The sequence below is a fragment of the Niabella sp. CPT15-335-S11 genome (genome assembly GCF_058792415.1).
Genome location: NZ_JBYTEI010000001.1, coordinates 1,465,708 through 1,523,378 on the forward strand (window position 1 = coordinate 1,465,708; position 57,671 = coordinate 1,523,378).

Below are 57,671 nucleotides of genomic sequence, written 5' to 3' on the forward strand. Positions count from 1 at the left end.
TATTACTCACCCGGAAGAAGCACAGATCAGAAATTTTGGGTTGGCTCATTATGCTGAACCCTGGAAAATGGCGGAAGCGGCGGCGGTATAAGGACCCGGGAATGGCTGCAACATGCATTCCACGTCGTTATACTTTCCGCAAAAACAAATTGGCAGGCAACCAGTGGCTTAAAGAGCGGGCCTGCATGAACTGGGTAATAAAAGCCAGGGAGGAACTGATAACAGAACCCGGAACCAAAGGAGAAATCGCCGGGTGAATTTGAGAAATTAGAAATAATGGCAGACGAAATAAAACAAAACGCGCCGGCAAAACTCAAGGTAACTATCGACAATATTACGCTTGAAGTAGACCCTGGTACTACAATACTACAGGCAGCAAGAATGGTTGGGGGCGAAGTTACACCCCCGGCGATGTGTTTCTATACCCCGTTGAAAGGTAGTGGCGGAAAGTGCCGTACCTGCCTGGTTGAGGTGAGCAAGGGATCCGACAGAGATCCCAGGCCCATGCCGAAACTGGTAGCAAGTTGCCGGACAGGCGTGATGGATGGGATGGAAGTTAAAAATATCACCAGTCAGAGAGTTTTAAAAGCCCGTCACGGTGTGGTGGAATTTTTGCTGATCAATCACCCGTTGGATTGCCCGGTCTGCGACCAGGCCGGCGAGTGTGATCTCCAGGACCTGAGTTACGCTCATGGATCGGAAGCATCCAGGTACGAGTTTAAGAAAAGAACTTTCATTAAACACGATCTGGGAAAATACATCCAGTTGCATATGACGCGGTGTATTATGTGTTACCGCTGTGTAATTTTGGCCGACCAGATAACCGGGCAACGCCAGCATGGCGTCCTGGACAGAGGCGACCGCTCAGAAATTGCTACTTACATAGAAAAATCACTGGAGAATGAATTTATCGGTAATGTGATCGATGTATGCCCCGTGGGAGCGCTCACAGATAAAACATTCCGGTTTAAGAACCGCGTGTGGTTTACCAGACCTGAAGACGCGCACCGCGACTGCCCCACCTGCTGCGGAAAAGTTACTTTGTGGAAAAGAGGAGATGAAGTGATGCGTGTTACTGCGCGCAAAGATCAATGGGGAGAAACCCAGGTTTACGAAAATGGCGAACCTGGCTGGATCTGCAATGAATGCCGTTTCGAGAAGAAAGATACACGGGATTGGGTGATTGAAGGGCCGATGAAAGTACCCCGCTACTCAGTGAAGGGTGCCAATCATTATGAGGTGCTGGATCTGCCGGAGGAAACCATCGCTAAAGTGATGGGGGGGAGACAGCCTAAGCTACTGATGCCCATACATTCGATCAGTGATGTGAATGATCCCAATATTGACCTCAGCAAGATCCCTGGCCCCGCAACCAGCGATGTGTTTAACCATAAACAAATTGAAGAAAAGAAAGATTAAACCCGAAAATCTATGTTTTTACTGGCAATCGACTGGTGGTTTATATTGGAAAAGCTGATTTTGATCACGCTGATCATCGTCCTTGCGATGTTTGTCGCCATGTACGCCACTTATGTGGAGCGTAAGGTAGCCGGCTTCATGCAAGACCGGCTGGGACCCGACAGGGCGGGACCCTGGGGTATTTTTCAGCCTTTGGCAGATGGTGGAAAATTATTTTTTAAAGAAGAAATTATTCCCCTGGCTTCTGCCAAAAACCTGTTTGTGATCGGTCCCATGCTGGCCATGGTCACAGCTTTGATCACCAGCGCAGTTATTCCCTGGGGGTCACCTATTACTGTCAACGGTAAACAGATCCCCCTCCAGGTGGCCGACGTCAATATCGGTATTCTTTACATATTCGCCGTGGTTAGTCTTGGGGTTTATGGTATCCTCATTGGCGGATGGGCTTCCAATAACAAGTTTTCACTGATCGCCGCAGTCAGGGGTGCATCCCAGATGATCTCTTATGAACTGGCGATGGGGCTGGCGTTGATTGCCGTTCTGATGACCAGTGGCTCCCTTCAGATGAGTCATATTGTGGATAGCCAGCTTGGAGGCGCGATGGGTGACCTGGCGAGCTGGAATATCTGGAAGCAACCGCTGGGTTTTCTGGTGTTTTTCATTTGTGCCATGGCAGAATGTAACCGTACGCCATTTGATCTCCCGGAAGCTGAAAATGAACTGAACTTTGGGTATCACCAGGAGTATTCCAGTATGAAACTGGGCTTTTATCTGTTTGCGGAATATATTAATATGTTCATGAGCGGGGTTATTATGGCAACCCTGTTTTGGGGAGGATATGATATCCCATTTGTAAACGAAGCCAAACTGGCCGCCAGCATCGGTCCAAACTGGGTGTCGTTCCTGGGTTTCCTCTCCCTGATGATAAAAGCCGGTTTTTCGATGTTCGTGTTCATGTGGATCAGGTGGACGATCCCCAGGTTCAGGTTTGACCAGCTGATGAAGCTGGGTTGGAAGAAATTGGTCCCGCTGGCTTTGCTGAACCTGCTCCTGACGGCCGTGTTGATTCTTTGGCTGGCCAACTAAAATGGGATTCAGGAAGTTCTTTCAACTGATTTTCCCGGTAAATGTAGAAGAGAAGTCCGGGAAATAAACATCAGGTATGTGAAACAACGCATAAAAAATATGCGGGTGAAAATCTGATGTCTAAACTTATATTTGCGAAATAGAAAACAGTTTTTGCAGCGAATGAGTGCATATTTAACAAATAGAGCAAAACCGATTGACCGAAGCCCGATGAATTGGGTGGAGCGGTTATATCTGTGGAATATATTGAAGGGGATGGCTATTACTTTGAAACATTTTTTCTCAAAAAAAGCTACCATCCGCTTTCCAGAAGAAACCAGGTCCTTCCCCAAGGTATTTCGGGGCCTGCATATTTTGAACCGCGATGAGGAAGGCAGAGAAAGATGCACGGCCTGCGGACTTTGCGCCGTGGCTTGCCCCGCCGAAGCCATCACCATGGAGGCTGCAGAAAGGAAGCCGGGGGAAGAGCACTTGTACCGCGAAGAGAAATACGCTGCCAGGTACGAAATTAATATGCTGAGGTGTATATTTTGCGGGTTCTGTGAGGAGGCCTGTCCCAAGGACGCTATTTATTTATCCCAGACCTTCATGCCAGCGAATTATCACCGTAAAGGGTTTATTTATAAAAAAGAGGACCTGCTGATTCCGAATCCGCTGACGGAGCCTGAGGCTTACCAAAAAGCACTCGGGACCATCAATAGGCCTGCAAATAATACCACAAAAGAATAATACTAGGGGAATGGGCATCACACAAATATTATTTTGGATACTAACTGCTTCGACGCTGTTGAGCGCCATCCTGGTCGTTACCAGCAAGAATCCGATACATAGCATCCTTTGGCTGGTGGTCACTTTTTTTTCGATTTCCGGGCATTATATCCTGTTGAATGCCCAGTTCCTGGCCATTGTAAATATTATCGTATATGCCGGAGCCATTATGGTTCTGTTTCTCTTCGTGATCATGCTGATGAACCTGAATAAAGTGACTTCACCACTGAAGAACCGATGGCTTCAGTTGGTAGGCGGACTTTCTGCAGGTTGTTTATTGCTGGTGCTGGTGGCAGCATTGAGGCACACCGAGATTTCTAAAAATATTGCTGAAGTAAATACCGGAGATATCGGACTGATCCGGAACCTTGGTAAAGAGCTGTTCACTACTTTCGTTGTTCCGTTTGAAATCAGCAGTATATTGTTCCTGAGCGCCATGGTAGGCGCAGTGGTGATCGGCAAACGTGATTAACCGGCTATTTTTTGAATCCGGCCCGCAGGATTGACTGCACCGGGAAGACTTTAATATATATAGGGATATGCCCATTAATTATTATATCGCTCTGGCTTTTAGCCTGTTTGCAATCGGAGTAGTGGGGGTGCTCACCCGGCGCAACGCTATCATTATTTTCATGTGCGTAGAAATTATGCTGAATGCGGTGAACCTGCTGCTGGTTGCATTCAGTAAGATGCACCATGTTGCCAAGGGAGCCCAGGCCGTTGCGGGGACAGATGGACAACTCTTTGTATTTTTTATCATGGTGGTTGCTGCTGCTGAAGTAAGTGTGGGTCTTGCCATCATCGTGATGCTGTACAGGAACATTCATTCAGTGGATATTAATTTCCTGAACAGGCTCAAACACTAAAGGAACATTTTTACCAGATCATGATAGTAAACCGGAACAGGCTAAGACATGTGAAGACGGGAACCGGAATAGAAAAATAACAATTTAAAGATTAGATGAAAGCCTTTTTATTAATTATTGTTTTATCCCCTTTTGCAGGTTTTTTGATTAATGGCCTGTTCAGAAGGCATTTGTCAAAATCTCTGATTGGTATTTTAGGATCGCTGACCGTTTTGGTGTCCTTTACCCTGAGCATTCTGGCTTTCCTGGATGTGAAAGCCGGGCAGGGCGGTGTTGTGCACTATTTTAATCTGCTACAAGTCGGTACCCTGAAAATCCCGTTTGCTTTCCAGATCGACCAGCTTTCGGCACTTTTTTTACTGATTATTACCGGTGTAGGTTTTCTGATACACGTGTATTCGACTTCCTATATGCGTGATGAACCGCAGGAACATTTTGGAAGATATTTCTCTTACCTTAATTTATTTATCTTTTCAATGCTCCTGCTGGTTCTGGGAAATAATTTTTTCGTTCTTTTCATGGGTTGGGAAGGGGTTGGACTTTGTTCCTACCTGCTCATCGGTTTTTGGTTTAAGAACCCCGAGTTCAACAAGGCAGCCGACAAGGCATTTATTATGAACAGGATCGGCGATATGGCTTTCCTCCTGGCACTTTTCCTGTTGATTTCGAAAGTAGGAACGCTCAATTTTGTGGAAGTGTTCCAACCGGCGGCGCTGGCCAAATTGACAACCTCCGAAGTTACCGCCATCACCTTATTATTGACGTTGGGAGCGACGGCAAAGAGCGCGCAGATTCCACTGTACACCTGGTTGCCCGATGCGATGGCGGGACCTACCCCGGTCTCAGCCCTCATTCATGCCGCAACGATGGTGACAGCAGGTATTTACCTGATTGCCCGCAGCAATATTCTGTTTACTATGGCTCCGTTTACCCAGAACCTGATAGCTGTTTTGGGATTGGCTACTGCCCTGCTAGCGGCCTCAATCGCTTTAAAGCAGAATGATATTAAAAAAGTGCTGGCCTACTCAACGGTTAGCCAGCTCGGTTTTATGTTTCTGGCTTTGGGAAGTGGTGCCTACGTCGCAGCGGTCTTCCATGTAATGACCCACGCGTTTTTCAAGGCCCTGCTGTTCCTGGGAAGTGGAAGTGTGATCCACGCCATGTCTGGCGAACAGGATATCCGTAAAATGGGAGGGCTCGGTAAATACATGAGAATTACCGAGATCACTTTTCTGTTGGGCTGTTTTGCCATTGCAGGTATCCCTGGTTTTTCAGGATTCTTCTCCAAAGACGAAATATTGGCAGCCGCTTTCGGTAAATCGCCGCTACTGTATGTGCTGGCGCTCTTTGCCGCTTTGCTCACTGCCTGGTATATGTTCAGATTGTATGCCACAACCTTCAGGGGAAAATTTCGGGGTACCGCCGAACAACAGCATCATCTGCACGAAAGTCCGGCGGCGATTACAATCCCACTGATCTTACTCGCCATATTGTCCGTAGTCGGTGGTTTTGTGGGAATCCCGGCGTTCATGGCAAAAGGTGCGCATGTGTTGAGCGATTTCCTGAGCCCGGTTTTCGCAGCCTCCAACGCCAAAACTCTACCGCAAGAGATTTCGCATGGTACCGAATGGACGCTTGCTATCGTTACAGCCGTGCTGGTAATCGCTGTAGTGGGTTACGCCTGGAAGCGCTTCAGTCAGAAACCAGAGCTGGAGAATGCCACAGGGTTTGGAAAAATATTGGAAAACAAATGGTATGTGGATGAATTATATGATACCATTATTGTTCGCCCGATGAAATCTTTTGGGGATTTCCTGAGCAATACATTTGATACAAGAGTGATAGACGGAATCGTGAATGGTGCCGGAAGATTGGTGCAATACGGGAGCAGACAGTTGCGTTGGCTGCAGAATGGACAAACGGGGGTTTACATTCTTTTGATGGTGCTGGCTATGCTGGCTGTGTTTGTCCTGCAGTTCTATATAAGGAAATAATAGGAGCTTACGGCGGCATGAAGTTATGCGGGGCCCGGAAGCCAAAACTCCGGCAGTGGTGGAGAGTAAGTATGAATCGGATTTAAAGTTGAAAAACTATATATTGAAAATATTATGATCGCGTTGTTGTTGATACTGGTTCCCTTACTGGGTGGTCTGATAACATTCTTTATCAGGGAGGAACGGGCTGCCAGAATATGGTCGCTGGTATTTGCTTTGGTGGCACTGGTGGTGGCTATTCTGGGACTGACCATTTTTGCCGCACCACAATACCTGACTTTCCGGGCAGAGTGGATGCCAGGTCTCGGCAGTAGTTTTTCAATCAGGGCTGATGGTATGGGTGTGATGCTGAGTTTACTGACAACGCTGACATTCCCTATTATTTTTATTTCAACCTGGTCCACGCCATATTCAAAAGCCTGGAATTTTTTCGGACTGATGCTATTATCTGAAGCCGGGCTGCTCGGCGTGTTTCTGGCTATGGACGCCCTGTTATTTTATTTTGCCTGGGAACTGGCATTGATCCCGGTGTATTTTCTCTGTTCACAATGGGGTGGTGAAAGGCGCATTGCGGTTACTTTTAAGTTTTTCATCTACACGTTTTTGGGGTCGCTGTTGATGCTGGTGGCCATTATCTATATTTACACCCAAACTCCCGAAAGGTCATTTGATATCAGTGCATTTTATGCAACGGCATTACCTTACAAGGAACAAAGCTGGCTGTTCTGGCTGATGTTCGCAGCCTTCGCGGTGAAGATGCCTGTTTTTCCCCTGCACACCTGGCAGCCGGATACCTATGAGGTGGCCCCCACAGCAGTGACCATGGTACTGAGTGCGATAATGGTGAAAATGGGTGTTCTGGGCATGTTGCGCTGGCTGCTGCCTGTTTTGCCGCTTTCTTCCTATGCCTGGGGCGACACCGTTTCCACACTGGCTGTAATCGGAATTGTTTATGCATCGCTGATCGCTTTCCGGCAAAACGACCTGAAGCGGTTGGTGGCCTATTCGTCGATCGCGCACATGGGGCTGATGGTCGTGGCCGTTCTTGCCGAAACCCAGCAGTCGGTGCAGGGCACGATGTTTCAGATGTTTGTACACGGCATCAATATACTGGGAATGTGGGTAGTGGTCGAATTCATCGAAAGAAAATACGGCACGCGGAAGATTTCTGATCTGGGTGGCGTTGCGCAAAAATCACCCGCACTGGCCATCGCATTTATGGTCATCATGCTGGGAAATATTGCGCTTCCTTTGACCGATGCCTTTGTGGGTGAGTTTTTGATGTTGTCAGGGATTCTCGTTTCAAAGATCACCGCATACGGCGTAACATTCACAGCAGTGGCCGCGCTTGGCGTTGTTCTTGGCCCGGTTTATTATTTCCGGATGACCCGCAAAGTCTTTATGGGACCCACGAATGAATTGACGGAAAGGGGTTCGGATATTGGTTCAGGCGAAAAACTGATCCTGGGTGTTATTGTCGTACTGATTCTATTCCTGGGAATCTATCCCCATCCTTTACTGGAACTGGTTGATGGTGTATCAAAGGTCATCCTGAAAGATTCAGATGTTCTTCATTTATTAAAGAAGTAGTTACTTAAGCAGATTTACCTTAGCATACTGATATGAACGCATTATTATTATCGGCAATTTTTGGAGTGGTCATGATGTTATTGGGCATCGGCGTTAAGAAGCAGGCTGTTGTCAGAAACGTGGCCATCGCCGGCATGGCCCTTTTGTTAATAGTCAACTGGATGGAAAAAGCGGGGACTCATTTTTTCCATTTCAATGTTACCGCTTTTATGGTTTTTGACGGATTTGCCCTTACGTTCAATGCGATCGTGATTTTTTCAACGCTGGTTTTCTTTCTGGTTGCGGGGCGGGATATGGAGCGCGCTGGTAAGTACTATCCTGATTATTTTGCGCTGATCTTTTTCATTCTTTGTGGAATTTTTATTACGACCTCCTTTACTTCGCTCCTGACTCTTTTCCTGGGAATAGAGATCATTTCGATACCATTATATATACTGACAGGCGCCGATAAAAGAAATTTAAAAAGCAATGAAGCATCACTCAAGTATTTCCTGATGGGTTCGTTTTCAACGGGTATCATGCTGATGGGAATCACCCTGATTTATGGATCTCAGGCTACTTTTAGTGTGGAACATTTTAATTTTGCAGGATTTGGCAATTCCAGACTGGTCATTACCGGCATGTTGTTTCTGCTGTTCGCGGTGAGCTTTAAAGCTTCGGTTGCCCCGTTTCATTTCTGGGCGCCCGATGTTTATGACGGTGCCCCCACTGCGTTTACATCATTCATGGCTACGGTTGTCAAAGTAGGCGTGTTTGCGGGATTTGTGCGCTTGTTCAACGACAGTTTCTTCCTGCTCAAACCAACCTGGCAAGTGTGGGTGGCAATATTTATTGTGTTAACCCTGCTGATCGGAAATGTCACGGCTGTTTTCCAGCAAAGCGTGAAAAGAATGCTTGCGTATTCAAGCGTCTCCCACGCCGGATTCATGCTGTTTGCGATTTTCGCGCTCAATAGCACGGGTTACGAGGGGCTGCTGATCTACGGCCTGGTGTATTCGATGGCTACGATCGCGCTGTTTGCCGTACTCGCCAAAATGAAGGACTATACTTATGAAGGTTTCAACGGGCTGGCCAGACACCGGCCTGAGCTCGCCCTGATCACAGCTATCTGCCTGTTTTCTCTGGCAGGTATTCCGCTGACGGGTGGATTTCTGGCGAAATTTTATATGCTCAGGGCAGCTATACAAACCGGTCATTACCTGTGGCTGGTGATTTTTGCCGTAGTCATGGCAGCGGTTGGCGTTTACTATTATTTCAGGGTCATACAGGCTATGTATTTTAAGGACGGCCCCGATCCGGAAATAAAAGTCTCACCTATGGAAATCTGGGCCCTGCGCGCCATTTGTGTCATCCTTATCCTAATGGGTCTGTTCCCACAGCTCCTGCTCAACTGGTATTATTTCTGATAAAAAAAATTTTATAGTCCCGCTGAGTTGATGCCTTATCAGTAACTTGCAACTGTGAAATTCAGGGATATTTTTTCTCTTGCCTTACGTACAGTTTCCGGAAATAAACTGAGGAGCGGCATAACCATTGCAATTATTGCGTTTGGCATCATGGCCTTGGTTGGAATCATTACCGCGATTAAGGCGATGAATCAGAAATTTACGGAAAGCTTTGCCAGCATGGGTGCAAATGCTTTTACTATTCGATTCAAAGAAAGTAATGTTCGTTTTGGACACGGCGAGGGAGGTCGCGATCTTACCGTGTCAAAAAAAGGAATGAAAGAGAAGAAGTCTAATCTCAATCGCTTTATCACCAGAAAAGAGGCGGAATATTTCGTTAGCAATTATAATTTTGAAGGCGCCGTCAAAAGCCTGTCTATATTCGGCAGGAACAATAATATCGTTTCTTTCGGGGAAAAGAAAACCAGCCCTAACGTCATGATTTTCGGCGGTGATGAAAATTACCTCGAATTGAACGGTTATAACCTGATCGGCGGGAGAAACCTGACACTTCCTGAAGTGAAAAGTGGTCAGAATTATTGCATTTTAGGATACAGTATCGCTGAGAAATTCTTTGGAGCAGGCGCGGAAAAAGCTGTAAACCAGGTGGTCAGAATAAATAATCTGCCCTATAAGGTATTGGGAGTTCTTGAAAGCCGGGGATCAACCTTTGGATTTAACCGAGATAATATGGTGATTACCAGCTACCGGAATCTGGAGAAAACAATGCCTGGTCTGAACAATTCCTTTGTGATCGCAGTAAAAGTGGCGGATATCAGCCTCATGAACCAGGCGATGGGAGAGGCAGAGGGACTTTTCAGAAACGTGCGTAAGATTAATATTACGGAGACCAGCAACTTTACGATGGACAGGAGTGACGCAATGGTGGAAAGAGCTATGAACAGCCTCAGGTTCCTGACCATTTCTGCTACGGTCATCGGGCTTATTACGCTGATCGGCGCTGCTATTGGACTCATGAATATCATGCTGGTTTCGGTCGCGGAGCGTACCAAGGAAGTCGGGCTAGTAAAAGCTATAGGGGGCAAAAGACGGGCTGTGCAAAGGCAATTCCTGCTGGAATCTATTATAATTAGTATTTTTGGAGCTTTATTTGGTATCGTTTTGGGAATCATTGTGGGTAATGCATTTTCAATCATCCTGAAAACAGGATTTGTAGTGCCGTGGGGCTGGATCATGTATGGAATAATCATTTGTACGGTGGTAGGCCTGGCCGCCGGGCTCTACCCCGCAGTAAAGGCCGGTAAACTAAATCCTATTGATGCCCTTCGCTATGAGTAACAGGGAATGAAGAAGTTACGAAGCCGGCAGCATCCTGAGAACAGTAGATTTTTTATTGAGTATTTTCGGAATAAAAGAACATTAAAACTGCTCAAAACCCCGGTAAACGGGAGTTTTTTTTGACAGATGACAAAAAAACCAATAATTTTACCGGTCGAAAAAAAAAACTAACTAAAAGATTTGTTTGTTCATTTTTTTTGTTAGAATTGCGCAGCGATTTTTCATCTTTCATATTAAAAAAATTAAAACCTAAGATCATGGCTGAGACAAATCAAGCTAAACCAGCAAAGGCTACAACTGCTACAACTTCCGTACAACCTAAAAAAAGCGGTAATTCAATTTCATGGCTGGCTCCTATTTTGTGTATTATTGCGGGGTACATCATTTGGCGTTATTGGATTGGTGGTTCTTCAGGATTCGATTCTCCCGATCCAGCCGGTGGATTCTGGCCAAACCAGAAAGGCCCCAAAGATCAATTCCACAGGATTTATGAAGGAGGTATCATTGTACCTCTGCTGATTGGTATGTTGTTAATGACATTCGTATTTGCTATCGAAAGATTCCTGACGATCAACCGGGCGTTGGGCAAAGGAAACAACAGCAATTTTGTTCGCAAAATACAATACCATCTGGCTAATAAAAATATTGACGCTGCTTTGAGCGAGTGTGACAAACAAAAAGGCTCTGTTGCTAACGTAATGAAAGCAGGATTGCGTCGTTACAACGAAATGATCACAGAACCCAACCTAACAACTGATCAGAAAGTTCTGGCCATTCAAAAAGAAGTGGAAGAAGCTACTGCACTGGAACTTCCAATGCTTCAGAAGAACCTGGTATTCCTTTCCACAATCGTTTCCACCGGTACGCTGATCGCCCTTTTGGGTACAGTAATGGGGATGATCCGTTCGTTTGCTAACCTGGGTTCAGAAGGCGGTGGAAACTCTTCTGAACTGGCTGTAGGTATCTCCGAGGCCCTGTATAACACGGCGCTTGGTATCGGTACATCTGCGATAGCACTTATTTTCTATAACATGCTTACCACAAGGATTGATAGTATTACTTATGGTATCGATGAATCTGGTTTCACTTTGACCCAATCATTTGCTTCTCAGTATAAATAATTTTATACAGCAGGCAAATTGTTTATGGAAAATTGGAACTTATTCGTCTCATAAATAAAATTATCAGTTATGCCAAAAGTTCAAGTTGCAAAGAAGGAAACGGTGACGGATATGACGCCGTTTGTGGATATCGGTTTCCTTATTCTTGCGTTTTTCATCATGGCAACCAAGTTTAAACCGTCTGAACCGGTACCTATTAATACGCCTAACTCAGTGTCTTCCCAGCCATTACCGGACAACAATGCGGTTATGGTAAGTATCGACAAGGATAATAAGGTGTATTTCTCTATTATGTCCAAAAAAGATCCTAAAAAGGCAACGGACCTGATAGTAGCGGCTTCAACAGCGAGGGGAATTCCTCTCACTGCCGCCGATGTGGCCAGTTATCGCGATGGAGATATGATCGGTATGCCTTTTTCCAAGCTGAAATCGTTTTTTGCGCTGCCTCACGACCAGCAGCTCAAAACCAGGTTGGATGGTATCCCTACAACAGACTCCACAACAGCGGAATTGGTTTACTGGATAGGTGCCGCAAAACAGGTTTTTGCAGGTGAACCCCTGAAGTACCTCATCAAAGGTGATGCAGTTTCGAAATTTCCGACCTTCAAGGCGGTCGTGGATGCATTTAAGAAGAATGATGAGCAAAAGTACAACCTGGTTACAACGCCTGAAGAAGCTCCCCAGGGTAGCGCATTGTACCTGGAAAGGCTGCAGGGTAAACCTAAGGGAAAATAATTTAGTAAATAATTAAAATTATACGACTATGGCAAGTATGGATACTGGTGGTGGCGATGGTGGACACAAAAAAGGGCCAGGCGTAAAAAAAGCGAAAAAACTCAATACGCGGGTGGATATGACCCCATTTGTTGATATTGCGTTTCTTTTGATTACGTTCTTCATTTTTACGGCCACTATGAGTGCGCCTACCACGATGGATCTCAATATGCCCAAGGATACGGACAAGAAAGACCAGGAAACTAAGGTAAAACAATCAGGTGCACTGAATATTTTGTTGGGGAAATCCAATACCGTCTTCTATTATGAAGGTGAACTGGCACCGGACGGGTCTAACTTCAAATCCGCGACCTTTAAGGAAATCCGGAATGAAATTATCAAAAAGAAAAAAGAGGTGGTAGATAAGTATGTTACAGATCCTGCATGCGAAGCTGACGCTAAGGCAAAGGGCAAGTCTATCGATGATTGCAAACAAAAAGACTTCTTTGTGATCATTAAACCCACCGATGACGCAGAATACAAGAATGTTGTGGATATCCTGGATGAAATGACCATTAATAAGGTAGCCCGTTACGCCCTGGTGGTGCCCGCCGAAAGCGAACTTCAACTGGTAAAAGCAACGGAGCAGGCCAGCGGTATTAAATAAAGGCGTTTGAGCGAAAATATTTTATGCAAATCTGACGAATCAGCGTCTTAATATTAATAAACAAATCGATAAAATGGATCCCAATAAAATTTTAAAAACCGATTTTCTGGACCTTCTTTTTGAAGGCCGGAATAAGGAATATGGGGCATACGATCTGCGTAAGACTTATAATCGCAGGATGTGGATGGCACTGGGAATAACAGCACTGATCTTTGCAGTTGTAGCCGGACTGTCCCTTGCCAAGAGTTCATTGGACAAGAATAAAACGGAGAAATTCAAGATATCTGAGGTAACAATTCAGGATATCCAACAAGAAAAGAAAAAGGAAGAAGCGCCACCGCCTCCGCCTCCGCCACCTCCCAAGACAGAACCGCCACCCAAGATTGAAATGAAGGCATTTACTCCTCCAAAAGTGGTTAAAGATGAGGAAGTTAAGCAACCGCCACCTGCAGTGGAAGAACTGAAGGAAACGAAGATCGGGACGATCAACCAGGAAGGGGTGAAAGACGTAGGTATCGTAACGCCGCCTGCTGCCATTGATGCCGGTAAGGGTATCGTGGAAGTAAAGAAACCTGAACCCGAGCCCGATATTTTTACGAAAGTTGAAATTGACGCATCCTATCCCGGCGGGACCGGCGCCTGGAGGAACTTTTTGGAAAGGAACCTGAGGGCAGACGTGGCAACTGAGAATGGGGCTTCCCCCGGAACTTATACCGTAGTGATCCAATTTGTGGTGGATAAAGAAGGAAATGTGAGTGATGTTAAACCCATTACCAGTGTAGGTTATGGCATGGAGCAGGAAGCAGTAAGGGTGTTGAAAAAATCAGGTAAGTGGAAACCGGCCATCCAAAACGGACGGGAAGTGAAGGCTTACCGTAAACAACCGATTACTTTCCAAATTCAGGAAGGATAACTCTCTCAAGCTGTGAATCTTAATTTTATCCCCGGAAATTCCGGGGATTTTTTTGTTGGAGATCTAACTAGAAATTTTTGACGGAGTGATTAATCATAATCTACTTTCACACCCCAGGAAGGCTGTGCTGAAAGATACTCTACCAGCTCAGGATTCATGGCGAATCCTTTACCTCTTGAAATCAGATCAACATCCAGACCCTCTTGCTCATCATTAATCTGCAATTTGAGTTGCGTATCACCACGATGAGTTCGCAAATTATTCAGTAAAAAGCCGAGTACATCTTCATTGATCCAGGACGCCAGCATTCGCAAGGTGAGTTTCCTGGTAAGATTAAGCAATATGCTTTCAGCAAGGAACAGATTTGAAACCCTGAAATCGAGGCCTTCCCGGTTATATCTGGGTCTGAAATAACCCGATATAAACAGTACACTACCGGGAACAAGGAGTGCATCATATTTCATGTAGTCTTCAGAAAATAGCGCAAATTCCATCTTGCCAGAATAATCCTCGATCGTAAAAATGCCGAATTTATTACCATTCTTACCAATTTTGTGATTGGCTTCGGTCACAAGCCCAATGATCCTGAAAATTGCATTGGCATTCAGCTTTTCGGGTTCCTCCTCTTTGCATTCATTCAGGTATTGAATACGCGCAATACCATAGTTTTCCATCTCAAAACGATAATTATCCAGTGGATGGCCACTGATATAGATACCCGTCACTTCCTTTTCGTATTCCAGTTGGGTTAGCAGGGGCCAGGGCGGACAATCAGGTAGCTTGGGTACCTGAATTTCCATCGCTTCTGAAAGATCGCCAAAAAGCGTATGGCTGTTGTTCTGGTTGCGGGATTGCTCCATTTGACCGTACTTGATGATCTTTTCCAGTCCGTTGCTGCTTTCCCCCGGGGCCGTATTGAAATAATGTGCCCGATGGAAATCAGTAAAGCAGTCAAATGCCCCGGCATAAACCAGGCTTTCCAGCGTCTTTTTGTTTACCGTGCGCTGATTTACCCGTTTTATTAAGTCAAATACAGAACTAAATGCGCCTTTGCCATTTCTTTCTTCTATGATATTTTCAATGGCAGCCTCACCCACACCTTTCAGACCGCCCAGGCCAAAACGGATCTCTCCTTTTTTGTTAACCGCAAAACCTTTTTGTGATTCGTTAATGTCGGGCCCCAGGACGTTGATACCCATACGCTTACACTCTTCCATAAAAAAAGTAATCTTGTCGAGGCTACCCGCATTATTGAGTACGGCAGCCATAAATTCGCTGGGATAGTGGGCCTTCAGGTATGCTGTCTGGTAGGCAACAAAGGCATAACAGGTAGAGTGTGATTTATTAAAAGCATATTGAGCGAAAGACTCCCAGTCAGACCAGATCTTTTCCAGTACATCGGCAGGATGATTGTTCTTTCCAGCTCCTTCGATAAACTGTTTTTTCATCTTGTCCAGGACGGATTTCTGCTTCTTACCCATTGCTTTACGCAACACGTCTGCATCGCCCTTACTGAATCCCGCCAGTTTCTGACTCAGTAGCATCACTTGTTCCTGGTAAACGGTGATTCCGTAAGTTTCTTCCAGGTATTCTGCCATCTCTTTGAGATCGTAGCTGACTTCCTCCCGGCCATGTTTCCGGTCGATGTAATTAGGGATATAAGCCATGGGACCCGGCCTGTACAACGCATTCATGGCGATCAGGTCGTCAAACCGGTCGGGTTTCAGCTCTCGCAGGTATTTCTGCATTCCGGCGCTTTCAAACTGGAAAGTACCATTGGTCTCGCCACGCTGGTAGAGCCGGTAAGTCTGGGGGTCATCCAGCGGTATCTGGTCGATATCAATTTTCTCACCGTGTAGCTGTTCAATCAGTTCCAGCGCATTTTTGATGATTGATAGCGTTTTGAGCCCCAGAAAATCCATCTTTATAACGCCGGCCTCTTCGATCACACTGCCCTCAATTTGGGTAACCCAGAGGCTGGAATCTTTTGAAGTGGCCACCGGAAGAAGTTCTGTAAGATCCCTCGGTGCGATGATAATGCCCGCCGCGTGAATTCCGGTATTACGAACAGAACCCTCCAGAATTTCGGCTTCATGTAACACGGTGGAAGAAAGGCCATCGCCGGAATAAATCTCCCTGATTTTCCGTACGCTCTCCAGATCATCCGACCCAAGACCTTCTTTTTCAATTAGTGAGACCTCACCTGCTTTCGGCTGCATTGGGGCATGCAGCACCCGTTTGAGGGAAATTCCCGGTCGATCGGGAACCAGTTTTGCCAGGCCGTTGGCTTCGGGTAATGGCAGATCCATCACCCTGGCTACGTCTTTAATACTCATTTTCGCGGCCATCGTGCCATAAGTAATGATTTGCGCCACCTGGTTCTTCCCGTATTTTTCAACCACATAATCGATTACTTTCTGGCGCCCCTCATCGTCAAAATCCGTATCGATATCAGGCATAGATTTCCGGTCGGGATTCAGGAAGCGCTCAAACAGAAGATTGTATTTTATGGGGTCGATATTTGTGATGCCAACGCAGTAAGCTACCACAGAGCCGGCTGCCGATCCCCTGCCGGGGCCAATAAAAACCTGATTATCCCTGCCTGCTTTGATAAAATCCGCAACAATCAGGAAATATCCGGCGAATCCCATAGTTTTTATAGTAAATAACTCAAAATCAATACGTTCTTTGATCTCGTCAGTAATTATGCCGTATCTTTTTTGTGCGCCTTCATAGGTGATATGTTTTAAGTACTCCCACTGGTTGAGTGAATCTGCGGATATCACCCCTTTTTCGGTTTTTTCACCCGACTGGTGAATAATGAATTCGGCGGGTACGGGGAAATTAGGAAGGAGGATGTCTCTTTTTAGGTTCAGCAATTCAATCTTGTCAACGATTGCGTTGGTATTGTCGATGGCCTCGGGCAGGTCTTCAAACAACTTTGACATCTCGTTGGTGGTCTTGAAATAGAACTGGTCATTCGCAAAAGCGAACCGCATGTTTTTCATCTGTACATCATCATCCGAAAAATCGCCGCGGTAAGCGGGAGTAGATTGCTTCTCACCGGTATTGATACAAAGCAGGATGTCATGGGCGTTGAAATCTTCCTGTTCCACGTAATGGGAGTCATTGCTGGCAATAACCGGCACCTTGTATTTCGCGGCAAATTTCAATAAAACCTTGTTAACTCGATCCTGATCGGGAATGCCATGTCTTTGCAGTTCGATATAAAAATCTTCGCCAAATAAGTCGAGCCACCACTTAAACTCAGCTTCAGCTTCTGCCTCGCCTTTTTTTAGGATGGCTTTGGGTACGGAAGCGCCGAGGCAGCAGGTGGTGGCAATTAATCCCTCGTGGTACTGCAAAATCAGGCTCTTGTCGATCCGTGGAAATTTGCTGTACATACCTTCAATGAATCCCAGGGAAGTCAGTTTTGTCAGGTTGCGATAACCCTGATCATTTTTGGCCAGCAGGATCTGGTGATACCGGATGTCTTTGACATCTTTTGTGAAAACCTTGCGGGTACGGTCTTCCACCAGGTAGAATTCACAGCCCACTACAGGCTTTACTTTAGGTTTACCATGCTCGTCAAGATTTTTATAGGCCTCGGCTACAAACTGAAATACGCCAAACATGTTACCGTGATCACTGATTGCCAGCGCGGGCATACCATCCTTTATGGCCTTTTTATATAAAGAATTGATGGGTGCGGCCCCGTCGAGTAGTGAATACTGGGTGTGAACATGCAGATGGGAGAATTTCATAGTGCTAATTTGAGCAAAAATTCCGACTTGAAGCCGGTCTGACTATTGAAATATTATCCACCACTGGGGTCAGGAGTATGGAAAGGCTGGTTTTGAATCAGTTAGAAAAAGTCGCGGCTAAACGCCAGGATTGTATTTGAGATTCCCGAATTCTATCATGCCCAAAATGAAAAACGTAGAAACTGACAAAAATCACATTTTTTATAAGTGACTATATATCAGTCAGCTATATACAGTAGTAGAAAAAATTCTTTAAATCGGGCAATATTATTTCCAAATACCCGTTTATGGAATTATGTGACTTTACCGCAACACATGGGAATCGCGGTAATCTGGAAAAAGAATCTGACTTATGCTGAAATTATACGTGTACAGTGCATTGTCTTTGGTTTTACTAGCAAGTTGCTCGGGTACAGCTAAAATAACAAATCAGTTTTTTAATTTTCGTTCGGGAAATGAGGGAACCAGGGGAACCGTGCATGGTCCGAAGGTATCTGAGGATCTTGATTTGGGGTTGATGACGGTTGCAGGACAGCATTCCAAAGAGGGAAACCGGATTACTCAGATGACAAAAACCATGAAATCCGGGAACGTTGCAAATCTTCAGACAAACAAGCTGGAGCTAAAAGAGATTAAGGATTTTTCTGATTTTCAAGCTTCGAACCTGCAAATCAAATATGCTGCTTTACTGAATATTGTGCCTGTACTTCTGTCTAATTCCACCTTGCTGAGAAGTATCGATTACTGGTATGGCACCCGCTACCGTTACGGTGGCACCGGCAAAAGGGGAATTGATTGCAGCGCTTTCACGATGAAGTTGTTCGAATCGGCATTTGAAACCGATCTGCCCAGGACGGCCAGGCAGCAGTACTACAGTAGCAAGCGCATTCCGGTTTCTGAACTAACTGAAGGGGATCTTGTGTTTTTCAACACCCGGGGAGGAGTTTCCCATGTAGGAGTTTATCTAAAAAATAATAAGTTTGTGCATTCTTCAGTTGGCCGGGGTGTTTGCATCAGCGACCTCGCCGAGACTTATTATAAGTCGCGCTACATTGGCGCCGGAAGGATTGAACACGTGGCGATTGACCAGGATAGTGCGAATTAATTTTTCCTTCCCATTAATTTTTTCTGAATCCAAGTTTGTTTGTGAGGGTTTTCAATACCGGAGCAAGATCGGGCGTAAGTTTCAGAAAGTACACACCTGCCCAAAACACTACCACTACAAAAGAGCTTCTGATCACCATTCCTGGTATCCCCATCATTTTATCAAATAATATCCAGGTGACGGCAGACACGAGAGCTGCCAGCAACACGGTGTGCAGAGATTTTTTTGTAAAGGGAAACAGCCTGAATTTTTTCCAAAGAAAACCAATCCGGATGGCATTGTATATGGTGATTGAAATCAGGTTTGCGATGGCCGGCCCCATAATGTCAAACTGTTTGGTCAGTAAATAGTTCAGGGGAAGCATGAAGACCAGCAGGATAAGTCCGCTTCCAAGTTCAAACTTCCAAAAGTTAGACGTACCTATGATTTCTCTGTTTACGCCGGTTCCAAGATCTATTACCCGTGTTATACCCAGGAGTAAAAAGGCGGAAAATCCTTCCAGGTAGACGCTGTTGATCCCAAAACCGGTAATGGCTTGCTTGTAATTCAGGGCAATCAGGAGGAAAATAAAGCAGGCAAAGATCAGGAGATTGATAGACGAGCGCTGGTAGATAGTCCGGATGGCATCCAGCTTCTTGTCTTTCCAGGCCTGGGACAGGTGGGGGATAGCTGCTGCGGTTATGCCTCGTTGCGGCGCCTGAATGACTCCGGTTAGTAGTTGAGCAAACCCAAAAATGGCTCCCTTCGCCAGCCCGTTTTTCAACACCGATAGGATGACCATCTGATCAAAGATCTGGGAGAGGGTGAATACAACACCCGCGCTGTAAACGAAACCGCAAAAGCGCCGGATCAGGCCAAAAAAACGTTTAGTGACTTTACTGATGCGGAAAGTAAACTTTGCCTGCCCCGTGAAAACCAAATAGAGTAATAAGGTGATGGCAATTCCGGGGTAGGTGAATGCATACAGTTTTATGAAAAGGTCGAAATTCGGAATGATTCCCAAAATAAACAGGACGATGAGAATGGTGGTTAATAGTCGCCATTGAACCTCTTTTAGAAAATTGGTTAGGATAGATTTGTGCAAACTCCAGGCCCATGCTTCCAGGATATTGAAGATGCTGTATCCAAAGGCCAGGGGATAAACCCAGTAGTAATAGTTTACAAACAGCCGGGAGTTAGCGCTGTATTTTCTTACCACCAGGCTCTCGAAGGTTATGCCGAAAAAAGTAACCAGTGCAAAACCTGCAATACCGGTCACCAGGGCTAGGGTAAGCATATCATTGTGTTCCGGGTCGAGGTGTGCTTTGTAGTAAGGGTAGAATTTGTAGATATAAGAGGGCATGGCCATGGTAGAGAGCGACGCTAACAGCAACGAAACAGCAATAAACACGCTTGTTAACCCGTATTCTTCAGGTGAGAAAAGTCCCTCTTTGGTGAAAAAATAGGTATTCAGTAAACCAACTGCAAATCCTGAGTAGATCACGATGGAAGAAATAATACTATGTCGCCTGATGGTTTTACTCATATTGTAATCCGGCCACCGATTTTCGTGTTTCCTTCAGGTGCCGTTGTCTGTTGAACCAGGTTATCCGGTTTTCTTTACGTTGATATAAAAATTGGGATCTATACCGGGGAATTCAGCTCCTGCATCTTTTAATATCATCTTTTTAAATACGCCGGTTGGGTGGATCCAACGACCGTTCCTGCATTTTACCGGCATGTCGAAACCCTCAACGCATCCCGTCCAGCGGTACCAGATCACGCGGCCTTCCTGCTTATATTCCAACACAGGGATTTGCGTAGTGCGAAGATACTGTTCAAAAACTTTCCCAAGGTTCCTGCCTGATCTTTTGAGGATATATCCTTCTATATCGGCCGCGTTTACTGAGCGGTGATAGAAAGTCCGGTTTAATCCCTTTAGTATATCTCTGAAGAGTACGTCGTTATTCATTAACTGACGAAGGATGTGAATGAAATTGGCGCCCTTGTCATAAATATCGCCACCATCTTTGTTTACCCCGTACGGCCCGGTTAGGGGTATCCGATTGGTGATATTCTTTCGTTGACCGCGGACATATTCTTCTGCTGCCTTCAGGCCATGGCGGCACTGCACAAAAAGGGTCTCGGCATAAGTCGTGAAGCTTTCCTGGATCCACATATCTGCAGCATCGGCGGCGGTGATGCTGTTGCCAAACCATTCATGGGCACTTTCATGTACAATGATGAAATCCCAGTCCATACCCCATCCGCTTCCACTTCTGTCGGTACCCAGGTATCCGTTCAGATATTTGTTGCCATAAGCCACTGCACTTTGATGTTCCATGCCCAGGTAAGGAGCATCGACCAGCTTGTATCCATCTTCATAAAATGGGTATGGTCCCAGCCATCCTTCAAAGCAATGCAGCATGGGTTTGACCACCTCAAAATGTTTTTTTGCTTTTGCCAGATTGTAATCGAGCACCCAGTAATTCAGGTCGAGTTTCCCGCGCACCCCTTTCAATGTATCAGAAAAATTTACATATTTACCGATGTACGGGACGATCAGGTAAGTGTTTATGGGGTTTTCAACTTCCCATCTCCAGGTCATCGTACCATCGTGATTGTCTGTTTTATTTCTCAGGCGGCCGTTACCAACGGCTGTAAGGTTGTCCGGCGCCGTAATGGTAAGGCTTGCCCCTTTATCGGGCTTATCACTCTGATGGTCCTTGCAGGGATACCAGACACTGGCCCCAAGTCCCTCGCAGGCGACAGTGGCCCAGGGGCGCCCAAGCGAATCCCGGGTCCATACCCATCCGCCGTTCCAGGGTGCATTCACAGCCGGTTTTGGGTTGCCTTTAAAATATACCCTGATTCGCTGATCTGGTTTGTTTGCGGGTATCGAAGGTATTTTAAGCCAGTAGACATTTCCATCTCTCTCAAACGGAATAGCTTTTCCCCTCCCTGAAGCGATCAAATGAACTGAATCAATTTCCATCGGGTGCTGAAGATCTATTTGCATAACCGGGTCTTTCGGGAATCTGGTTACGCTAAAAGAGATATCGGTATATCCGCGTAAGAATTTTTTTTGGATATTTACATCAATGTTCAGATCATACCGGGTGACGTCCCACCAATCACGTCCGGGTCCGATACTCCCTCTCAGTGTATCCTGCCTGGTAAATGTTTTTTCACCACGTGGTGACTGGGCATTCAAGGTTATACCCGTGAATGCAGAAATCACAAAAAAGAATGGTAAAAGCCGGAAGAATGATCTCATAATGCCTGTTTGATGCATTTTGCACCAGTTTGTAAATTTAAAGTTTGATGATGAAATATCGGGTTCAATATTTTTTCGATTTTTTGCTTTTTTCAGTCCTTGTCGTCCTTGTGCCTGCTTGCGGCGTTAGGCAGGATAAAGATAAAAGGATATTCCGGTACAATGAATACACCGGAATAGCTTCCCTGGATCCCGCATTTGCCAAGAACCAGTCTACCATCTGGCCCGCGCATCAACTGTTTAATACGCTCGTGGAGATTGATGAAAAGCTGAATATCAGGCCTGGTCTGGCTAAAGCCTGGTCCGTTTCAGAAGATAAATTGACCTACACTTTTCACTTGCGCGGGGATGTATATTTTCATTCCGACCCTTCATTTCCAAATGGCCGGGGCAGGAAGATGGTAGCCTCCGATGTGGTGTATAGCCTGAGCCGTATCCTTGACCCTGCCGTAGCCAGTCCCGGCGCCTGGATTTTTAACGGGAAGGTAGACACCCTGCAGCCTTTCACAGCGGTGGACGACACCACTTTTCAGCTCAAACTGCTCCGGCCTTACCAGCCCATTCTGGGGATTTTATCGATGCAGTATTGTTCTGTAGTGGCGCCTGAAGCGGTGAGAAAATACGGTGCTGATTTCAGGCGGCACCCAGTGGGTACCGGTCCTTTCCGGTTTACAGCCTGGGAAGAAGGACAGGCACTTATTCTTACACGAAACGACCACTACTTCGAGAGGGACAGCGCGGGGAACCGGTTGCCTTATCTTGACGGGATCAAGGTCAGTTTTTTCGACAGCCGGGCAACGGAGTTCCTATTGTTCAGACAAAAGCAACTGGATTTCATCAATGAGCTGGACCCCAGTTTTAAAGATGAAATGCTTACCAAGCGAGGCGTTCTGCGCCGCGAGTGGGAGGGAAGGGTGGTATTACAGACGCACCCCTACCTGAATATTGAGTACATCGGTATTTTGATGGATACGGCTAATCCTCTTGTGAAAAATTCACCATTGAGGCTTAGAAAAATCCGGCAGGCTATCAATTACGGATTCGATCGCCGCAAAATGATCCTGTACCTGCGGAATTCGTTGTCGACGCCTGCGGAGTCCGGTTTCATCCCGAAGGGGATGCCGGGGTTCAATGATACACTTGTGAGAGGCTATACCTATGATCCTGCGAAGGCACTGCAATTGCTGAAAGAAGCTGGATTTCCTGATGGGCAGGGACTGCCTCCGCTGGTACTACTGACCGTTTCGGTGTATGCAGATTTTGGGAATTTTATCGCACGGCAATTATCGGAAATTGGCATTCCGATGCGTGTTGAGGTGGTACAGAAATCTTTGTTATTTGAAATGACAGCCAGTTCGAGGGCCGCCCTGTTTCGGGGAGGATGGATTGCTGACTATCCGGATGCAGAAAATTATCTGTCGGTATTCTACTCTAAAAATCCGGCCCCGCCCAATTACACACGTTATAAAAATCCTGAATTTGACCAATTGTTTGAGCGGGCTATTGCGGAGACCAACGATTCGGTTCGTTATGAACTGTATCGCAAGGCGGATCAAATGGTCATCCGGGATGCGCCAGTGGTGCCGCTTTGGTACGATAAGGTGATCCGGCTGGTGCAACCCAACGTCCGTGGTTTTGAACCCAATGCCCTGAATTTGCTGGAACTGAGGAGGACGAGAAACTAGTATATGGATACTAGTTATTACCCGCCCGAACGTACCGCTCGGTACGGGCGGGGACTTTAGATATATAAATATAAAAGGGCTGGACAATACAGCCCGGGGAAAAATTAACTCTTTCCGAAAATATTTTGGACTGCTCCTTCGAGCATCGGAAATTTCTCCACCACAAAGGATTTGATGGTCTCAATAGCTTTTTTAGCCTGTTCTTCCGTCAGGCCGGCTTCGGCCACAAGTTTGTCTAATAACTCGGTCATGAGATCTGAAGTTTTTGGGTGTATAGAAAAATGGAATTAGGGATGTAAATAAAAACAGACTCCGAAAACGGCTTGCTGAAGTTCATACTGCGGGCTCTTTCATCAGGCTGCTTTTACCAGGCCCATCTTGCTCTTGTCGAACTTGCGCTGCGCGTAGTCTTTTGTAAGGGTGAAGGTGGTCTCTGAGGAAGAGGGAAGTTCAAACATAGCATCCGTCAGGATACTTTCTGCGATCGACCGGAGTCCGCGTGCACCAAGCTTGTATTCAACTGCTTTTTCTACCATGAAGTCATACACGTCTTCTTCAACCTTCAGTTCAATACCTTCCAGCTCAAACAGTTTCCGGTATTGTTTCATCAGCGCGTTCTTCGGTTTGGTAAGAATATCGCGCAAGGCGTCCGCATCCAGTGGGTCGAGATGAGTAACCACAGGCAGGCGACCCAGCAGTTCCGGAATAAGGCCGAAACTTCTCAAATCCTGTGCATTGACATATTTGAGCAGGTTCTTTTTCATGTCGTCCTGCTGGTCTTTGTCCACGTTGAAACCAATGGTATTGGTCTGAACTCGCCGGGCAATGAGTTTATCGACACCATCAAAAGCGCCTCCACAGATGAATAAAATATTATTTGTATTTATCTTAATTAGTTTCTGATCGGGGTGCTTTCTGCCTCCCTGCGGCGGAACCAGCACATCGGTACCTTCCAGTAATTTTAGCAATCCCTGTTGCACACCTTCGCCACTGACATCTCGGGTAATGCTTGGATTATCGCTCTTCCGGGCAATTTTATCAATTTCATCAATGTAAACGATCCCCCTTTCTGCCGCTTCAATATTATAATTGCAAACCTGCAGGAGACGGGTCAGGATACTTTCTACGTCTTCGCCCACATAACCTGCTTCGGTGAAAACGGTTGCATCTACGATAGCAAACGGGACATTCAGCATCCTTGCTATGCTTCGTGCCAGGAGCGTTTTACCTGTTCCGGTTTCACCAACCATAATGATATTGCTTTTTTCGATATCAATATCATTATATCCTTCAATTTCCTTACTCTTTTGTTTGAGTCTTTTGTAGTGATTATAGACGGCAACAGCCAACACTTTCTTGGCGTCATGCTGCCCAATGACATAATCGTCCAGAAAAGATTTGATCTCTATCGGCTTTTTGATATTCAGTGAAAAAGAAGTGGCCGCGCCGCTATTCGACTTTTGGTGTAATTCCTGGTTGATGATCTCCTGAGCATGCTCCACACAATTCTCACAGATATGGCCATCCTGGCCGGCGATCAGTATTTCTACTTCATCCCTGCTGCGTCCACAAAACGAACAATGTAATACGGTTCCCGGCATAAATTCTTAAATAGTTACTGATTGCAAAGTTATATAAACAGGGCCAATCCCTGCACTTTTTCCCTTAACGGAATGGTAAAATGGGCGTTTGTCTTACAGTTTATTAATCACCTGGTCCACGATGCCATATTCAATCGCTTCTTCAGCATTCATCCAGTAATCCCGGTCGAAGTCATGCATGATCTCCTCAACTTTTTTGCCGCAGTTTTCGGCCAGGATCTTTGCTCCGATTGCTTTTACCCTTTGGGTTTGCCTGGCCTGGATCTCCAGGTCACTACTCACCCCGCGAATATAACCCCCGAGTGAAGGCTGATGGATCATCACTTCTCCGTGCGGATAGATGAGACGTTTTCCCTTCTTACCGCCGCTCAGCAAGATGCTCCCCATCGATGCTGCCAGCCCCATACAAATGGTGCTCACCGGACTTTTGATCATTTGCATCGTATCGTAAATCACCATGCCACTGGTCACCACACCACCGGGACTGTTTATATAAAATTTGATTTCTTTACCGGATTGATCAGCGTCCAGCAGCAGTAACTTGGTGGTTATCTCCCTGGCGCTTTTGTCGTCAACAACGCCCCAGAGATAGACAGCCCTGTTCTCAAAAAATAATTTCTCCAGACGTTTATTAAACATCTGCAGTTCATCACGTTTGTCTTTTTCATCCGCCTGGGGCTCGGGTTCATCCTCATCGTCGAAAAGTGGTCCGAGCGGTCGTTTCCAGTTATTGTATTGATTCGATATGATCATGTTTTTGTTTTTAAAGGTTGGGTTAATCTGCTTGCTGTGCCTTTATTTCTGCTTTTTAGGATTGATCAACAGTACTTCATCAATCAAACCATATTCCCGGGCTTCGGGACCTGTCATCCAATGGTCGCGTTGAAAATCCGCTTCAATTTGTTCGATGGGTTTGCCCGAATGATCATGAACGATCTGGTACAGGTCGTTCTTAAGCTTGCGGATCTCATTGACAGTAATTTCAATATCGCTAGCCTGACCGCCAATGGCGCCACTTGGCTGATGCATCATGATCCGTGCATGTTTTAATGCCGCACGTTTTCCTTTAGTGCCGGCAGTCAGCAGTACACAGGCCATAGAAGCTGCCATGCCTGTACAAATTGTAGCTACATTAGGAGTAACATATTGCATCGTATCATACAGGCCCAGACCAGCGTACACACTGCCACCGGGGCTGTTGATATACATGTTGATATCGCGTGTGCGATCAGTACTGTCCAGGAAAAGTAACTGGGCAGTGACAATATTAGCTACTTCGTCATTGATGGGGTAGCCCAAAAAAATGATCCGGTCCATCATCAGGCGGCTGTAAACGTCCATCACGGCCACATTCATCGGCCGCTCCTCAATGATGTTCGGCGTTAGACTCGTTACCATGTAACGGTTATAACTGTCAAGGGTATTGCTGGATAACCCTCTTTCTTTAACCGCGTATTTTTCAAATTCTGATTTAAAACTCATAATACTAAAATTCTGAATGCCTAATTAATAAATGTGAAAGCCAGCTAAAAATACTCAAATATCTTTCCATTTACAAAATAGCATGAAATTTTGTCAACTTGGCATAAAATCCAAGGCGCAATGACCTCAACCTGAACAAAAACGGGCGCGCAGGTCCTGATTTTGACGGCGAAGCAGGGCCTCTAAAGCCTGCAAAAAAAATCCGCCGGGAGGCGGATCAATATAATTTTGGTGACTGAATAGCATTCGGTCATTCCAAGGCTAATGGTGGTGGTGGTGATGGTGTTCACTCACCATCTTCGTGAAATCTTCCTGGCTGATGGGTTTCTCAACAGGCTTCACTTTAGTTTCAGCCCAAGCCAGCACTTTTTCGGTATTGAGGCGGAAGACGGTATCTTCCACGAATCTCCGGTCCTTCATCATCCGGGTCACGTAGTCATTAACCCATGGCTGATTCAGGGTTTCAGGGTCATTGGTGCCCAGGTATCCCACTAATTGCTGCCTGGCAAAATCGGCTATTTCGTCAGGGGTCACTTCAAGTCCGTTTTCCCTGAGGATTTTCTCCTGGATCATATTCCATTTCATTTGCTTCAAAAAGTCGGGCATTTCCTCTTTGAGCTGCTCTTCGGTTTTTGGAGCCGGTCCACCCTCTTTACCCTGGTTCTGTGAAGCCAGCCATTTCAGCAGGAATGCTTCCGGAAACTCAACGGTGGTATGATCAACCAGTTCATGGAAGATCTGATCGTGGATCTGATTACGGCTTTCAGCCTGCCATTGTTTTCCAATTTGCTCCCGCACCTTGTTTCTGAATTCCTCTTCTATCGTTACTGATTCTCCAGGGAATAATTGCTCAAAAAAATCTTCTTTTAGCTCTCTTTTTTCCAATAGGCCCACTTTGGTAATGTCCAGCCTAAAAGTCTTTTCGCGCGACGCAGCGTCCTCCTTATCCAGACCCAGATCACCCGCTACAAATTCGAATTCTTTGTCTTCAAAAGCGTCTCCCAGTTTAAACTGGATGCTATCACCTGTTTTCTTTCCTTCCAGATCTTTTTTCGCTTGCCCGGTAAAATATTTCAGGAGTAGTGAGTTGTCTTTCACAATGCCTTCTTCTTTTTCTGCACCTGTTTCATCTAATTCCTTAAAAACTACATTAAGTACGTTTTCATCGTTATCGATGATATCACGGTCAACCACGTTACCAAACCTGTTTTGCAGCCTGCTCACTTCCTCATTGACCATGTCGTCGGTAATTTCAACCTGATAACTGGTTATGTGCGCTTTTTCCGGATCGGGGAGCTCGAATTCGGGTCTCAGCCCAATCTCAAATTCAAAACGGTACTCTCCGGGATTGTTTACATCAAATTCTGCCAGGCTTTTGTCCATCGGCAGAGGTTGTCCCAGGTGCTCCAGTTTCTCGGAATCCAGGTAGTTGAACAGTTCGCGGTCGACAGAGCGAAGTATCTCGTCGGTGAACAGTGAAGGGCCGTACATTTTTTTGATCATCCCCGCTGGCACTTTACCCGGGCGGAAGCCAGGAATATTCGCTTTTTTGCTGTAATCCCTGAGTGATTTTTCAAACGAGGGCATATAATCTTCTTTTGCCAGGTTCACACTGATTTTTTCATGTAAAAGGCCGAGATTTTCTTTGGTAATTGTAGCCATAAAAAAAATTAAGGTTTGAAGCGCCAGGTTTGAAGTTTCAGTCAGATTTGAATTGGTCGAAATATTCCGATAGAAACCAGGACATCTTCCTCAGTTCAAATGCTTTACCTCAAACGCGTTAACGATACTGTCCGGATGAAGGGACTCGAACCCCCACACCTTGCGGCATCAGATCCTAAGTCTGACGTGTCTACCAATTCCACCACATCCGGGTAATTCCCGAACCCGAAAAATAATGTTCCGGCAGGAATTAAAACAGGGCTGCAAAGGTAGTGGTAAAATTGATAAAATCGCCTATTTTTAGCGGATTATCTGTTCTTTGGGCAGAGTTCGATGCAAAAAACGAAAAAAATCGTAATTTTAGGGTATCGCTGACAGAAAATTCCTTTTAATTATAAAGGTTTGTTAACACTTGTATATTGCCTTTAGAGCTGAAGGAATCGTCTTAATGTGAAGAGACCGGGAGAACGTAATGAAAACAATAGAGCAAAAACCTAAATATAGTCTGGATGAAGAGCAGGAGAAGAAACTGATTATCAGGGAATATCGTTCCCTGCTGAGGGTGCTGAAGGATAAAATCAAGCCGGGTGACAAAGAGATTTTGCGTCATGCTTTTGAAACGGCAGCCGAAGCACACCGCACGATGCGCAGAAAAAGCGGCGAACCTTATATTCTGCATCCAATTGCCGTGGCAAAGATCTGCGTGGAAGAAATCGGGCTGGGGGTCCGGTCTACCGTAGCAGCCCTTTTGCACGACACGGTTGAGGATACTGATATTACCCTACAGGATGTGGAACGCGAATTCGGGTCTGAGATCGCCAAGATCGTTGACGGACTCACCAAGATTTCTAATGTGATGGATGTCAACGCCTCCAAACAGGCGGAAAATTTCAGGAAAATTCTGCTGACGCTGACAGATGACCCCCGGGTGATCCTGATCAAGCTGGCCGACAGACTCAACAACATGCGTACCCTGGAGAGCATGAAACGGGAGAATCAATTAAAAATTTCCTCGGAGACCGTGTATGTTTTCGCACCGCTGGCGCACAGGCTGGGACTTTATAATATCAAAACAGAGCTGGAAGACCTGGCGATGAAGTACCTGGAGCCTGAAATGTACCGGGAAATTGCCCGGAAGCTCGCTGAGACCAAGCGCGATCGGACCCGGTATATCAATGAGTTCATCAAACCAATCCGTGAAAAACTGGAGAAAAATCATTTCAAATTTGAAATCCAGGGGCGTTCCAAAAACATCCATTCCATCTGGAATAAGATGAAAAAAAAGGAAGTAGGTTTTGAAGAAGTGTACGATCTGTTCGCAATCCGGATTATCCTGGACTCTCCGCCCGAAAAGGAAAAAGAGGAGTGTTGGAAGGTTTATTCGCTGATCACGGATGAATATACCCCCTCTATCGAAAGGTTGCGCGACTGGGTAAGCAACCCGAAAGCCAATGGTTATGAAGCATTGCATACGACAGTGATGGGTCCCAGGGGTAAATGGGTGGAAGTACAGATCCGTACCCGGAGGATGAATGAAATTGCCGAGAAAGGTCTGGCTGCTCACTGGAAATACAAAGAAGGTGCTCATTCTGAAAACCGATTCGACAAATGGTTTCAGCAGATCAGGGAGGCGCTGTATCATCAGGATGCCGACAGTGTTAATTTCCTGCAGGATTTTAAAACCAGTTTCCTGGCAGACGAGATCTTCGTATATACACCAAGAGGTGATATTAAAATGTTACCAGTGGGAAGTACTGCGCTCGATTTCGCTTTTTCCATTCACACCGCAGTGGGGTCGAAAACCATCGGAGCCAAAGTAAACCACAAACTGGTGCCCATTAGTTATAAGCTGAAAACGGGGGACCAGGTGGAGATCCTCACCAGTAATAAGCAGACGCCTTCTGAGGACTGGCTGAGCTTTGTGGTGACGGCCAAAGCTAAAGCCAAGGTGAAGGACGCGCTGAAGGAAGAAAAAAAAGAAAGTGGCCGATGAGGGTAAGTACACACTGCAACGGAAACTTGAAGGCATTGGCGCCGCCATGCAGCAATATAATATTGATGAACTGGTACACTATTATAAACTCAATTCCAACCTCGATCTTTTCTACCAGATCGCCGTCAAAAACATTGACCTTAAGGAGCTGAAAGAGTTTAAAGTAATTGGCGACAGGATTGAGCTGCCGAAGCCGGTAAAAGTCGTGAATGAGAACCGGATCGAAAGCCACAGTGCCCAGACAGCGCCTGCGAAGCCTCATGATGGGGAACTGATTATTTTCGGAGAGCGCGGCGATCAGATCATGTACACGCTGGCGAATTGTTGCAAACCTATTCCCGGTGATGATGTGTTTGGATTTATTACCACAGGAAAAGGGTTGACGATTCACCGGACTAATTGTCCGAACGCTCCCAGGCTGCTGGCTAATTACGGGCACCGGATCGTAAAGACAAAATGGGCTAAGAATAAGGAAATATCTTTCCTCACCGGTATCCGGATCGTGGGTCTTGATGATGTGGGTATCGTCAGCAAAATCACCAGCCTGATCTCATCGGATCTCAAAATAAATATATCGGCCCTCACTATTGAAGCCAGTGATGGTCTTTTTGAGGGAAACATTAAAGTGTTTGTACATGATAAAGAGGAACTGGATAACCTCGTCAACAGCCTGAAAAAAATCGATGGCATTGAGGCGGTTGACCGGTATGATGCTGAAGATGTCCCGAGTGCCGGTGCGCAGAGTACCGGTTGAAGCGATCGGGGATCCCCACGCTTCACCCCAACTAATTAGAATTGTTTTCATGCCGCCGTAGGCCTACTTTTGCAGCAAAACCACAGACAACAAACAAAAATGATAGATGTAATTCTCGGACTGCAATGGGGTGATGAAGGCAAGGGGAAAATTGTTGATTATTTTGCCAGAAACTATGATGTAGTCGCACGTTTCCAGGGCGGACCAAACGCAGGACATACCCTCTACAGAGACGGACAGAAATTAGTACTTCACCAGATCCCTTCCGGTATTTTTTATCCAAATACCCTCAACCTGATCGGCAACGGCGTTGTGCTCGACCCGGTATCGCTGAAAAAAGAATGTGATAAAGTTTCATCCTTCGGCGTAGACCTGAAAAAAAATCTCTTTATTTCAGAAAGAACCAACCTGATCGTTCCTACGCACCGCGCACTGGATAAGGCATCTGAAATCGCAAAAGGAAAAGAGAAGATCGGTTCAACCCTAAAGGGTATTGGGCCGGCTTACATGGATAAGACGGGAAGGAATGCACTGCGCGTTGGAGATATACTATCACCGGATTTTCAGGACGCTTATGAAAAGCTAAAAAATAAACATCGGGCCATCCTCGATGGGTATGGATTCCATGAAGACATGCAGGCAGATGAACAGGAATTTCGGGAAGCCATTGCGTTTCTGCGAGAGTTGAATATAGTAAAAGGTGAATATTTTATTAATAAACAGTTAGCGCAGGGAAAGAAAATATTAGCTGAAGGCGCGCAGGGAAGCATGCTCGATATTGATTTTGGGACGTTTCCGTTTGTAACTTCTTCCAATACAATTTCTGCAGGCGTATGCAGCGGACTGGGTGTGGCACCAAGGTATGTGGGAGAAGTGATCGGCATTACCAAAGCCTATTGTACACGCGTGGGCAGCGGGCCATTCCCTACAGAACTGGAGAATGAAGACGGGCAACGACTTCGTGATATCGGTGCAGAATACGGCGCTACAACAGGGAGACCAAGAAGATGCGGATGGATTGATCTGGTGGCTTTGCGTTACGCGTGTATGATAAATGGTGTGACGCAGATTGTTATGACTAAAGCAGATGTACTCGATCATTTTGAACGTCTGGAAGTATGCGTGGCATACGAACACGATGGCCAGAAGATCGATGAGATACCACTTCGCCTGGATCAGAAAGACTATATACCGCAGTATCAGGAATTTGAAGGGTGGTATGCACCAACCAGCGCTACCAGGACTTTTGACGAGCTGCCGGAAAAAATGAAAACTTATATCAATTTTATCGGTAAGTATCTGAATGTGAACGTAAAATATATTTCAAACGGCCCCGAGCGGGAGCAGATAATAACGGTTTAATTTTTTGAGAAAATATAATTATATATTTGGTGTTTTAAAAACTAAGGATAAAATTTACAGTCAAATTTATTAGATCATGGCAAAATCGAATAAATCAAAAACACCAACGAATAAGGCCCGTGAATCCGGTGAAAAGGAAGAGCCAATACCATCTGAAGCGAATTCTGAGCTGAATGAATCTGACGCGCAGGGAGATGATATTTTGGATGATGATCCCGATATAAAAAAAAGCGGTAAATCAGTTTCAAAAAAATCTAGATATGATGTAGAGGAAGATAGTGATGAGGATCTGGACGAAGTGGAAGATGAATGGGAAAAAGTAGAGGAAGAAGAAGATTGGGATAAGGACTTTGAAGAATTTGACATGCCGAAATCAAAGAGCAAAGCTTCAAAAGGCAATAAGTCTGATGACGAAGAAGTTGATGAATTCAAAGTAGACGACGAGTTTGATTTCTTTGGAGATGACGATGCTGAATTTGGAGAAGATGAGGACGATTTTTAACCATTCCACAGTTGTTTAGTAAAAGGCATCATAGCTTTTCCCTGCTGAATACAGAAGACATAAAAACTAAGGTGTTGAATTGGCTGGAGAAGTTCAACACTTTTTGCTTTTTAGACAGTAACAGCTATGAGTCGAGGGAAGCGAACTACGACCTGTTGGTCGGAGCCGGTTGCAAAAGATTTTTTGAGTCGTCGGCTCAGGATGCATTGGACGGTTTTCAGGAACTGCTTGATAAAGGTTATGGCTGGTTGTTTGGTCATTTAGGTTACGAATTGCACACCAGGGACAGGTGTCCCGGGCGGTCCCGACCTGATCCACTTGGTTTCCCGGATCTGTATTTTTTTGAACCTGAAATTGTGCTGGAGCTACGGGGAAATGAACTGACTATTCACGCGGAGAATCCGCAGGAAATCTTCCATGAAATTGAACTCAGCATTCGCAGGCATTCGGTGGAGGGAGATCGTCTCCAGGCGGAAATCCGGAGCGGAATAACCAAAGACCGCTATCTGGAAATTATTCGGAAGCTACAGGGTCACCTGCATCGGGGAGATTGTTACGAAATCAATTTTTGCGTAGAATTCTTTGCTGATGAAGTCCGGATAGATCCCTTTACGCTTTTCAGGAAACTGACCCAGGTATCACCGAATCCTTTTTCGGGGTTTTACAGGGTAGGGGATAAGTGGCTGCTTTGCGCGAGCCCTGAAAGATTTCTGCAAAAAAAAGAGAATCGACTTATTAGTCAGCCTATCAAAGGTACGCTGCCCCGTGAGCAACATGGGGGGGCGGGAGAAGAAAAGGAAAGGGAGAAGCTCAGTTCCAGTGTTAAGGACCGGTCCGAAAATGTGATGGTCGTAGATCTGGTCAGGAACGATCTTTCGCAGGTCTGCAGTGAGGGCACCGTGAAGGTGGACGAGTTGTTTGGTATTTACAGTTTCCCGCAGGTGCACCAGATGATTTCCACGGTGAGCGGTGAGCTCGCGGACGGTATTCAGTTTTCAGAAATTATACACGCCACATTTCCCATGGGCTCCATGACCGGAGCGCCAAAGCGCAGGGTGATGGAATTAATTGACCGGTACGAAATGGCGAAGCGGGGATTGTTCTCCGGGGCCGTTGGCTACCTGGATCCTGCCGGTGATTTCGATTTCAATGTGGTGATCAGAAGTCTGATGTATAATTCAGCCAACGGGTACCTGTCATTTCAGGCGGGTTCCGGCATTACTATTTATAGCGATGCAGAAAAGGAATGGGAGGAGTGCCTGGTAAAAGCCTCCGCGATCCGGTCTATCCTGGGTTTTCCGGATTGATGTGTTCCTGCCCCCAACGAAAAGTTTTAATATCAAAGCCTGCCAGATCTAATACACGGTGTACGACGGTATCGGCAGCTTCTTCCAGTGTTGCCGGTTTGCTATAAAAGGAAGGTGTAGCAGGGCAGATGATGCCTCCGGCTAATGTAATGGTTTCCATATTCCTGATCTGGATCAGGTTGTAAGGAGTTTCCCGGACCACGCAGATCAGTTTTCTCCTTTCTTTTAGGATTACATCGGCCGACCTGGAGATCAGGTCATTGGAAAGCCCTCCGGCAATCCGGCCAAGAGTTCCCATGGAACAGGGAACAATGATCATGGTGCCAAACTGTCCGCTGCCGGAAGCAAAAGGGGCTGAAAAATCATTTTTGTCGTAATAAGAAATATTGTTGAAATCAGGGAAATCGGTCCCCATTTCCACCCGCCATACTTCACGGGCGTTGTCGGTGACAACTACTGCGAGTTCTCTCCATTGGGTTCTGACCTGCAGCAGACTAAGTATCAGCCTATTCGCATAAATTGAACCGCTCGCACCTGTGATTGTGATCAAAATTTTTTTGTTCATGTGTTGATATTAATGTTTTCAATGGTCACATACCTGCCTACCTTCGGCGGGTAAGCCGGCAGGCAGCCTGCTTTGTGGCAGTTGGGCCTACTTAGTGGTGGGCTGGTCTGCTGACCGAAGTTAGGCGGAAATCCGCTGAAACCAGCTCTTTACTACAGGCTATCTGAAACTAAGCCGGGGGGAGGCGTACCGGTCTGTATAATAATACTTTAACCGATTAAAAATAGGAAATAGCGGTGGGAAGGCGATTAAAAACGCCCTTTATTTTCTAAAGAAATGTGAATTTTGGGGGATTGAGAAAATTTTTCTTGGCATTTAACATTTATTTATTTATTTTTGTATTAGAATTTTCATAGGATAAGGTTTAATGGTTAATGGTTTTTGATGAAGTCCCCATCACCTCAAGTGTTGGGGATTTTTGTTTGTGAAAACTTTGGGACCCGTCACTCATAAAACGGCTAAATCCGAGATTGTAGGATGCTTTTAAGGTGTGAATCAGTGAGTTTTGCTAGTTTATCTTAATTTAACAAATTGCTTTGGCCATGATACCTGGAACTTTTGTAAATGCCTTATAATCAATAGTATACATATGTATATCCTGTTTTAAAGACCCCGGAACTGCGATGAACTTGGTTTTGAAACAAGGATTTTTGGGTGCAATTTTGTGGTGTTAATGCGAAATCAACCAGCCCAGGAGTAAACTACGGGCAGACAAAAACCCAGAAGGCCGGGAAGAAAAATGAGACCGGATGAATTAAGAAAAGATATCAAATCAACTAGACATAAAGGTATTAAATCGACAAAACAAAGAGGCAAATATTAATTAAAAAACAAAAATGAAGACTATGAAAAAAGTAATGTTGAACACGAAGATTGGCGCAATGGTTTTGGCTGCGCTGTTTTCAACAGGCGTAACCACCCAGGTTTTGGCAAATGACAGTCATGATCAACCCGCTGAATTGAAGTATGTAGGCGACGTAAATGATCGTCCCGTGTACAGGCTGGCTCTGAAAAATGATGCAAATACTACTTATTTTGTATCTGTCAGGGATGGCGATGGCAGCGTGTTGTACCGTGAGAAGTTACAGGGTACAAACATCGTTCGTAATTATCAGTTCGCTGATATGCCCCTGGAGGCTTACAATCTGACCTTTGAAGTGAGCAATGCTAAGGGTAGTGTAGTAGATGTGTACAGCATCAGCAAATCGAAAAAGATTTTCGATCAGGTTGATGTGACAAAGGTGAAATAATCGGCTAGTAAACCATGATCTTCAAAGGCTCCGCAGTGCGGGGCTTTTTGGTTTTCGGGGGGTAAGGAATTGTTGCTAAGGATGCAGCTCCCATTGTGATCTGAAAGTCGTTAAGTCAAATTAGTCTGGGGTTCCGGCTTGTCTTTATTCAATGACGAATGTTCGATTACGAATTAAGAATGTTTCTTATAAGTGTATGTTCCCAATTCCAAAAAAAATAGAGTATGCCATCCAAACCTTGGAAGACATACTCCACGAATTCTTAAAATTATTTAATCGCCTCAACCAATAGTATACACAATATTCCTATATATGTATAAAATCTAATATATGGCGTCTAAAGTCTCTCTTCAGCTCGCGACCTTCTCGTGCTTTTCGGCCATATCGGGGATCTCTGCTACTTTATATTCACCCTTGTCAAGTTTTCTCTTAACGGCAGTAAAGGCTTCCAGTGTAGCCTGAATATCTTCATCGGTATGAGAAGCCGTCGGGATCAGCCGGTAGATTATATGTCCTTTTGGAATTACAGGATATACCACAATGGAGCAGAAGACTCTGTAATTTTCCCGCAGATCCATAACCATTGCAGTTGCTTCTTCAACACCACCCTTCATATATACCGGAGTAACTACGGAGTTGGTGGTACCGATATCAAAACCTCTTTCCTTCAGGCCCTGTTGCAGTTTCCGCGCATTTTCCCAAAGCTTACTTCTTAATTCCGGTTGTGTCTTCAGTAATTCAAGTCTTTTTAGATTACCAATAACCAAAGGCATAGGAAGACTCTTTGCAAAAATCTGGCTCCTGATATTATATCGTATATAATCAACAATCTTATGGTCACCCGCTACAAAAGCACCGATGGATGCCATCGATTTTGCAAACGTAGAAAAGTACAAGTCAATTTTGTCCTGAACACCCTGTTCTTCGCCGGCGCCCGCGCCAGTCTTTCCGAGGGTCCCGAAACCATGTGCATCATCCACCAGCAACCTGAAGCTGTACTTATCTTTCAATGCCACGATCTCCTTTAGTTTGCCCTGGTCCCCGGCCATACCAAACACACCTTCGGTGATAACCAGGATGCCGCCTGACTTCTGCCGCTCGATCAATGAAGCAGCACGCTCAATTTGCTTTTCAAAATCTTCCATATCGTTATGTTTATATACATAACGATGACCGGGGTGAAGCCGGAGGCCATCAATAATGCAGGCGTGGCTTTCAGCATCATAAACGATCACATCGTGACGGCTGCATAAAACATCAATAATACTCACCATACCCTGGTAGCCATAATTCAGCAGGGCTACATCTTCTTTACCTTCAAATTCGGCCAGCTCGGCCTCCAGTTGTTCGTGCAAATTGCTGTTACCGCTCATCATCCTGGCGCCCATCGGCAGTGCGAGTCCATATTGCGCGGCAGCGTCGGCATCGGCCTTTCTTACCTCTGGATGATTGGCAAGCCCCAGGTAGTTATTCAGGCTCCATACAATTACGTCGTTACCTCTGAATTTCATTCTGCTGCCAATTTCTCCTTCCAGTTTCGGAAAGGCAAAATACCCGTGTGCACGGTCACGGTGCTGGCCTATCGGCCCATAATTTTTTAAAAGTCGGTCAAATATATCTGCCATAAAATGATTTTCTGCATGTTAGTTAAAATCACCTGCAAAGATACGATCCATGACGGAATTCACGGATTTTTTCCATTTTAACCACAAGGTGTAGCGTAGTTGAGTCTATCTGATTCACGTATCTATATATTTCGTATCTTTATCTGTTCTGCGCTTTACGTTCGATGGTGATGACTATTCCAGATGATCGGGCCTAAGGCAATATACGGTTAACGCCGCCCTGGCAACCCGGAAAATGTCTGGTGTATGCATGTCAGAAAACAATCGCTTCGGTGTGAATTTCCTACCTTTAGAAAACTAATCCATATACCGATGTCCGACCCGGAAACAATCAATGTTCATATTCAATTTTTTCAACGTTTGAGGCCTGTTCACCGGTTCATCATCGCCTTTGTTGCCGCTGTTGTCATATTTTACCTGCTGCCAGCAGGTCTTTCTTTGTTGTTAAAGCTGCTGGTCGCCTGGCTGGGCTTTTCCGTCACTTACCTGGTGGTATGCTGGATCGTTATTAACTCCATGCAGGTAGCGGAAATTAAGAAAACTGCTGCTCGCGAGGATGGCAGCAAAATATATGTTTTCACCATGATCCTGGTGGCGTCGTTCGCGTGTATGTTTGCCGTTTTATTGCTAATCATGTCCGGAAAAGATCATGGAGCAGGACGTTTCCTGGCAGTATCAGCCGCCATTCTTGCGATGATGCTCTCGTGGACCCTGGTTCATACTTTGTTTACTTTTCATTATGCACATATCTATTATTTGGCACTGGTCAAAGGCGCGGGGCTACGTTTCCCGGGCCGCGAAGAACCCGATTACCTGGATTTTGCTTACTTCTCTTTTGGGATCGGCTGTACTTTTCAGGTTGCCGATGTAGAGATTACCCACCGCGATTTTCGCAGGCTGGTACTGGCACATAGCGTGCTGTCATTTGCTCTCAACACTTTTGTTGTAGCGCTGACCATCAATATCATTGCGGGCCTTACAAACTAATGGCCGGCGGTTCCCGGTAGCCATGGTTTTTCATTCATCAGAATCGATAGATCTGCGCAAAGATTGGCAAAAAATTTGCGGCATATCCCAACAAGAAAGCAGTCTGAGACGAGTTGCTTTGAACTAATCAAAGTTCAGGGTGACTAAAAACTTCAGACGGAAAGAAGATAAAGCTGCGCGGGGAGATGAAAGAAAAGTAGCATTGAATCATGGGTAAACGAATGAAAAACATAAAAAGAGATCATTGGATAAAACGAAGACTGAAAATCTGGTTGCCCCTCAGTCTTTTTATTCTCACAAACTTATTAACGATAGTTGCGAGGGCCCAGGATAGTCTCTCAGAAATGGACAATTCTTTCAAAAACAACTCCGGGAAATTCATCGCGTCGCCCTGGGTATGGGTCGTAGGCGGATCTATGTTGGTCCTGATACTTATAACTTTCATACGCAGCAGCAGTAACAAGGGTCACTAACGGGCACCTGCTTTTCTTTATACAAATTGTGTGATAAGTATTCGTCCTCCGCTGATATTTCAGGTCGGCGTATCAGATCCATTTGTTGGGAGAGCTTTTTGTTGCCCTGTCAGGAAAAAAACTTTCTGAAAGGACGATCTCCTTTCACTGATTCTCAGGAAAAAAATGAAGCGAATTGCTCAGATTACCAGATGGCCCAATTTTGCATCCCAATAGAACGTCTTTTCAGGGATGATCCGGATCAGCGCGATAAAAGGATCTTCAGTACCCTTCGGAATCCAGGCTTTAACAGAATGGGCGGCTTTGTTCTCGATAATCTTACGGTCATTGTACACATAGGCACTACCATACACGGTAAGATACTGGTTTGCTTTGTGGTTCGAGAACAGCAACTGTACCTTGTCATCCATTTTTACATCAACATTCTTATCACTGACATCGGAGCTCAGAAACCAGATATCGCCCTGATCGTCTATCTCCTGAATCAGCATCGGCCGGGTTGCAAAAGGCTGCTCCTCCAGTTTGGTGCAAAACATGCAGACTTTTATATTCTCAGCAACCATCCTTAGTTTCTCAATAGCTTCCTTCCCGTTCAAATTCAGAATTTCTGGCATAAAATAGCGTTTTGATAAGCAAAGTTATCACAATTCAGGATTCTGTTAGATGAAACTTTCCCGTGGCATTTGAAAAAAAACATTGGAAATTCATTTTTTGATCTTAATTTTGCGGCGTAACCACTTTAAACTGTAATAAAGGGACCATTGCGTATTATAACCTGCAGAAATACTAAAGTAAACGAGTAGACTGAGTTCACAAACGAGTAGATTGAGTTCCATATTCCTGTTGGTTTTCCTCTGGTTTTTTTGCGGAGATTGAGCAATATCCCTCAAATAACAACTATGAAAAAAAGACTGTTAGCCGGGTTAGGAACCCTTTGTGTGATCTTTTTCTTTTTTGGGATCAGCGTAATGAACCTGTCAGGGCGCGCTGTTTCTAGTTCACCGCCTGTTATCAGTACGCACCCGAATAGCCTGTTCATTTCATCTTTGGAATCATTTGGCTGGGTTGTGGGTTCCCTGTACGTCCTGATCCTGATTTATTCCTTGATTTTTCACCATCGAAGGAAAAAATCCAATGAAGTACTGACCGAGGATCGACTCTGACGCGTCCCCTTACCGGTTGTTTAAGAAAGTTCAGCGATTAAAGCGAGTTGAGATATAGCAGTATCTCCGGGGCACGGGTATGTTTTTAGACGGAAGCACTTGCCACCGATATTCCGGAAAATAAATTTCATGGCTGATAACACGCCACCTGGATTAGAAACCAGATCCATTTGTAGCGTATTAAATCAGACTTAAAAATAACGATCCCTGAATTCTATTCGGATAGTTGCCGTAAGTTTACAAAAACTATAAATCCCGGTAACCTTGACCGATATCAAAAAAACATCCGGTTATGAATTGATCGCTGACTGGCTGAGATCAACGGGATATTCACCTTTCCACTTTCAGGAAGAAGCCTGGCAGAGATACCAGGACGGGTATTCGGGAATGATCCTGGCGCCCACAGGTTTTGGAAAAACATTTTCCGTATTTCTGGCTGTCCTGATACATTACCTGAACCATCCGCAGGAATACGACAAAGGATTAAAACTGCTTTGGATCACACCCCTACGGTCCCTTGCAAAAGATCTGGCCAGGGCAATGAGCGATGCGCTGGAACAAATAGGCTTAGACTGGGAGGTAGGAGTCCGCAACGGGGACACGCCAGCGAAAGAAAGACAGCGGCAAAAAAAGCAGATGCCGGATATTCTGATTATTACACCGGAAAGTCTGCACCTGCTGTTTGCCCAAAAGGATAACTCCCGATATTTCAGGAACCTGCGTTGTGTGGCCGTAGATGAGTGGCACGAATTGATCGGCAGCAAAAGAGGTGTGCTGACTGAACTGGCATTAGCCAGGCTGCGCCATATTTCCCCGGCGTTGAGGGTATGGGGTATTTCGGCAACGATTGGTAATGTGGAGACAGCCTTTGAAGTACTGATACCCGATAAGATTACACCAAGAGCACTGGTCAGGGCCCGGGAAAAGAAAAAAACGAAGATTATCCCGGTTTTTCCGGATAAAATGGAAATCCTGCCCTGGGCAGGTCACCTGGGAACTAAAATGGCCGACCGCCTGATCCCCATCATCCAGGAAAGTAAAACAACCCTTATTTTTACCAATACCCGAGGACAGAGTGAAATATGGTACCAGGTATTGTTGAATGTATGTCCCGACCTTGCCGGTCAGTTAGCCATACATCACGGTTCGGTGGATGCAGAGCTTCGCGTCTGGATAGAAGACATGCTGCATAGTGGGGTACTAAAGGCGGTGATCTGCACTTCTTCGCTGGACCTGGGGGTAGATTTCAAACCGGTTGATAGCGTTATTCAAATAGGGTCTCCCAAGGGAGTCGCTCGTTTTTTGCAGCGTGCCGGCCGAAGTGGTCATTCGCCATTTGAAACCTCCAGGATTTACTTTCTGCCCACACATTCACTGGAACTGCTTGAGGTCGCTGCTCTGAAAGAGGCGGCCCGCCTGAATATCATAGAAGACCGGGTGCCGCTTGTCCTGCCCTTCGACACCCTTGTGCAATACCTGGTTACACTGGCCGTTGGTGAGGGCTTTCGGGAGGAAGAAATCTGGCGCGAAGTTAAAGGGACCTATGCTTTTGGTGAAATGAACCGGGATGAGTGGAACTGGGCGCTCCGTTTTATCACCATAGGTGGTGAGGTACTCCAGGCGTATCCCGATTTTCAGAAGGTTATTGTGGAAGAAGGTATCTACCGGGTGATAAATCGCCGGATCGCTATGACACACCGTATGAATCTGGGTGTTATTGTCAGCGATCCAATGCTGAAAGTGAAGTTCATGACTGGCGGGTACCTGGGGATGGTAGAAGAATATTTTATCAGCCGCCTGAAACCAGGTGATAATTTTGGCCTTGCCGGGAAAGTGGTTGAGTTCATCATGATCAGGGATATGACGGTGATTGTTCGCCCCTCACGCGCGAAGAAAGCCATCACGCCGAGTTGGATGGGTGGAAGGATGCCCCTTTCTTCCAACCTTAGCGCAATGCTGAGGTATGAACTGAGTCAGGCTTCCCAATCGACAGATGCGGGTCCGGAGTTGAAAAAATTGTCTGGATTATTTGAAGAACAGAAAAGATATTCTCGTATTCCTGAGGAAAATGAGTTTCTGGTGGAGCAGATCATATCCAGAGAAGGCTACCATTTGTATATGTATCCTTTTGAAGGAAGGGCTGTACACGAGGTTATGGCGGCTTTGGTTGCTTACCGGTTCAGCCGTTTTCGGCCCATAACCTTTTCAATGGCTATGAATGATTACGGTTTTGAATTGTTGAGTGATCAGCCTGTTTCGATGGATATCACCATGCTCAGGGATCTATTGTCCGTCGAAAATCTGACTGCTGATATTGCCAAAAGTATTAATGCAACTGAAATGGCCGGTCGTAAGTTTCGGGATATCGCTGTTATTGCGGGGTTGGTGATCCGGAATTTTCAGGGTACCTTCAAAGCTGATAAAAACCTGCAATCATCTGCCGGAATTATTTACAGGATTTTTGAGCAGTATGATCCTTCAAACCTCTTGCTACGGCAGGCATATGACGAAGTGTTTTTTCATCAGTTGGAAGAGCCGAGACTCATCGCAGCACTGCAACGAATCAGTCAGAGCAGGCTTATCCTGACAAATCCACCTTTTTTCACGCCATTAAGTTTCCCGATCATGGTGGACGGCCTCAGGCAGGACCTTAGCAGCGAAGCATTGGAGAACAGGATCAAAAAAATAAAGGATGAAGCAGGGAGAGATACTGGAAAATAGATATGGAGCAGGTTAAAGAGATCATGTGCGGAGGCGAGGTAGTTGTGCTATCATCGCATAGAGGGCTTTACTGGCCTAAAAGGAAAATGCTGGTCCTGGCTGATTTGCATTTGGGAAAAGCGGCCTATTTCCAAAAAAACGGTATACAGGTCTCTTCGGAGGTGATGATGGATGACCTGAAGAGGCTGACCTTGCTCATTGATCAATTTAATCCCGATAGCCTGCTGGTGGCGGGTGATATGTTTCACCACGAAGTTAATGGTGATTTTAAACAGTTCATCACCTGGCGTAGGCGCATCAGTTCTGTCCGCATCTGCCTGGTGCCCGGTAACCATGACAAACTTCAGGCAGCAGATTTGAATCGTTTGGAAATTGAACTCCTGTCGCGGGAATGCCGAATTGATTCATTTTTGTTCACACATGAAATGGGAGATCCCGACCCGGGACTGTTCACCATTTCAGGCCATATTCACCCTGGCTTCAGGATTGAAGGTCGACCTCGTCAAGCACTGCGACTTCCCTGTTTTGTCGTTACCGAAAGCTACCTGTACATGCCTGCGTTCAGTCATTTTACCGGGCTGAGCACAAAATATTCTCATATCGGAAACGAAAAGATTTTTGTCACGACAGGAAACGCTATTCTGGAATGTTGATACTAACGCGTAAATTTTTAGCACCCATGCCGCGGTGTGAAAACGGGCGTTGACTGGCTTAAACGGGGAAACGAGGTTCTACTGACAGCGATTGAAACCGACTTTTTTATTTCAGACGGTATTTCTTCTGAACCCTGGGGTTGTTGATCATATTATCCAATTCTCCTTCGGGAATTTTTTCTGCCGAATCGGTTGGAACTTCACTCAGTTGAATCTTTGTCTGTCGGAGCTCTTTTTTCAGGGTCTCCGTCTTTTGCACAATTAGCGGATCTCTGTCGCCCGACAGGCGGTTGTCATACTGTACGTATTCGAGGCGCTTGTAAGTGCTTCTCAAAAGTGAAGCCTGGTTCTGTTCGACATTTTTATTGGGTGCCGCAGCTTCTTTCACGGGTAAGAGAATGATTCCGGCGCTGGGAAGAATTTTCGCTGCATTTTTATTGGTGGTCGTTGTGGACACGACCGTCCCGGTAACCGTTGAAGTTGCTGAAGTTATATCAAAAGTAGAGCGGTACGACTTGGTTCTTCTTACTTTCTTATCTAGCAGGAAAAATGTGTATTTGAGGTCCTTGGTCCATTTCCGCATCAGGCTATCGGCTTCTTTATAATCGGCCGTTGCAATGTCGTAATTGAGGGCATCCTTTACAATGACTTTTACTATGGCCGTATCGGAGAAATTAAATTTGGTGGTGCCGATGAAAAACAGTTTGATGATTTTCACTTTCGCCGAATCCTTTTCATTGACGAAGTCGTAAGGCGGAATCCATTCAAAGGTATCATCGCAAGTTTTGGGAATCTTAAAATTACTGATTGAAATATCGCTGGTAAAAAGAATTCTGTCGATAGGGAAATTTCCTGATCCGCACATAACATTGAAGTACAGTTTATTGCCCTCTTCAATCGTCACCGGGCTCACCACGCTGGGTTTCAGCCGGGGAAGAATGACATCTGTGTTGTAAAATGTAATGGTAAAGGAGGTATCCACCTTTTCATGTGGATTGAAGAGATTTTGTACACCAACGCTCACGGGGTAGTTGACATCATAGTTTAGTCTGCCCGACATGAACAGGGCTTTGTTAGATTTGAAGGAAAGGGTCCCGTTGTCTTTGTCGATCCTTAAACCGGCAGGTGCATTTTTCAGGTACCAATAGTACTTTTTGGGGTCTTTATTGATCTGGAGCCGGTAGGTCAGGCTGGAATCCACGTGCAGAGAAAAGAACGGGTTCAGGTTGATAATTCTCAAAGAAGTATCCACCGGATGCAGGGAGAATGACTGGCCCGGATCCGACAAATGGATACTATCTCTTTTTTCCTGTGAGAAACCAGTAAATGCTGTACTGGAAATCAGGAAAATAAGTAGAAAAATTTTTCGCATAATGTTAAAACCCTGGTAAGTGTCGCAAAAGTAAATATTAGACGCTAGTTTGCTTCAAAAGGTTTCAAATCAAAATTAAACAAAAAAGCCCATTGTAGAAACAACAGGCCCTAAACCAAAACTAACTGCTTATGAGAAAAACTTGCTTACAGTATTTCTATATCCTTGGACGTCGTTTTAGACGCTTCCTTTTTGTTAAGGGTTACCTTTAAGATTCCATTAACATATTGGGCCGCTATTTTTTCGCTGTCGATCTTTTCATCGAGTGTAAAACTTCTCTTGAAAGACTTAGCATGAAATTCTTTCACAATGCTCTTGCCATTTTCAGACGTTTCTTCTTGCTTCTTTTCTGCGGAGATGGTTAACAGGGTATTATCCAGGTGGATCTTAAAGTCCTGCTTTTCAAATCCGGGAGCCACAATCTCCAGCTCATATAAGTCATCTTTTTCGATAATGTTCACCGGCGCAAAGCCGCCTGACCGCGTACGGCTCAGGTTGTGTTTCAAAAACGAAGGCGTCTCGGTCAGAAAATCATCCATCAGGTTGCTCAGGCTCCGATCAAAAGGAGCCACATTGAATTTTAAATTTGTCATGGTAAATTACTTTGTCGTTTTTAAATTTATTTCAGTGAAAGAACATCAAATCCGGTTCCTAATGCCCTCACCCGGTAAAAATCGCAGTTTTGATATACCTAATATGTCATAATGGCATTATGGAAAGGTTTTAAATGTCAATATGTCGGTTTGTTTTGAGTTTAGGGGCTCACTGCGGATTTGCTTAAGTCGCGATCAGATGTTTTTGCAAGGGGCTCAAGGTTTAATAAGTTCTTTCTTTTTAATTGAACTTTTACGTTATTTTGATGTTCTTTATCCAACAATTAAAACGACTAAAAATATGTACCCACAGGAAATAGTGATCCCCATGAAGGAGGAACTGACTGACAATGGTTTTGAGGAATTATTGACCCCCGAAGCCGTGGAGACCAGCCTGGCTCAAAAAGGCACAAATTTAATGGTGATAAATTCAGTTTGCGGATGTTCGGCAGGTACTGCCAGGCCTGGCGTGCTGATAGCAGTTGCTAATGCAGAAAAAAAGCCCGACCAGCTGACAACGAGTTTTGCGGGGTTTGATATGGACGCAGTTAAGAAGGTAAGGGAACATCTGTTACCTTATCCGCCATCATCGCCTTCCATCGCGCTGTTTAAGGATGGCAGGCTGGTGCATTTTGTAGAGAGGCACATGATTGAGGGCCGCTCCGCGCAAATGATCGCCCAAAACCTGATCGCCGCTTTTGACGAATATTGTTAAGCTGCCAGGAACTTTAACGGGAATCAAAAAATGGGGGCGGAAATTTTGTTGCCGCCTGTTGCATTCTTATCCTGTTAATTTATAGGGTCTTTTCCGTAATATTGCCAAACAAAATGAACGGATAAGCATGTACCCCAACCTGTACTATGTTTTCAAAGACTTCTTCGGGGTCGATTGGAAATTTTTGCATTTTATTAATTCTTTCGGCTTTTTCGTAGCCATCGCCTTTATCCTGGCCTCCTTTCTTTTGGCCGCAGAACTGAGAAGGCTGGGCAGAGAAGGCCGTCTGAGCCCGGTGGAGGAGAAGATCAGCGTTGGTAAACCGGCATCGACCGGAGAACTGCTCCTGAATTTTTTCCTTGGATTTCTGCTGGGGTACAAGATCCTTGGCCTCATCTTCCTGGATGATAAACTGGCTGTGAACCCTCAGGAGTATATTTTCTCCGGGCAGGGGAACTGGCCCGCCGGTATAGTGCTGGGCCTTTTATTTGCGTGGTTTCGCTGGCGCGAGAAGAACAAACAGAAACTGGCAAAACCTGAAACCCGCACCATCCGTGTGTGGCCGCACGACCGAGTGGGGGAGATAACCATGGTCGCGCTGGTGGCCGGTATTGTAGGCGCAAAGATTTTTGACACCTTCGAGAATTGGGATAGCTTTCTGAAAGATCCATCGTCAATTTTTTCTGCATCGGGATTAACTTTTTACGGAGGACTGATCTTTGCGGGGATTGCCCTTTGGTGGTATTGCCGGAAGCATAAGATCAATTTCTGGCATTTTACCGATGTCCTGGGGCCCATCATGATGATGGCTTATGCAGTGGGCCGGATCGGCTGTCAGGTATCTGGGGATGGCGACTGGGGGATATACAATTCGGCCTTTAAGACCACCGCTTCAGGTGGAATCGCACCAGGAACAATGGCCGACTATAACCAGGCGCTGATGGAAAATGCGGCTTTTTTTGCCAGTCATGAATCACCGCACGCCTTTTTCCCCAAACCGGGATGGCTCAGTTTCCTTCCGGACTGGTTTTTCGGGTATGATTTCCCGCACAACGTAAACGAAGCGGGCGTTGCACTTTCAGGCTGTACCGGTCAATACTGCAACCATCTGCCCGTTCCGGTATTTCCTACATCGCTCTACGAAATCATCGTTTGCCTGATTCTGTTTGGCATATTATGGCTCATGCGCAAAAAAATTAAAATACCCGGAGTGCTTTTCGGCATATACCTTGTTTTCAATGGACTGGAAAGATTTTGGATTGAAAAAATAAGGGTGAATGTGAAGATGAATTTTCTGGGCATGCACATTACACAGGCCGAATTAATATCCTTTGGATTGATCCTTTTGGGGATAGGTCTGATCCTGTACGCAAGGAAGAACAACCGGAAGCTTGCCCCATCGGCCATTTGAAAACTTTTTTGCGGCATACTTGTTGGAATAAGCAGGGCAAGAAAAAGCCAGGTTTGAACAAAATTTGGCGTATCTTTGCACGTTCTTAAAAAAATGGGTGCTTAATTTGTGCGAGAGTGCAGCGTTTGGCCCTAAAAGAACGTCTATAAGAAATAGATTCCACTCAATACTAGAATAATATATGCGTCAGCTAAAAATTGCTACTCAAATCACAAACAGGGATTCCCAGGCGGTTGAAAAATACCTCCAGGAAATCTCGAAGATTTCTATGATCACACCCGAGGAAGAGACCACACTCGCCCAACGTATCAAAATGGGCGATCAGCGTGCGCTGGATAAGTTGGTTCAGGCCAACCTCAGGTTTGTCGTGTCTGTGGCAAAGCAATACCAGCACCAGGGTTTGTCACTCAGTGATCTGATCAATGAGGGCAATCTGGGTCTGATCAAAGCGGCGCAAAGGTTTGACGAAACCAAAGGGTTTAAATTTATTTCCTACGCTGTGTGGTGGATCAGGCAATCTATCCTGCAGGCTTTGGCCGAACAGGGCAGGTTGGTCCGTTTGCCGCAAAATAAGATCGGCACCTATAATAAGGCCAATAAAGCTTACATGGCGTTTGAACAGGAGCACGAGCGGGAGCCATCGACCGAAGAGCTTTCCGAGCTGCTGGAAATGAGCGAAACTGAGATCAATAACATTTTCCAGAGTAATACCCGGCACACATCCCTGGATGCGCCCGTGCATGAAGCTGAAGACGTGGCGATGGGCGATTTGCTGGAAGGGGGCTCTGATACCGACGATGATGTGATGAAAGATTCACTTCGCAATGAGATTCGCCGCGTACTAAAGTCTCTGTCACCCCGCGAAGCCGAAATCGTGAACGCCTATTTTGGACTGGATGGTGAAAATGGCGTTACCATCGAGCAGATCGGTCAAAAATATGATCTTACCAAAGAGCGGATCCGTCAGATAAAAGAGAGAGCGATCAAGCGCCTGCAAAAGGCCAGGTATAGCAGCGCCCTGAAATCTTATCTTGGATAATTATTAGTTGCCTTACGATCAAAATAGCGAGAACTCCGGCATTAAGCCGGAGTTCTCGCGTTATGGCTTTTGCATTCACTGAAACCTGCGTTCCGAATTGCAGCCCAACGAGACATCCCCCGAATGAAAAATAAGTGTAACTTGTAACCTGGATTTCTTGCCGTTCATTCAATGCACGTAAACATGCGAAGATTTTTAAACAGTTTCGGTTTTGCACTCAAGGGACTGCAAACCATTGCTACTAGCGAACAAAACTTTAGGATCCATCTGGTGATGGCCGCCGTCGCGATCACCCTCTGTTATGTACTTGATGTCCGGACAATTGAAATGCTCATTGTGGTGATATTTATCTGCCTCGTCATCGCCCTGGAAATGATCAATACTGCTATCGAAACGCTTTGTGATACGGTCGCCCCTGCCAAACAGGATGCCATAAAAAGGGTCAAAGACATCAGTGCCGGCGCAGTGCTGGTCGCATCAATTGGTGCCTTTGTGGCCGGGATGGTGATTTTTTTGCCAAAAATTATTGAAAGAGTAAGCGGATGAAGTGCCAGGGAGCGAAACTAGTCACAGACCTACTGCTAAAACGGCTGCCTCAGCGAATTTGCACTGAAAATTCAACCGGTGGTGCGTTTTAAGTTCCCGGGAAGCCGGCTGGTCCTGTTGGAAACGGCAGCATATCGGCTTTAGCAATTCAGGATGCCGGCCAACAGCGGAAGGCTCAGGCGAGGATCCGTTTATCAGCATTGCCGAAATTTATGGTTATGGGAACTGAGTGATCCCCGGTATAAAACTACGAAGCGCCTACACCTTGACGACTTTGCCTGCTGTTGTATCTTTGTCCTAAACGAAATGGGCAATGGCAGGGATTTTATTGATTGAAGACGACCCGAGAATTGCAGCCCTTACAAAAGAAGGGCTGGAAGAACAGGGATTTGAAGTGGTGCTGGCGAGTGAAGGGGAAACAGGGAAGCAACTGGCAATTGATCAACCTTTCGATTTAATTATCACCGACATCATATTGCCTGGCATCAACGGAATTGATCTGTGCAAAGAGATCAGGAGCATGAAACCTGATGTGCCCATTATTATGCTGACTGCACTGGGAACCACCAACGAAAAAATTGAAGGTTTTGACGCGGGCGCCGACGACTATTTAGTAAAACCATTCGAGCTTAGGGAGCTGGTCGCCCGAATACGGGCGCTCCTGAAACGTGCCGCCAATAACATCGGCAGCCAGGGTTTCCTGCTTACCTATGAAGATATTGAAATGAACCAGCACACCAAGATCGTGAAAAGAGGCAACCGGGAAATTGACCTTACGCCCAAAGAGCTGAAGCTCCTGGAATACATGCTGCGAAACCCTGAGCGGGTGCTCAGCCGGGCTGAGATCGCAGAGAACGTTTGGGAAACAACCTTTGATACCGGTACCAATTTTATCGACGTGTATATCAATTACCTGAGAAAGAAAATAGAAAAAGATTTCCCGGTGAAGCTTATTCATACCAGACCTGGTATGGGCTTTATTCTTAAAAAAGGATAATTATGCAAATAAGGATCAGGCTCACACTTCTATTCACTTTATTGGTGGCAGCGCTGCTTTCGGCATTTGCATTGATGATCTATATCACTTCCGCCGAAATTCGGGAAGACGAATATTTTAAACGGCTGAAGCTGCAGGCAACAACAAAAGCCAACCTGTTATTCGATTCAAAAATTGCCCCCAATGTCTTGCAACTCATTTACAAAAAAACACCCACTTTCCTGTTCCATGAAGAGGTGGCTATTTATGACACCTCATTCGATTTATTGTACCATGACGCTGTGGATATTGATAAGGTTAAAGAAACCAAAAGCATGATCAACCGGGTTGTGGCACAGAAAGAAATTCAATTCTACCAGGGAAAGATGCAGGTCGTTGGTTTCTTGTATAACCACCATAATGAGGATTTTGTTATCACCGCTGCAGCCGTCGATGAATATGGCTATGCCAAGCTCGCTTCTTTAAGAAATACGCTTATTGTCGCGTTGATCGTGGCCGTAGCCATTACTTTTTTTGTCGGGAGGTTTCTGGCCAGCCAGTCACTCAGACCCGTTTCTGCCATCGTTAATAAAGTCAAAAAGATAACAGCCACCAACCTTGATTTAAGAATTGATGAAGGCAACCGGAAAGATGAAATGGCTGCACTGGCTATCACATTTAATGAAATGCTGAACCGGCTCGAAAATTCATTTGACGTGCAAAAGCAATTTGTCTCGAATATCTCGCACGAATTAAGAACACCGCTTGCGGCGATGCTTGCAGAGCTTCAGCTGATCGCTTTAAAAGACCGCCCTCTGGATGAATATAAACAAACCAACCAGCACCTGATTTACGATGTCCAAAAGCTCATCCGGCTTTCGAACAGCTTGTTAGACTTCGCAAAAGCGCATTACGATCAAACTGAAATCGCATTCAAAAAAATACGGCTAGATGAGGTGCTGCTGGATGCCCGGAACGATGTGCTCCACGTCCAGCCGAACAATAAGGTCAACATTGATTTTGATAAAGAAATTGAAAACGATGACTTTATCTCTGTGCAGGGGAATGAATACCTGCTGAGAACAGCCTTCATTAATCTCATGGAAAACGGCTGTAAGTTCTCGCCCGACGGACAAAGTACAGTGACGATTTCCTATACGAACGACCAGGTCCTGTTGCAATTTTCAGATAATGGCATAGGAATTTCACCCGAAGATCTTCAGCATATTTTTACGCCATTTTACCGCGGAAAAAATAAAACGTTTGTAAGCGGCAATGGGATTGGGTTGGCCCTGGTGCAAAGGATCATACAGCTACACGGCGGCGCCATTCACGTGTCTTCAGACGTTGACAAAGGTACGGTGTTCAGCATCGGTCTGCCCCAGTTTACATAAGCCTCCGCAAGTGACGGAACGCAACTTCTAATGATTTTCTAATAATATTCTAAGAGCTTTCTAACCGGCTTTTCCCCTCGGTGGTTCTACCTTCGCCGTGCGTTCAAAAAAGAATGCTTAAACAATTAAAAGACAAACATGGACACGTATCCGGTCAGTCAACCCAATTATTAACTTCCCCGCTTTACAAAGGAAGGCTTTGATGGCTTCCCCGTAACGAGGGGATAAAATCAAAGTCTTATGTTCAGCATTATTACTCTTCTCGGAAAACTAAACACGCGTATTCCCTGCGCCTGGAATTTGCCCGGCGTAACTATGCCCTCCTGTGATTCATTTAGCGCAGAAAAAAGGATTTTCAAAGCCGCATGTATCAAGGCAGAAAAAAACCGCAATAAAAATTATTACCGGGATTTAAGAAGGCTAAAAAAATATCACCTCCTTTAGCGAATCTATTCGTTAGCCAGGTCAGCTTACATGAGAATTTAAAATTGTTATATTTAAAAAGACCCTCAATGGTTTTTGATAAAAAAAGATCCATACCCTTAAAACTATGCTGGCTTCAGCTTTTAACAATACTTATAGTATTGGTCTCCTGTAATCGCGAGAGTAAGCCGGGAGCTGCAGCTTTTCTTTCAGTTTTCGGAGATACAATCACCGTAGCAGCCCACTCGGAGTTAGCTGGGAAACTCAAAACAACCGCGATTGAGAATGGAACCTGTGCACACCAGGTTACAACTGCTGGGGTCATCAGGGCAATCCCAACCCGCTTTGCGGAAATCGCATCGCCGTTCAAAGGACGCATTACAAAATCATTTTTGCACCTGGGTATGAAAACGGTTCCGGGAACCCCCTTGTTTGAAATCAGGTCGGCGGACTTTATGGAGGCCCAAAAACATTTCATGCAAGCAAAATCACAGATGGATTTGGCAGGAAAAAATTTAAGCCGTCAACAAGATCTGGTCAGGAACGGGGTAGGCACCCAAAAAGATCTGGAAGAGGCACAAGCCACACACAGCGTTGCAAAGAACGAATACGAAAACGCACAGGCAGCGATGAAGATATTCAATTCAAATGGCCAGTCACCGGCATTGGGTCGCCCGCTAATAGTACGGGCGCCGATTGCAGGTGAGATTGTGGAAAATAAAGTAGTCCTTGGGCAGTACCTGAAAGAGGATGCTTTGTCTGTAGCCATCGTTGCAGATCTGTCGCAGGTGTGGATCGTTGGCCAGGTAAAAGAAAAAGATATCCGCTTTGTGGAAACGAACGACCCCTGCACTATTGAAGTGGTCGCATTCCCGGGCGATAGAATCCAGGCTAAAGTAGCGCACATTGAAGGACTGCTGAATGAAGAAACCCATACAGCGAATGTCCTGACCGTTGCAGAAAATTCAAAACGCCGGTTGAAACCCGGCATGTATGCCACCATCTATTTCACCGGCAAACCCATGTCCTGCATCGAGGTGCCGGCAAAAGCCTTATTCCAGATGAAAGATGATGCCTTTGTTTTCCTGGTAGCCGGACCGGGGAAATACATCCGACGGAAAGTGCAGACAGATGGTACCAACGGCGATAAAGTGGTGGTTACCTCCGGACTGAAAGCCGGAGATGCAATTATCACTGAAGGTGGAATTTATTTGCTACAAGCCAACTAAAAGCTTCGGGAGATATGCAAAAACTTATTTACACTGCTATCCATAAGCGATGGCTGTTCTTTACACTGTTCTTATTATTAGGGATTTTTGGTTATTATTCCTGGAAGCAATTGTCAATAGAAGCCTACCCGGATATTGCCGACGTTACCTCCCAGATTGTTACCCAAGTGCCCGGCCTGGCGGCAGAAGAAATGGAACAACAAATTACCATCCCCATTGAACGCGCTGTGAATGGGATGCCGGGCATGCACGTGATGCGTAGCAAGAGCACTTTCGGGCTTTCCATGATCACCATCGTGTTTGAAGATGGTATTGATGATTACTGGGCCCGCCAAAGAATCACCGAAAGGCTGGGCGATGTGGAATTGCCTTATGGCGCCAAACCTGGTCTGGACCCTCTTACCTCTCCCACAGGCGAAATCTTCCGTTATATCATTGAAAGCAAGGATCATGACCTGCGGAGTTTGACCGACCTGCAAAACTGGACTATTATTCCTCGGATCAAGCAAGTGCCGGGGATAGCTGACGTTACCAATTTTGGGGGAGTTACATCACAATACCAGATTGAAGTAGATCCCGCGCGGCTTGAGCAATTCCAGGTGTCCTTGAAAAACATCCGGGAAGCGGTGCAGAGCAATAACGCCAATGCCGGCGGTAGCGTATTGACGACCGGTGATCTGGGTTATGTGATCCGGGGTATTGGGCTGGTAAAAAGCCTGGAGACACTTGGAGATGTTGTAGTGAAATCTGAAAAAGGGGTGGCGGTATTCTTAAAAGACCTTGGTGTTATCAGGTATGGTCATCTTGAACGAAAGGGGATTCTCGGATATACAGATGGAGAGGTAAATCACAGCGATGGGATTGCAGGTATTGTTTTGCTGCTAAAAGGTCAGAATCCTTCCGTAGTATTGAAAGGGGTTCATCAAGCTGTTGATGATCTGAATCAAAACATACTCCCCCCGGGTGTAAAGATTCGTGCTTACCTGGACCGGACTTCCCTGGTGAATACCACATTGCACACGGTATCAAAAACCTTACTGGAAGGGATGGGCCTGGTGATTATCGTGCTGATTATCTTCCTGGGGAGCTGGCGTGGGGCGCTCATTGTAGCGATCACTGTTCCGCTTGCCCTGCTGGTGGCATTTATCCTGATGCACTTTACTAATGTGCCGGCCAATTTACTTTCAATGGGAGCTATTGATTTTGGCATCATCGTGGACGGCGCCATCGTGATGATGGAGACGATATTGAAACGCAGAGAGAAATACCCCGATGCTATTCTGGAAGAAAAATCCATCGCAGAAAAAGCAATAGAAGTTGGGAAACCCATATTGTTTTCCACGATCATTATCATCACGGCTTATCTTCCTTTGTTTTCTTTTGAGCGGGTTGAGAAGAAACTGTTCACGCCAATGGCGTTCACCGTTGGTTACGCATTGCTGGGAGCGCTGGCCGTTGCACTACTCCTGATACCCGGGCTCTCATTTGCGGTATATAAAAAGCCAGGGAAAATTTATCATAACAAATGGTTGGAGCAACTTACCCATTTATATGAAAGTCGATTAAAAAAATTCATGAACCGTCCCCGGAGGGTTTGGGTGCCCCTGGCTATTGTAATGCTGGGAGCCGTGGTGCTCTCGGTTACGGTGGGAAAGGATTTCCTGCCGCCGTTGGACGAAGGTTCTATTTGGTTGCAGGTGCAACTGCCTCCGGGTATTTCTTTGGAGAAATCAAAAGAAATGAGTGATACGCTGCGCCTGCGAACGCTAAAACACCCGGAAGTTACCTATGTGATGGTGCAGGCCGGACGAAATGATGATGGGACTGACCCCTGGACGGCTTCTCATTTTGAATGTAGCGTAGGTCTGAAACCTTATAAGGAATGGAAGAACGGACGCACCAAAAATGACCTCATCAATGACCTGGCCAAAGAATACGCATCCATGCCCGGGTATACCGTTGGTTTCAGCCAACCAATGATCGACGGGGTTATGGATAAAATTGCAGGGGCGCATAGTGAGCTGGTGGTAAAGATTTTCGGGAATGATTTTGGCGAGACCCGCAGAATTGCAGAGGACGTGGCGAATACCCTTAAAACGGTGAAAGGGGCCGCAGATGTGGCGATTGACCAGGAGCCGCCCTTGCCACAGCTACAAATTACGGTAAACCGGGATGCCATGGCGCGTTACGCCCTTAATATTGAGGACGTGAGTGAGCTGGTAGAGATTGCGATTGGCGGGAAAGCCATCGCTCAGGTGTTTGAGAACGATAAGGTGTACGATGTGATTGCCCGCTATAAAGAAGATAGCCGCAACACCCCGGATAAGATCGCCAATCTCATGCTCACCTCACAAACAGGCGCCCATATCCCCTTATCGCAAATAGCCGAGGTAAAAAAAGCTACCGGCGAAAGTACCATTACCCGTGAAATGAACCACCGCCACCTGACGGTGAAACTCAACCTGAGGGGAACCGACCTGACGGCATTCTTAAAAGAATCGCAACAGCGGATAGAAAAAAATGTGAAATACGATCACGCAAAATACCATATCCGGTGGGGTGGTCAATTTGAAAACCAAAAAAGAGCTTATGCTAAACTTGCCTTTATCGTTCCGATGGCACTCGCCATTATGTTTCTGTTACTGTATGGCGCCTTTGGGAAATTCCGGCAGGCTGGACTGATCCTCACCATCGTGCCATTGGCGCTCTTTGGTGGGATGCTGGCGCTGAATATCCGCGGTATGACCCTCAACGTATCTTCCGCTGTCGGGTTTATTGCCCTGTTTGGCGTGGCTATTCAAAATGGGGTTATTCTGATTGCTCATATTAATGAGCTTAGAAAAAAAGGGTATGAACTATTACAAGCGGTTGTAGAGGGAACCAGGCACCGGTTCCGCCCGGTGCTGATGACGGCCACCGTAGCTGCTCTCGGTCTTCTTCCGGCTTCGCTGGCCACCGGTATTGGCAGCGACGTGCAACGCCCGCTGGCTACCGTCATAGTTTACGGACTGATTGTTGCCACCGCAATCACCTTGTTTGTTCTTCCGGCACTGTATTACCTCATTGAAAATAAATGGGGGCGGAATGATTATATCACCAAATAATCTTATTCAAATGTACAGGATCACATGGTTACTTTCACTCTGTATGGGCTTTATGCTGACTAAAAACTCAATCGCGCAAAGAATGCCCCTTTCCGATAAGAAACAACTTTCTCTAAGCCAATTCCTCCAATTGGTCGCCGAAAAAAACCAAAGATATGCTGCGGAAAAATTTAATGTCCCCATTGCTGAGGCCATTACGGAAAGTGCAAAGGTCTTTCCGGATCCCTCTTTTTCTCTGAATGGCCACGACAATCAACACTCGAAACTGCACCTGGGGCGGGGTTGGGATGCTGGCCTGGGCGCTACCATTGAACTGGGTGGCAAAAGAAAGGCAAGGATGGGGCTTGCAAAAAGCCAGGAGGAACTCAGCAGGACATTGTTAGCGGATTATTTCAGGAATTTGCGGGCGGAGGCAGCCATCGCTTACTACGAGGCCACTCGGCAATACTTCCTTTTGAAAGTGCAGCGGGACTCTTACCAGTCCATGAAACAACTTGCTGCTGCCGATTCTATTCGATATAAATTGGGGGCTATTACAGAAATGGATGCGCGTCAATCCAGGCTGGAAGCTGAAAACCTTGGCATAGATCTTTTGCAATACTCGGCAGACTGGGAAAATGCACTGGTGCAGCTCAACTATTACGCCGGTGTTAAAGGAATGGACGCGCTCATAAGTCCCCTGAATCAGGTTGAAAACCCGGACCGGGATTTTGACCCTGCGACGCTGATTGCTACTGCGCGGATTCAAAGGGCCGATGTGGTTGCGGCGCGCAACAACCAGGCGGTAAGCCGGAATGAGTTGGCGCTGGTGAAGGCCAACCGGGCGATCGACCTGGGTGTAAACGCCGGCGTTACATTGAACGGGGCATCCACAAATGAGGAAGCGCCCACACCCTATTACAGGGCTATCAGCGCCGGGATTTCAGTTCCAATAAAGTTTTCCAACAGGAATAAGGGCACGCTCAATGCTGCCGGTTACGCTATTATGCAGGCGGATATGCATTATGAGGCTGTGTTGCATCAGATTGAAACCGAAGTGACCCAGGCCTGGTTTAGCTACACGGCGTCCGCAAAACA

General features: G+C 45.8%; 50 protein-coding genes and 1 tRNA gene (2 of these 51 only partly in view). 36 read left to right on the plus strand and 15 right to left on the minus strand.

Going from position 1 to position 57,671, the window contains the following annotated elements; all coding sequences use genetic code 11:
• From nuoF to AC3WS5_RS05940, 15 genes are all read left to right on the plus strand, one after another.
• Window positions 1–91, plus strand: partial view of an NADH-quinone oxidoreductase subunit NuoF gene (gene nuoF / locus AC3WS5_RS05870; protein ID WP_492466323.1) — the end only. 1,274 nt of this gene lie to the left of the window's left edge; 91 of the gene's 1,365 nt are visible here — the last part of the coding sequence; its start codon lies off the left edge, out of view; it ends in the stop codon at window positions 89–91.
• A 10-nt stretch (window positions 92–101) separates the two neighbouring features.
• A complete protein-coding gene (locus AC3WS5_RS05875; RefSeq protein WP_492466324.1) occupies window positions 102–257 on the plus strand; it encodes a hypothetical protein in 156 nt (51 codons plus the stop codon).
• Between the two features lie 19 nt (window positions 258–276).
• A complete protein-coding gene (locus AC3WS5_RS05880; protein WP_492466325.1) occupies window positions 277–1,419 on the plus strand; it encodes an NADH-quinone oxidoreductase subunit G in 1,143 nt (380 codons plus the stop codon).
• A gap of 12 nt (window positions 1,420–1,431) precedes the next feature.
• Window positions 1,432–2,505: an NADH-quinone oxidoreductase subunit NuoH gene (nuoH, locus tag AC3WS5_RS05885; RefSeq protein ID WP_492466326.1), complete on the plus strand. Its 1,074-nt coding sequence runs from the start codon at window positions 1,432–1,434 to the stop codon at window positions 2,503–2,505.
• A gap of 162 nt (window positions 2,506–2,667) precedes the next feature.
• A complete protein-coding gene (nuoI, locus tag AC3WS5_RS05890; protein WP_492466327.1) occupies window positions 2,668–3,234 on the plus strand; it encodes an NADH-quinone oxidoreductase subunit NuoI in 567 nt (188 codons plus the stop codon).
• Between the two features lie 10 nt (window positions 3,235–3,244).
• Window positions 3,245–3,745, plus strand: coding sequence for an NADH-quinone oxidoreductase subunit J family protein (locus tag AC3WS5_RS05895; protein WP_492466328.1), 501 nt, complete (start codon window positions 3,245–3,247; stop codon window positions 3,743–3,745).
• A gap of 67 nt (window positions 3,746–3,812) precedes the next feature.
• Entirely contained in the window at window positions 3,813–4,139 is a 327-nt protein-coding gene (gene nuoK, locus AC3WS5_RS05900) for an NADH-quinone oxidoreductase subunit NuoK (RefSeq protein ID WP_492466329.1), read from the plus strand.
• 95 nt (window positions 4,140–4,234) lie between these two features.
• A complete protein-coding gene (gene nuoL, locus AC3WS5_RS05905; RefSeq protein WP_492466330.1) occupies window positions 4,235–6,133 on the plus strand; it encodes an NADH-quinone oxidoreductase subunit L in 1,899 nt (632 codons plus the stop codon).
• Between the two features lie 114 nt (window positions 6,134–6,247).
• Entirely contained in the window at window positions 6,248–7,723 is a 1,476-nt protein-coding gene (locus AC3WS5_RS05910; RefSeq protein WP_492466331.1) for a complex I subunit 4 family protein, read from the plus strand.
• Between the two features lie 32 nt (window positions 7,724–7,755).
• The gene (locus AC3WS5_RS05915; RefSeq protein ID WP_492466332.1) at window positions 7,756–9,129 is read left to right on the plus strand and encodes an NADH-quinone oxidoreductase subunit N; all 1,374 of its coding nucleotides are present in this window, start codon (window positions 7,756–7,758) and stop codon (window positions 9,127–9,129) included.
• 54 nt (window positions 9,130–9,183) lie between these two features.
• Window positions 9,184–10,467 (plus strand): ABC transporter permease, encoded by a 1,284-nt coding sequence (locus AC3WS5_RS05920; protein ID WP_492466333.1) that lies wholly within the window; start codon window positions 9,184–9,186, stop codon window positions 10,465–10,467.
• 257 nt (window positions 10,468–10,724) lie between these two features.
• Window positions 10,725–11,588: a MotA/TolQ/ExbB proton channel family protein gene (locus AC3WS5_RS05925; protein ID WP_492466334.1), complete on the plus strand. Its 864-nt coding sequence runs from the start codon at window positions 10,725–10,727 to the stop codon at window positions 11,586–11,588.
• Window positions 11,589–11,657: 69 nt separating this feature from the next.
• Window positions 11,658–12,323 carry an ExbD/TolR family protein gene (locus AC3WS5_RS05930; RefSeq protein ID WP_492466335.1) on the plus strand — a complete coding sequence of 222 codons (666 nt, stop codon included), beginning with the start codon at window positions 11,658–11,660 and terminating at the stop codon, window positions 12,321–12,323.
• Window positions 12,324–12,351: 28 nt separating this feature from the next.
• Window positions 12,352–12,969: an ExbD/TolR family protein gene (locus AC3WS5_RS05935; RefSeq protein WP_492466336.1), complete on the plus strand. Its 618-nt coding sequence runs from the start codon at window positions 12,352–12,354 to the stop codon at window positions 12,967–12,969.
• 73 nt (window positions 12,970–13,042) lie between these two features.
• Window positions 13,043–13,882, plus strand: coding sequence for an energy transducer TonB (locus tag AC3WS5_RS05940; RefSeq protein ID WP_492466337.1), 840 nt, complete (start codon window positions 13,043–13,045; stop codon window positions 13,880–13,882).
• An 89-nt stretch (window positions 13,883–13,971) separates the two neighbouring features.
• On the opposite strand, the gene dnaE is transcribed toward AC3WS5_RS05940, so the two are convergent.
• On the minus strand, window positions 13,972–17,646 hold the full coding sequence (gene dnaE / locus AC3WS5_RS05945; protein ID WP_492466338.1) for a DNA polymerase III subunit alpha: 3,675 nt from the start codon (window positions 17,644–17,646) through the stop codon (window positions 13,972–13,974).
• A gap of 352 nt (window positions 17,647–17,998) precedes the next feature.
• Between dnaE and AC3WS5_RS05950 the strand changes: the two genes are divergently transcribed.
• Window positions 17,999–18,751, plus strand: coding sequence for a C40 family peptidase (locus AC3WS5_RS05950; RefSeq protein WP_492466339.1), 753 nt, complete (start codon window positions 17,999–18,001; stop codon window positions 18,749–18,751).
• Window positions 18,752–18,764: 13 nt separating this feature from the next.
• Here the strand turns inward: AC3WS5_RS05950 and AC3WS5_RS05955 are convergent, their stop codons facing one another.
• Entirely contained in the window at window positions 18,765–20,276 is a 1,512-nt protein-coding gene (locus AC3WS5_RS05955) for a lipopolysaccharide biosynthesis protein (protein ID WP_492466340.1), read from the minus strand.
• 60 nt (window positions 20,277–20,336) lie between these two features.
• Complete coding sequence (locus AC3WS5_RS05960; protein WP_492466341.1) at window positions 20,337–22,007, minus strand: M1 family metallopeptidase; 1,671 nt, start codon at window positions 22,005–22,007, stop codon at window positions 20,337–20,339.
• 47 nt (window positions 22,008–22,054) lie between these two features.
• On the opposite strand from AC3WS5_RS05960, the gene AC3WS5_RS05965 reads away from it, so the two are divergent.
• Window positions 22,055–23,692 carry an ABC transporter substrate-binding protein gene (locus AC3WS5_RS05965; protein WP_492466342.1) on the plus strand — a complete coding sequence of 546 codons (1,638 nt, stop codon included), beginning with the start codon at window positions 22,055–22,057 and terminating at the stop codon, window positions 23,690–23,692.
• A 104-nt stretch (window positions 23,693–23,796) separates the two neighbouring features.
• Here AC3WS5_RS05965 and AC3WS5_RS05970 read toward each other — a convergent pair whose 3' ends face one another.
• The 6 genes from AC3WS5_RS05970 to AC3WS5_RS05995 form a co-directional block, all read right to left on the minus strand.
• Window positions 23,797–23,943 carry a hypothetical protein gene (locus AC3WS5_RS05970; protein WP_492466343.1) on the minus strand — a complete coding sequence of 49 codons (147 nt, stop codon included), beginning with the start codon at window positions 23,941–23,943 and terminating at the stop codon, window positions 23,797–23,799.
• A 102-nt stretch (window positions 23,944–24,045) separates the two neighbouring features.
• Window positions 24,046–25,293: an ATP-dependent Clp protease ATP-binding subunit ClpX gene (clpX, locus tag AC3WS5_RS05975; protein WP_492466344.1), complete on the minus strand. Its 1,248-nt coding sequence runs from the start codon at window positions 25,291–25,293 to the stop codon at window positions 24,046–24,048.
• A gap of 93 nt (window positions 25,294–25,386) precedes the next feature.
• Entirely contained in the window at window positions 25,387–26,046 is a 660-nt protein-coding gene (locus tag AC3WS5_RS05980; protein ID WP_492466345.1) for a ClpP family protease, read from the minus strand.
• A 42-nt stretch (window positions 26,047–26,088) separates the two neighbouring features.
• Complete coding sequence (locus AC3WS5_RS05985; RefSeq protein ID WP_492466346.1) at window positions 26,089–26,775, minus strand: ClpP family protease; 687 nt, start codon at window positions 26,773–26,775, stop codon at window positions 26,089–26,091.
• Window positions 26,776–27,036: 261 nt separating this feature from the next.
• A complete protein-coding gene (gene tig, locus AC3WS5_RS05990) occupies window positions 27,037–28,437 on the minus strand; it encodes a trigger factor (RefSeq protein WP_492466347.1) in 1,401 nt (466 codons plus the stop codon).
• A gap of 130 nt (window positions 28,438–28,567) precedes the next feature.
• A tRNA-Leu gene (locus AC3WS5_RS05995) sits at window positions 28,568–28,649 on the minus strand.
• A gap of 260 nt (window positions 28,650–28,909) precedes the next feature.
• Between AC3WS5_RS05995 and AC3WS5_RS06000 the strand changes: the two genes are divergently transcribed.
• The 5 genes from AC3WS5_RS06000 to AC3WS5_RS06020 all read left to right on the plus strand — a co-directional run bounded on the left by AC3WS5_RS06000 (window position 28,910) and on the right by AC3WS5_RS06020 (window position 34,355).
• Window positions 28,910–30,430, plus strand: a complete 1,521-nt coding sequence (locus AC3WS5_RS06000) for a RelA/SpoT family protein (RefSeq protein WP_492466348.1) — start codon at window positions 28,910–28,912, stop codon at window positions 30,428–30,430.
• Window positions 30,420–31,184 (plus strand): ACT domain-containing protein, encoded by a 765-nt coding sequence (locus tag AC3WS5_RS06005; RefSeq protein WP_492466349.1) that lies wholly within the window; start codon window positions 30,420–30,422, stop codon window positions 31,182–31,184. The genes AC3WS5_RS06000 and AC3WS5_RS06005 overlap by 11 nt, the downstream gene beginning before the upstream one ends.
• A gap of 99 nt (window positions 31,185–31,283) precedes the next feature.
• On the plus strand, window positions 31,284–32,546 hold the full coding sequence (locus AC3WS5_RS06010) for an adenylosuccinate synthase (RefSeq protein ID WP_492466350.1): 1,263 nt from the start codon (window positions 31,284–31,286) through the stop codon (window positions 32,544–32,546).
• 76 nt (window positions 32,547–32,622) lie between these two features.
• A complete protein-coding gene (locus tag AC3WS5_RS06015) occupies window positions 32,623–33,048 on the plus strand; it encodes a hypothetical protein (protein ID WP_492466351.1) in 426 nt (141 codons plus the stop codon).
• Between the two features lie 11 nt (window positions 33,049–33,059).
• On the plus strand, window positions 33,060–34,355 hold the full coding sequence (locus AC3WS5_RS06020; RefSeq protein WP_492466352.1) for an anthranilate synthase component I family protein: 1,296 nt from the start codon (window positions 33,060–33,062) through the stop codon (window positions 34,353–34,355).
• Here AC3WS5_RS06020 and AC3WS5_RS06025 read toward each other — a convergent pair.
• Window positions 34,333–34,920, minus strand: coding sequence for a UbiX family flavin prenyltransferase (locus AC3WS5_RS06025; RefSeq protein WP_492466353.1), 588 nt, complete (start codon window positions 34,918–34,920; stop codon window positions 34,333–34,335). The genes AC3WS5_RS06020 and AC3WS5_RS06025 overlap by 23 nt on opposite strands.
• An 845-nt stretch (window positions 34,921–35,765) precedes the next feature.
• Here AC3WS5_RS06025 and AC3WS5_RS06030 point away from each other — a divergent pair.
• On the plus strand, window positions 35,766–36,170 hold the full coding sequence (locus AC3WS5_RS06030) for a hypothetical protein (protein WP_492466354.1): 405 nt from the start codon (window positions 35,766–35,768) through the stop codon (window positions 36,168–36,170).
• Between the two features lie 350 nt (window positions 36,171–36,520).
• Here AC3WS5_RS06030 and AC3WS5_RS06035 read toward each other — a convergent pair whose 3' ends face one another.
• Window positions 36,521–37,795 carry an aminotransferase class I/II-fold pyridoxal phosphate-dependent enzyme gene (locus tag AC3WS5_RS06035; RefSeq protein WP_492466355.1) on the minus strand — a complete coding sequence of 425 codons (1,275 nt, stop codon included), beginning with the start codon at window positions 37,793–37,795 and terminating at the stop codon, window positions 36,521–36,523.
• A gap of 312 nt (window positions 37,796–38,107) precedes the next feature.
• Between AC3WS5_RS06035 and AC3WS5_RS06040 the strand changes: the two genes are divergently transcribed.
• Window positions 38,108–38,782, plus strand: coding sequence for a DUF1345 domain-containing protein (locus AC3WS5_RS06040; protein WP_492466356.1), 675 nt, complete (start codon window positions 38,108–38,110; stop codon window positions 38,780–38,782).
• A 241-nt stretch (window positions 38,783–39,023) separates the two neighbouring features.
• Here the strand turns inward: AC3WS5_RS06040 and AC3WS5_RS06045 are convergent, their stop codons facing one another.
• Together AC3WS5_RS06045 and AC3WS5_RS06050 are read right to left on the minus strand one after the other, a co-directional pair.
• The gene (locus AC3WS5_RS06045) at window positions 39,024–39,227 is read right to left on the minus strand and encodes a hypothetical protein (RefSeq protein WP_492466357.1); all 204 of its coding nucleotides are present in this window, start codon (window positions 39,225–39,227) and stop codon (window positions 39,024–39,026) included.
• A 207-nt stretch (window positions 39,228–39,434) separates the two neighbouring features.
• Entirely contained in the window at window positions 39,435–39,869 is a 435-nt protein-coding gene (locus tag AC3WS5_RS06050; protein WP_492466358.1) for a pyridoxamine 5'-phosphate oxidase family protein, read from the minus strand.
• A 285-nt stretch (window positions 39,870–40,154) separates the two neighbouring features.
• Here AC3WS5_RS06050 and AC3WS5_RS06055 point away from each other — a divergent pair, with 285 nt between their 5' ends.
• The 3 genes from AC3WS5_RS06055 to pdeM all read left to right on the plus strand — a co-directional run bounded on the left by AC3WS5_RS06055 (window position 40,155) and on the right by pdeM (window position 43,792).
• Window positions 40,155–40,418: a hypothetical protein gene (locus tag AC3WS5_RS06055; protein WP_492466359.1), complete on the plus strand. Its 264-nt coding sequence runs from the start codon at window positions 40,155–40,157 to the stop codon at window positions 40,416–40,418.
• A gap of 264 nt (window positions 40,419–40,682) precedes the next feature.
• Complete coding sequence (locus AC3WS5_RS06060) at window positions 40,683–43,139, plus strand: ligase-associated DNA damage response DEXH box helicase (RefSeq protein ID WP_492466360.1); 2,457 nt, start codon at window positions 40,683–40,685, stop codon at window positions 43,137–43,139.
• A gap of 2 nt (window positions 43,140–43,141) precedes the next feature.
• Window positions 43,142–43,792: a ligase-associated DNA damage response endonuclease PdeM gene (gene pdeM, locus AC3WS5_RS06065; protein ID WP_492466361.1), complete on the plus strand. Its 651-nt coding sequence runs from the start codon at window positions 43,142–43,144 to the stop codon at window positions 43,790–43,792.
• Between the two features lie 106 nt (window positions 43,793–43,898).
• Here the strand turns inward: pdeM and AC3WS5_RS06070 are convergent, their stop codons facing one another.
• Both AC3WS5_RS06070 and AC3WS5_RS06075 read right to left on the minus strand, forming a co-directional pair.
• Entirely contained in the window at window positions 43,899–45,164 is a 1,266-nt protein-coding gene (locus tag AC3WS5_RS06070) for a hypothetical protein (RefSeq protein ID WP_492466362.1), read from the minus strand.
• 146 nt (window positions 45,165–45,310) lie between these two features.
• Window positions 45,311–45,757, minus strand: coding sequence for an Hsp20/alpha crystallin family protein (locus AC3WS5_RS06075; RefSeq protein WP_492466363.1), 447 nt, complete (start codon window positions 45,755–45,757; stop codon window positions 45,311–45,313).
• Between the two features lie 301 nt (window positions 45,758–46,058).
• Between AC3WS5_RS06075 and AC3WS5_RS06080 the strand changes: the two genes are divergently transcribed.
• The 9 genes from AC3WS5_RS06080 to AC3WS5_RS06120 form a co-directional block, all read left to right on the plus strand.
• A complete protein-coding gene (locus tag AC3WS5_RS06080; RefSeq protein WP_492466364.1) occupies window positions 46,059–46,472 on the plus strand; it encodes a BrxA/BrxB family bacilliredoxin in 414 nt (137 codons plus the stop codon).
• 127 nt (window positions 46,473–46,599) lie between these two features.
• A complete protein-coding gene (locus AC3WS5_RS06085) occupies window positions 46,600–47,883 on the plus strand; it encodes a prolipoprotein diacylglyceryl transferase (protein WP_492466365.1) in 1,284 nt (427 codons plus the stop codon).
• Window positions 47,884–48,064: 181 nt separating this feature from the next.
• On the plus strand, window positions 48,065–48,922 hold the full coding sequence (locus AC3WS5_RS06090) for a sigma-70 family RNA polymerase sigma factor (RefSeq protein ID WP_492466366.1): 858 nt from the start codon (window positions 48,065–48,067) through the stop codon (window positions 48,920–48,922).
• Window positions 48,923–49,105: 183 nt separating this feature from the next.
• On the plus strand, window positions 49,106–49,468 hold the full coding sequence (locus AC3WS5_RS06095) for a diacylglycerol kinase (protein ID WP_492466367.1): 363 nt from the start codon (window positions 49,106–49,108) through the stop codon (window positions 49,466–49,468).
• A gap of 313 nt (window positions 49,469–49,781) precedes the next feature.
• Complete coding sequence (locus AC3WS5_RS06100) at window positions 49,782–50,465, plus strand: response regulator transcription factor (protein WP_492466368.1); 684 nt, start codon at window positions 49,782–49,784, stop codon at window positions 50,463–50,465.
• Between the two features lie 2 nt (window positions 50,466–50,467).
• On the plus strand, window positions 50,468–51,838 hold the full coding sequence (locus AC3WS5_RS06105) for an ATP-binding protein (RefSeq protein WP_492466369.1): 1,371 nt from the start codon (window positions 50,468–50,470) through the stop codon (window positions 51,836–51,838).
• Between the two features lie 512 nt (window positions 51,839–52,350).
• On the plus strand, window positions 52,351–53,490 hold the full coding sequence (locus AC3WS5_RS06110; RefSeq protein ID WP_492466370.1) for an efflux RND transporter periplasmic adaptor subunit: 1,140 nt from the start codon (window positions 52,351–52,353) through the stop codon (window positions 53,488–53,490).
• Between the two features lie 14 nt (window positions 53,491–53,504).
• On the plus strand, window positions 53,505–56,594 hold the full coding sequence (locus tag AC3WS5_RS06115) for an efflux RND transporter permease subunit (RefSeq protein ID WP_492466371.1): 3,090 nt from the start codon (window positions 53,505–53,507) through the stop codon (window positions 56,592–56,594).
• A gap of 10 nt (window positions 56,595–56,604) precedes the next feature.
• Window positions 56,605–57,671 carry the 5' portion of a TolC family protein gene (locus AC3WS5_RS06120; protein ID WP_492466372.1) on the plus strand. 217 nt of this gene lie beyond the right edge of the window, so only the first 1,067 of its 1,284 coding nucleotides appear in the window; its start codon is at window positions 56,605–56,607; the stop codon falls past the right edge of the window.

Bases quoted from the DNA above. Each gene is read 5' to 3' on its own strand.
- AC3WS5_RS06055 (WP_492466359.1), top strand. From the start codon at position 40,155: ATGAAAAAAAGACTGTTAGCCGGGTTAGGAACCCTTTGTGTGATCTTT.
- AC3WS5_RS06095 (WP_492466367.1), top strand. From the start codon at position 49,106: ATGCGAAGATTTTTAAACAGTTTCGGTTTTGCACTCAAGGGACTGCAA.
- AC3WS5_RS06010 (WP_492466350.1), top strand. From the start codon at position 31,284: ATGATAGATGTAATTCTCGGACTGCAATGGGGTGATGAAGGCAAGGGG.
- AC3WS5_RS06050 (WP_492466358.1), bottom strand. From the start codon at position 39,869: ATGCCAGAAATTCTGAATTTGAACGGGAAGGAAGCTATTGAGAAACTA.
- AC3WS5_RS06030 (WP_492466354.1), top strand. From the start codon at position 35,766: ATGAAAAAAGTAATGTTGAACACGAAGATTGGCGCAATGGTTTTGGCT.
- AC3WS5_RS06040 (WP_492466356.1), top strand. From the start codon at position 38,108: ATGTCCGACCCGGAAACAATCAATGTTCATATTCAATTTTTTCAACGT.
- AC3WS5_RS05960 (WP_492466341.1), bottom strand. From the start codon at position 22,007: ATGAGATCATTCTTCCGGCTTTTACCATTCTTTTTTGTGATTTCTGCA.
- AC3WS5_RS06080 (WP_492466364.1), top strand. From the start codon at position 46,059: ATGTACCCACAGGAAATAGTGATCCCCATGAAGGAGGAACTGACTGAC.
- AC3WS5_RS06110 (WP_492466370.1), top strand. From the start codon at position 52,351: ATGGTTTTTGATAAAAAAAGATCCATACCCTTAAAACTATGCTGGCTT.
- AC3WS5_RS06085 (WP_492466365.1), top strand. From the start codon at position 46,600: ATGTACCCCAACCTGTACTATGTTTTCAAAGACTTCTTCGGGGTCGAT.
- AC3WS5_RS06105 (WP_492466369.1), top strand. From the start codon at position 50,468: ATGCAAATAAGGATCAGGCTCACACTTCTATTCACTTTATTGGTGGCA.
- AC3WS5_RS06045 (WP_492466357.1), bottom strand. From the start codon at position 39,227: ATGAAAGTTATAAGTATCAGGACCAACATAGATCCGCCTACGACCCAT.
- AC3WS5_RS05915 (WP_492466332.1), top strand. From the start codon at position 7,756: ATGAACGCATTATTATTATCGGCAATTTTTGGAGTGGTCATGATGTTA.
- AC3WS5_RS05965 (WP_492466342.1), top strand. From the start codon at position 22,055: ATGATGAAATATCGGGTTCAATATTTTTTCGATTTTTTGCTTTTTTCA.
- nuoH (WP_492466326.1), top strand. From the start codon at position 1,432: ATGTTTTTACTGGCAATCGACTGGTGGTTTATATTGGAAAAGCTGATT.
- AC3WS5_RS06090 (WP_492466366.1), top strand. From the start codon at position 48,065: ATGCGTCAGCTAAAAATTGCTACTCAAATCACAAACAGGGATTCCCAG.
- tig (WP_492466347.1), bottom strand. From the start codon at position 28,437: ATGGCTACAATTACCAAAGAAAATCTCGGCCTTTTACATGAAAAAATC.
- pdeM (WP_492466361.1), top strand. From the start codon at position 43,142: ATGGAGCAGGTTAAAGAGATCATGTGCGGAGGCGAGGTAGTTGTGCTA.
- AC3WS5_RS05875 (WP_492466324.1), top strand. From the start codon at position 102: ATGGCTGCAACATGCATTCCACGTCGTTATACTTTCCGCAAAAACAAA.
- AC3WS5_RS06000 (WP_492466348.1), top strand. From the start codon at position 28,910: ATGAAAACAATAGAGCAAAAACCTAAATATAGTCTGGATGAAGAGCAG.
- AC3WS5_RS06115 (WP_492466371.1), top strand. From the start codon at position 53,505: ATGCAAAAACTTATTTACACTGCTATCCATAAGCGATGGCTGTTCTTT.
- AC3WS5_RS06015 (WP_492466351.1), top strand. From the start codon at position 32,623: ATGGCAAAATCGAATAAATCAAAAACACCAACGAATAAGGCCCGTGAA.
- AC3WS5_RS06070 (WP_492466362.1), bottom strand. From the start codon at position 45,164: ATGCGAAAAATTTTTCTACTTATTTTCCTGATTTCCAGTACAGCATTT.
- nuoL (WP_492466330.1), top strand. From the start codon at position 4,235: ATGAAAGCCTTTTTATTAATTATTGTTTTATCCCCTTTTGCAGGTTTT.
- AC3WS5_RS05985 (WP_492466346.1), bottom strand. From the start codon at position 26,775: ATGAGTTTTAAATCAGAATTTGAAAAATACGCGGTTAAAGAAAGAGGG.
- AC3WS5_RS05940 (WP_492466337.1), top strand. From the start codon at position 13,043: ATGGATCCCAATAAAATTTTAAAAACCGATTTTCTGGACCTTCTTTTT.
- AC3WS5_RS05935 (WP_492466336.1), top strand. From the start codon at position 12,352: ATGGCAAGTATGGATACTGGTGGTGGCGATGGTGGACACAAAAAAGGG.
- AC3WS5_RS05880 (WP_492466325.1), top strand. From the start codon at position 277: ATGGCAGACGAAATAAAACAAAACGCGCCGGCAAAACTCAAGGTAACT.
- AC3WS5_RS05925 (WP_492466334.1), top strand. From the start codon at position 10,725: ATGGCTGAGACAAATCAAGCTAAACCAGCAAAGGCTACAACTGCTACA.
- AC3WS5_RS05910 (WP_492466331.1), top strand. From the start codon at position 6,248: ATGATCGCGTTGTTGTTGATACTGGTTCCCTTACTGGGTGGTCTGATA.
- clpX (WP_492466344.1), bottom strand. From the start codon at position 25,293: ATGCCGGGAACCGTATTACATTGTTCGTTTTGTGGACGCAGCAGGGAT.
- AC3WS5_RS06075 (WP_492466363.1), bottom strand. From the start codon at position 45,757: ATGACAAATTTAAAATTCAATGTGGCTCCTTTTGATCGGAGCCTGAGC.
- AC3WS5_RS05930 (WP_492466335.1), top strand. From the start codon at position 11,658: ATGCCAAAAGTTCAAGTTGCAAAGAAGGAAACGGTGACGGATATGACG.
- AC3WS5_RS05955 (WP_492466340.1), bottom strand. From the start codon at position 20,276: ATGAGTAAAACCATCAGGCGACATAGTATTATTTCTTCCATCGTGATC.
- AC3WS5_RS05980 (WP_492466345.1), bottom strand. From the start codon at position 26,046: ATGATCATATCGAATCAATACAATAACTGGAAACGACCGCTCGGACCA.
- AC3WS5_RS05970 (WP_492466343.1), bottom strand. From the start codon at position 23,943: ATGACCGAGTTATTAGACAAACTTGTGGCCGAAGCCGGCCTGACGGAA.
- nuoK (WP_492466329.1), top strand. From the start codon at position 3,813: ATGCCCATTAATTATTATATCGCTCTGGCTTTTAGCCTGTTTGCAATC.
- AC3WS5_RS06100 (WP_492466368.1), top strand. From the start codon at position 49,782: ATGGCAGGGATTTTATTGATTGAAGACGACCCGAGAATTGCAGCCCTT.
- nuoI (WP_492466327.1), top strand. From the start codon at position 2,668: ATGAGTGCATATTTAACAAATAGAGCAAAACCGATTGACCGAAGCCCG.
- dnaE (WP_492466338.1), bottom strand. From the start codon at position 17,646: ATGAAATTCTCCCATCTGCATGTTCACACCCAGTATTCACTACTCGAC.
- AC3WS5_RS06035 (WP_492466355.1), bottom strand. From the start codon at position 37,795: ATGGCAGATATATTTGACCGACTTTTAAAAAATTATGGGCCGATAGGC.
- AC3WS5_RS06025 (WP_492466353.1), bottom strand. From the start codon at position 34,920: ATGAACAAAAAAATTTTGATCACAATCACAGGTGCGAGCGGTTCAATT.
- AC3WS5_RS05895 (WP_492466328.1), top strand. From the start codon at position 3,245: ATGGGCATCACACAAATATTATTTTGGATACTAACTGCTTCGACGCTG.
- AC3WS5_RS05950 (WP_492466339.1), top strand. From the start codon at position 17,999: ATGCTGAAATTATACGTGTACAGTGCATTGTCTTTGGTTTTACTAGCA.